Source organism: Delftia sp. WSY_10, assembly GCF_043104705.1.
In the GTDB taxonomy this organism is placed as follows: Bacteria; Pseudomonadota; Gammaproteobacteria; order Burkholderiales; family Burkholderiaceae_C; genus Comamonas; species Comamonas tsuruhatensis.
On record NZ_JBICKY010000015.1, the window covers coordinates 335,750 to 390,922 of the forward strand.

Annotated in this window: 51 protein-coding genes (2 of these 51 only partly in view); 12 read left to right on the forward strand and 39 right to left on the reverse strand. The window is 67.9% G+C overall.

Translation table 11 applies throughout. The features are described from left to right. The 6 genes in view from ACF8ML_RS07940 to ACF8ML_RS07965 are tightly spaced (at most 41 nt apart) and all read right to left on the reverse strand, a layout consistent with a single transcriptional unit that may run on beyond the window. Nucleotides 1-264, reverse strand: the beginning of a protein-coding gene (locus ACF8ML_RS07940; RefSeq protein ID WP_392406887.1) for an aminoglycoside phosphotransferase family protein. The gene continues 537 nt to the left of window position 1, outside the view; the window shows 264 of its 801 coding nt (coding positions 1-264); the start codon lies at nt 262-264; the stop codon falls past the left edge of the window. A gap of 16 nt (nt 265-280) precedes the next feature. Beyond that, entirely contained in the window at nt 281-1,084 is an 804-nt protein-coding gene (locus ACF8ML_RS07945; protein ID WP_392406889.1) for an ABC transporter ATP-binding protein, read from the reverse strand. Further along, on the reverse strand, nt 1,081-2,064 hold the full coding sequence (locus ACF8ML_RS07950; RefSeq protein WP_392406891.1) for a FecCD family ABC transporter permease: 984 nt from the start codon (nt 2,062-2,064) through the stop codon (nt 1,081-1,083). The genes ACF8ML_RS07945 and ACF8ML_RS07950 overlap by 4 nt, the downstream gene beginning before the upstream one ends. Nucleotides 2,065-2,105: 41 nt before the next feature. Next, nucleotides 2,106-2,984 (reverse strand): ABC transporter substrate-binding protein, encoded by an 879-nt coding sequence (locus ACF8ML_RS07955; protein ID WP_392406893.1) that lies wholly within the window; start codon nt 2,982-2,984, stop codon nt 2,106-2,108. Beyond that, entirely contained in the window at nt 2,981-3,574 is a 594-nt protein-coding gene (locus tag ACF8ML_RS07960) for a bifunctional adenosylcobinamide kinase/adenosylcobinamide-phosphate guanylyltransferase (protein WP_013803219.1), read from the reverse strand. Before ACF8ML_RS07960 ends, ACF8ML_RS07955 begins: the two co-directional genes overlap by 4 nt. Then, complete coding sequence (locus tag ACF8ML_RS07965; protein ID WP_392406896.1) at nt 3,571-4,971, reverse strand: cobyrinate a,c-diamide synthase; 1,401 nt, start codon at nt 4,969-4,971, stop codon at nt 3,571-3,573. The genes ACF8ML_RS07960 and ACF8ML_RS07965 overlap by 4 nt, the downstream gene beginning before the upstream one ends. 255 nt (nt 4,972-5,226) lie before the next feature. Between ACF8ML_RS07965 and ACF8ML_RS07970 the strand changes: the two genes are divergently transcribed. From ACF8ML_RS07970 to ACF8ML_RS07980, 3 genes are all read left to right on the forward strand, one after another. Continuing rightward, nucleotides 5,227-5,436, forward strand: a complete 210-nt coding sequence (locus ACF8ML_RS07970; RefSeq protein ID WP_012204637.1) for a hypothetical protein — start codon at nt 5,227-5,229, stop codon at nt 5,434-5,436. Between the two features lie 32 nt (nt 5,437-5,468). Then, nucleotides 5,469-5,870, forward strand: a complete 402-nt coding sequence (locus tag ACF8ML_RS07975) for a cell division protein ZapA (protein ID WP_016445211.1) — start codon at nt 5,469-5,471, stop codon at nt 5,868-5,870. Nucleotides 5,871-6,261: 391 nt separating this feature from the next. Then, nucleotides 6,262-7,080 carry a sulfite exporter TauE/SafE family protein gene (locus tag ACF8ML_RS07980; RefSeq protein WP_016445210.1) on the forward strand — a complete coding sequence of 273 codons (819 nt, stop codon included), beginning with the start codon at nt 6,262-6,264 and terminating at the stop codon, nt 7,078-7,080. On the opposite strand, the gene ACF8ML_RS07985 is transcribed toward ACF8ML_RS07980, so the two are convergent. The 4 genes from ACF8ML_RS07985 to hemN all read right to left on the reverse strand — a co-directional run bounded on the left by ACF8ML_RS07985 (nt 7,044) and on the right by hemN (nt 13,058). Beyond that, complete coding sequence (locus ACF8ML_RS07985) at nt 7,044-9,530, reverse strand: bifunctional diguanylate cyclase/phosphodiesterase (protein ID WP_047327127.1); 2,487 nt, start codon at nt 9,528-9,530, stop codon at nt 7,044-7,046. The genes ACF8ML_RS07980 and ACF8ML_RS07985 overlap by 37 nt on opposite strands. Next, nucleotides 9,527-10,771: an HD-GYP domain-containing protein gene (locus tag ACF8ML_RS07990; protein WP_392406995.1), complete on the reverse strand. Its 1,245-nt coding sequence runs from the start codon at nt 10,769-10,771 to the stop codon at nt 9,527-9,529. The genes ACF8ML_RS07985 and ACF8ML_RS07990 overlap by 4 nt, the downstream gene beginning before the upstream one ends. A 173-nt stretch (nt 10,772-10,944) precedes the next feature. Beyond that, nucleotides 10,945-11,670, reverse strand: a complete 726-nt coding sequence (locus tag ACF8ML_RS07995; RefSeq protein WP_016445207.1) for a sulfite exporter TauE/SafE family protein — start codon at nt 11,668-11,670, stop codon at nt 10,945-10,947. A gap of 5 nt (nt 11,671-11,675) precedes the next feature. Further along, a complete protein-coding gene (hemN, locus tag ACF8ML_RS08000) occupies nt 11,676-13,058 on the reverse strand; it encodes an oxygen-independent coproporphyrinogen III oxidase (RefSeq protein WP_392406899.1) in 1,383 nt (460 codons plus the stop codon). A gap of 161 nt (nt 13,059-13,219) precedes the next feature. On the opposite strand from hemN, the gene fnr reads away from it, so the two are divergent. After that, nucleotides 13,220-13,939, forward strand: coding sequence for a fumarate/nitrate reduction transcriptional regulator Fnr (fnr, locus tag ACF8ML_RS08005; protein ID WP_016445205.1), 720 nt, complete (start codon nt 13,220-13,222; stop codon nt 13,937-13,939). Nucleotides 13,940-14,020: 81 nt separating this feature from the next. On the opposite strand, the gene ACF8ML_RS08010 is transcribed toward fnr, so the two are convergent. The 9 genes from ACF8ML_RS08010 to ACF8ML_RS08050 form a co-directional block, all read right to left on the reverse strand. After that, entirely contained in the window at nt 14,021-14,308 is a 288-nt protein-coding gene (locus ACF8ML_RS08010) for a hypothetical protein (protein WP_016445204.1), read from the reverse strand. Nucleotides 14,309-14,489: 181 nt separating this feature from the next. Beyond that, nucleotides 14,490-14,804: a FixH family protein gene (locus ACF8ML_RS08015; protein ID WP_016445203.1), complete on the reverse strand. Its 315-nt coding sequence runs from the start codon at nt 14,802-14,804 to the stop codon at nt 14,490-14,492. Between the two features lie 57 nt (nt 14,805-14,861). Further along, a complete protein-coding gene (gene ccoG, locus ACF8ML_RS08020; protein WP_046239793.1) occupies nt 14,862-16,316 on the reverse strand; it encodes a cytochrome c oxidase accessory protein CcoG in 1,455 nt (484 codons plus the stop codon). A 77-nt stretch (nt 16,317-16,393) separates the two neighbouring features. Next, complete coding sequence (gene ccoP, locus ACF8ML_RS08025; RefSeq protein WP_016445201.1) at nt 16,394-17,311, reverse strand: cytochrome-c oxidase, cbb3-type subunit III; 918 nt, start codon at nt 17,309-17,311, stop codon at nt 16,394-16,396. 27 nt (nt 17,312-17,338) lie between these two features. Continuing rightward, nucleotides 17,339-17,476 (reverse strand): cbb3-type cytochrome c oxidase subunit 3, encoded by a 138-nt coding sequence (locus ACF8ML_RS08030; RefSeq protein ID WP_016445200.1) that lies wholly within the window; start codon nt 17,474-17,476, stop codon nt 17,339-17,341. An 11-nt stretch (nt 17,477-17,487) separates the two neighbouring features. Further along, a complete protein-coding gene (gene ccoO, locus ACF8ML_RS08035; protein ID WP_016445199.1) occupies nt 17,488-18,120 on the reverse strand; it encodes a cytochrome-c oxidase, cbb3-type subunit II in 633 nt (210 codons plus the stop codon). Nucleotides 18,121-18,139: 19 nt separating this feature from the next. Next, nucleotides 18,140-19,576: a cytochrome-c oxidase, cbb3-type subunit I gene (ccoN, locus tag ACF8ML_RS08040; RefSeq protein ID WP_016445198.1), complete on the reverse strand. Its 1,437-nt coding sequence runs from the start codon at nt 19,574-19,576 to the stop codon at nt 18,140-18,142. A gap of 63 nt (nt 19,577-19,639) precedes the next feature. Next, the gene (gene ccoS, locus ACF8ML_RS08045; RefSeq protein ID WP_013803228.1) at nt 19,640-19,777 is read right to left on the reverse strand and encodes a cbb3-type cytochrome oxidase assembly protein CcoS; all 138 of its coding nucleotides are present in this window, start codon (nt 19,775-19,777) and stop codon (nt 19,640-19,642) included. Between the two features lie 2 nt (nt 19,778-19,779). Next, a complete protein-coding gene (locus tag ACF8ML_RS08050) occupies nt 19,780-22,215 on the reverse strand; it encodes a cation-translocating P-type ATPase (RefSeq protein WP_047327124.1) in 2,436 nt (811 codons plus the stop codon). Nucleotides 22,216-22,331: 116 nt separating this feature from the next. Between ACF8ML_RS08050 and ACF8ML_RS08055 the strand changes: the two genes are divergently transcribed. After that, nucleotides 22,332-22,775: a universal stress protein gene (locus tag ACF8ML_RS08055; RefSeq protein WP_016445196.1), complete on the forward strand. Its 444-nt coding sequence runs from the start codon at nt 22,332-22,334 to the stop codon at nt 22,773-22,775. A gap of 108 nt (nt 22,776-22,883) precedes the next feature. Here ACF8ML_RS08055 and ACF8ML_RS08060 read toward each other — a convergent pair whose 3' ends face one another. The 4 genes from ACF8ML_RS08060 to ACF8ML_RS08075 all read right to left on the reverse strand — a co-directional run bounded on the left by ACF8ML_RS08060 (nt 22,884) and on the right by ACF8ML_RS08075 (nt 27,732). Beyond that, entirely contained in the window at nt 22,884-24,437 is a 1,554-nt protein-coding gene (locus ACF8ML_RS08060; RefSeq protein WP_392406903.1) for a malonyl-CoA synthase, read from the reverse strand. Nucleotides 24,438-24,480: 43 nt separating this feature from the next. Continuing rightward, nucleotides 24,481-25,668 (reverse strand): CaiB/BaiF CoA-transferase family protein, encoded by a 1,188-nt coding sequence (locus ACF8ML_RS08065; protein ID WP_126311833.1) that lies wholly within the window; start codon nt 25,666-25,668, stop codon nt 24,481-24,483. Between the two features lie 163 nt (nt 25,669-25,831). Then, entirely contained in the window at nt 25,832-26,800 is a 969-nt protein-coding gene (locus tag ACF8ML_RS08070; protein WP_016453082.1) for a tripartite tricarboxylate transporter substrate binding protein, read from the reverse strand. Nucleotides 26,801-26,982: 182 nt separating this feature from the next. Continuing rightward, a complete protein-coding gene (locus ACF8ML_RS08075) occupies nt 26,983-27,732 on the reverse strand; it encodes an enoyl-CoA hydratase/isomerase family protein (protein ID WP_017405751.1) in 750 nt (249 codons plus the stop codon). A 39-nt stretch (nt 27,733-27,771) separates the two neighbouring features. On the opposite strand from ACF8ML_RS08075, the gene ACF8ML_RS08080 reads away from it, so the two are divergent. Beyond that, complete coding sequence (locus ACF8ML_RS08080) at nt 27,772-28,488, forward strand: GntR family transcriptional regulator (protein WP_209802920.1); 717 nt, start codon at nt 27,772-27,774, stop codon at nt 28,486-28,488. 12 nt (nt 28,489-28,500) lie between these two features. Here the strand turns inward: ACF8ML_RS08080 and ACF8ML_RS08085 are convergent, their stop codons facing one another. From ACF8ML_RS08085 to ACF8ML_RS08125, 9 genes are all read right to left on the reverse strand, one after another. Further along, nucleotides 28,501-29,655, reverse strand: coding sequence for an esterase-like activity of phytase family protein (locus ACF8ML_RS08085; RefSeq protein WP_043789635.1), 1,155 nt, complete (start codon nt 29,653-29,655; stop codon nt 28,501-28,503). Nucleotides 29,656-29,771: 116 nt separating this feature from the next. After that, the gene (locus ACF8ML_RS08090; RefSeq protein WP_026062480.1) at nt 29,772-30,770 is read right to left on the reverse strand and encodes a tripartite tricarboxylate transporter substrate binding protein; all 999 of its coding nucleotides are present in this window, start codon (nt 30,768-30,770) and stop codon (nt 29,772-29,774) included. A gap of 96 nt (nt 30,771-30,866) precedes the next feature. Further along, nucleotides 30,867-32,312: a malonyl-CoA decarboxylase gene (locus tag ACF8ML_RS08095; RefSeq protein ID WP_016445189.1), complete on the reverse strand. Its 1,446-nt coding sequence runs from the start codon at nt 32,310-32,312 to the stop codon at nt 30,867-30,869. Nucleotides 32,313-32,521: 209 nt separating this feature from the next. Continuing rightward, entirely contained in the window at nt 32,522-33,367 is an 846-nt protein-coding gene (gene lgt / locus ACF8ML_RS08100) for a prolipoprotein diacylglyceryl transferase (protein ID WP_223275185.1), read from the reverse strand. A 61-nt stretch (nt 33,368-33,428) separates the two neighbouring features. Further along, nucleotides 33,429-33,893 carry a MarR family winged helix-turn-helix transcriptional regulator gene (locus ACF8ML_RS08105; RefSeq protein ID WP_016445187.1) on the reverse strand — a complete coding sequence of 155 codons (465 nt, stop codon included), beginning with the start codon at nt 33,891-33,893 and terminating at the stop codon, nt 33,429-33,431. A 109-nt stretch (nt 33,894-34,002) separates the two neighbouring features. Further along, on the reverse strand, nt 34,003-35,793 hold the full coding sequence (locus ACF8ML_RS08110; protein WP_392406907.1) for an acyl-CoA dehydrogenase: 1,791 nt from the start codon (nt 35,791-35,793) through the stop codon (nt 34,003-34,005). Continuing rightward, the gene (locus tag ACF8ML_RS08115) at nt 35,790-37,160 is read right to left on the reverse strand and encodes an MFS transporter (protein ID WP_017405759.1); all 1,371 of its coding nucleotides are present in this window, start codon (nt 37,158-37,160) and stop codon (nt 35,790-35,792) included. The genes ACF8ML_RS08110 and ACF8ML_RS08115 overlap by 4 nt, the downstream gene beginning before the upstream one ends. A 106-nt stretch (nt 37,161-37,266) precedes the next feature. Next, nucleotides 37,267-39,438, reverse strand: coding sequence for an acetate--CoA ligase family protein (locus ACF8ML_RS08120; protein ID WP_392406909.1), 2,172 nt, complete (start codon nt 39,436-39,438; stop codon nt 37,267-37,269). A gap of 164 nt (nt 39,439-39,602) precedes the next feature. Beyond that, nucleotides 39,603-40,445, reverse strand: coding sequence for a p-hydroxycinnamoyl CoA hydratase/lyase (locus tag ACF8ML_RS08125; RefSeq protein ID WP_016445183.1), 843 nt, complete (start codon nt 40,443-40,445; stop codon nt 39,603-39,605). A 264-nt stretch (nt 40,446-40,709) separates the two neighbouring features. Between ACF8ML_RS08125 and bfr the strand changes: the two genes are divergently transcribed. Continuing rightward, complete coding sequence (gene bfr, locus ACF8ML_RS08130) at nt 40,710-41,186, forward strand: bacterioferritin (protein ID WP_016445182.1); 477 nt, start codon at nt 40,710-40,712, stop codon at nt 41,184-41,186. Nucleotides 41,187-41,524: 338 nt separating this feature from the next. On the opposite strand, the gene ilvD is transcribed toward bfr, so the two are convergent. Together ilvD and ACF8ML_RS08140 are read right to left on the reverse strand one after the other, a co-directional pair. Next, nucleotides 41,525-43,384 carry a dihydroxy-acid dehydratase gene (gene ilvD, locus ACF8ML_RS08135; protein ID WP_392406911.1) on the reverse strand — a complete coding sequence of 620 codons (1,860 nt, stop codon included), beginning with the start codon at nt 43,382-43,384 and terminating at the stop codon, nt 41,525-41,527. Between the two features lie 189 nt (nt 43,385-43,573). Beyond that, a complete protein-coding gene (locus tag ACF8ML_RS08140; protein ID WP_043789629.1) occupies nt 43,574-43,816 on the reverse strand; it encodes a TIGR04438 family Trp-rich protein in 243 nt (80 codons plus the stop codon). 107 nt (nt 43,817-43,923) lie between these two features. Between ACF8ML_RS08140 and ACF8ML_RS08145 the strand changes: the two genes are divergently transcribed. Next, nucleotides 43,924-44,229 (forward strand): c-type cytochrome, encoded by a 306-nt coding sequence (locus ACF8ML_RS08145; RefSeq protein ID WP_016445179.1) that lies wholly within the window; start codon nt 43,924-43,926, stop codon nt 44,227-44,229. Between the two features lie 109 nt (nt 44,230-44,338). Here the strand turns inward: ACF8ML_RS08145 and ACF8ML_RS08150 are convergent, their stop codons facing one another. Beyond that, complete coding sequence (locus ACF8ML_RS08150; RefSeq protein ID WP_133072904.1) at nt 44,339-44,821, reverse strand: LapA family protein; 483 nt, start codon at nt 44,819-44,821, stop codon at nt 44,339-44,341. A 175-nt stretch (nt 44,822-44,996) separates the two neighbouring features. Continuing rightward, a complete protein-coding gene (gene acs, locus ACF8ML_RS08155) occupies nt 44,997-46,997 on the reverse strand; it encodes an acetate--CoA ligase (protein WP_047327117.1) in 2,001 nt (666 codons plus the stop codon). Between the two features lie 231 nt (nt 46,998-47,228). Between acs and ACF8ML_RS08160 the strand changes: the two genes are divergently transcribed. From ACF8ML_RS08160 to proX, 4 genes are all read left to right on the forward strand, one after another. Next, nucleotides 47,229-47,837 (forward strand): TIGR00645 family protein, encoded by a 609-nt coding sequence (locus ACF8ML_RS08160; protein ID WP_016445176.1) that lies wholly within the window; start codon nt 47,229-47,231, stop codon nt 47,835-47,837. Nucleotides 47,838-48,533: 696 nt separating this feature from the next. Then, entirely contained in the window at nt 48,534-49,856 is a 1,323-nt protein-coding gene (gene proV / locus ACF8ML_RS08165; protein ID WP_139223856.1) for a glycine betaine/L-proline ABC transporter ATP-binding protein ProV, read from the forward strand. After that, nucleotides 49,853-51,025, forward strand: coding sequence for a glycine betaine/L-proline ABC transporter permease ProW (gene proW / locus ACF8ML_RS08170; protein ID WP_279492860.1), 1,173 nt, complete (start codon nt 49,853-49,855; stop codon nt 51,023-51,025). Before proV ends, proW begins: the two co-directional genes overlap by 4 nt. A gap of 110 nt (nt 51,026-51,135) precedes the next feature. Then, nucleotides 51,136-52,182 (forward strand): glycine betaine/L-proline ABC transporter substrate-binding protein ProX, encoded by a 1,047-nt coding sequence (proX, locus tag ACF8ML_RS08175; protein ID WP_016453089.1) that lies wholly within the window; start codon nt 51,136-51,138, stop codon nt 52,180-52,182. Nucleotides 52,183-52,226: 44 nt separating this feature from the next. Here the strand turns inward: proX and ACF8ML_RS08180 are convergent, their stop codons facing one another. The 3 genes in view from ACF8ML_RS08180 to ptsP are tightly spaced (at most 23 nt apart) and all read right to left on the reverse strand, a layout consistent with a single transcriptional unit that may run on beyond the window. Next, nucleotides 52,227-53,981, reverse strand: a complete 1,755-nt coding sequence (locus tag ACF8ML_RS08180; protein WP_047327115.1) for a PTS fructose transporter subunit IIC — start codon at nt 53,979-53,981, stop codon at nt 52,227-52,229. A gap of 23 nt (nt 53,982-54,004) precedes the next feature. Next, nucleotides 54,005-54,967 carry a 1-phosphofructokinase family hexose kinase gene (locus tag ACF8ML_RS08185; protein ID WP_047327114.1) on the reverse strand — a complete coding sequence of 321 codons (963 nt, stop codon included), beginning with the start codon at nt 54,965-54,967 and terminating at the stop codon, nt 54,005-54,007. Continuing rightward, nucleotides 54,964-55,173 carry the final stretch of a phosphoenolpyruvate--protein phosphotransferase gene (gene ptsP, locus ACF8ML_RS08190; protein ID WP_047327113.1) on the reverse strand. 2,334 nt of this gene lie beyond the right edge of the window, so 210 of the gene's 2,544 nt are visible here — the last part of the coding sequence; the start codon falls outside the window, past its right edge; the stop codon is at nt 54,964-54,966. The genes ACF8ML_RS08185 and ptsP overlap by 4 nt, the downstream gene beginning before the upstream one ends.

Sequence of the window (55,173 nt, forward strand, 5' to 3'; positions counted from 1 at the left end):
GGCCATCTCCACCAGCGATTCGGGTCCTGTGGCGCGCAGCATCAGCAAGGCCGGCCCTTCCTGGGCCAGCACAGGCGCGGCGCCGTCGCCATTCCACCAGGCCATCAGGCGAGCGCCGGCCATCTCTTCGGGCTCCAGCGCAATCTTGAGCATAGCGGGCGTGCCACCCTGGCGCACGGGCAGCAGCACGCCGCGCGGCGTGGACAGGGGCTGGCCATCGATGGTCAGAGCCCAGCGGCTCAGATACGGCGCATGGAGAGACATTTTTTCCAACAGGCGATCAGGGAGCTGCGGCTTGCCCCCGCAGCCGTGGCAGGGCCAGCCACTGCCCGTCGATGGCGCGGATGCGCAGCCGGTGCTCGAACACGGCCTCCAGCGCCGCATGCGTGGCCGCGTCGGCGCAGGCGCCCTGGTGCATCACCTGCCCCTTGTCGAGAATGACCAGGTCCTGGGCCTGCAAGGCCATCGATATCTCGTGCAGCACGCTGACCACGGTGCAGCCCTGGGCGACCAGGGCCTGCACGCATTCGAGCCAGTCGGCCTGGTGCGGCGGGTCGAGGTTGGCCAGGGGTTCGTCCATCAGCAGCACGCGGGCCTGCACGGCCAGGGCGCGCGCCAGCAGCACGCGCTGGCGCTCGCCGCCAGAGAGACTGCCCACGCTGCGCATGCGCCAGTCCCAGCCCTGGGTCTGGCGCAGGGCCTGCTCCACGGCGGCATGGTCTGCCTGGCTGGGCGCAGCCAGCCAGCCCTGGTGCGGCAGGCGGCCCAGCATGACCACGTCCTGGACCTGCATGTCGCCGGCCACGGGCTGGTTCTGGCCCAGCCAGGCGAGCGAGCAGGCCCGTTCGCGCGCACTCCATTGCCGCAGCGGGCGGCCCAGGAGCTCCACCTCGCCTTGCACGCCAGCGCCGCACTCCATGCCTGCCAGGGCGCGCAGCAGCGTGGATTTCCCGGCGCCGTTGGGGCCGACGATGGCGGTCCAGCGGCCGGCGGGCAGGGCCAGGCTCAGGCCGCCCAGGACCTGTCGATCGCCCAGGCGAACCTTCAGGGCGCGCGCTTGCAGGGCGGGGGCCAGTGCCGTCATGCGCCCTCCCCGCCGCGCAGGGCGTGGCGGCGGTGCATGAGCCACAGCAGGTAGCTGCCGCCCAGCAGGGCCGTGAGCGCGCCCACGGGCAGCTCCTGCGGGGCGATGAGCCAGCGCGCCAGCAGGTCGGCGGCCAGCAGCAGCACGGCGCCCATGCCCGCGCTGAGCACCAGCAGCCAGCGGTGCATGGACCGCACCATGGAGCGCACCAGATGCGGCGCAGCCAGGCCGACGAAGGCGATCAGCCCGGTCTGCGCCACGGCCGTGCCCGTGGCCAGCGCCAGCAGCAAGATGAGCACCATGCGCAGCGGCGCCAGCGGCAGGCCCAGGCTGTGGGCCGTGGCCTCGCCCAGGGACAGGCCGTCGAGCACGCGGCCCAGGCACCAGGCGCCCAGGGTGGTGGCCAGCAGCACGGCCAGCATCAGCGCGCAGGCGCCCCAGCCGATGAAGGAGGTGCTGCCCAGCATGAAGGCCTGCATGGCCTGCATGATGTCCGGGTTCATCAGCAGCACCAGCGATGCGGCCGCGCCCAGCACCACCCCCACCACCACCCCGGCCAGCAGCAGGCGCATGGTGTTGTGCACGCCCTGGGCCAGCACCAGGGTCAGCAGCACGGCCAGGGCCGCGCCCGCAAAGGCCGCGCCCGTGACACCCAGGCGCGCCAGTCCCGCCAGTGCGAAGGGCGAGGCGCCCAGCGCCGCCATGCTCAACGCAACGCCCAGCGAGGCGCCGGAGGCACTGCCCAGCAGATAGGGATCAGCCAGCGGGTTGCGGAACACGCCCTGGGCGATGGCCCCGGCCAGCCCCAGCAGGCCGCCCGCCAGCCACGCGCCCGCCGTGCGGGGCAGCCGGATCTCGGTGACGATCTGCCAGGACAGCGGATCGCTGCGCGCCGCCCAAACGCTCTCCCAGCCCGTGCTGCCCACGCCCGCGCCCAGCAGCATGAGCAGGACACTCACGACCAGCAGGGCCAGTGCCATCCAGGGCGCAGCCAGGCCGCTGTGGTGCCTGCGGGCCTGCCTCACCGTGCGGCCCCGTTCAGGCAGCGCGCCATCAGCGCAGCGCCCTCGGCCAGGCGCGGGCCGGCGCGCACCAGCACGTCCAGCTCGGCTGGCACAAAGCGACAGACGCGCCCGGCCTGCATGGCACGCAGGCGGCCCCAGCCCGGATAGGGCTCGCCCGATGTGCCCAGGCTGCGGTCGCCGCCCAGGATGAAGTCCGGGTCGGCGCGCACCACGAATTCAGGGTTGATGCGCGGGAACGGCCCCAGCTGCGCGCCCACGATGTTGCGCATGCCCAGGCGCGCCAGGGTCTCGCCGATGAACGAAGACTCGCCTGCGGCAAAGGGGCCGCGGTTGACCTCGAAATACACGGTCTGCCCGCGCAGCGCGGGGGCCATGCTGCGCTCCACCTCCTGCATGCGCGCCTCAATGGCGGCCCAGACACGGTCGGCGCCCTGCGCGGGCGGCAGGTCCAGCAACTGGCCCACGGTGCGCAGCACGGCCTGCGCATAGGCATGGGTGCGCGGCTCCAGCGCCACCACCTTGAGGCCCAATGCCTGCAGCCGCGCCACCGAGCGCGAGGCCATGGACACCAGCACCAGATCGGGCTTGAGCGCGACGATGGCCTCGATGTTGGGATCGATTCCGCCGCCCACCACAGGCAGGGTCTTCACATGGGCCGGCCAGTTCGAATAGCGGTCCACGCCGACCAGGCGCTGGCAGCCGCCCAGCTCGCACACGGTCTCGGTCAGCGAGGGCAGCAGGCTGACGATGCGCTGCGGCGGATGTGGCAGCTCCACCGGAACGCCCCGCCCGTCCGTGACCCGGATGGCAGCCTGCGCCGCAGACAGCGCCAGTGCCAACGCCAGGCCCCACAGGGCGGGACGCCATGGCCTCACGGCTGCGGGCCCTTGAGCGCCAACGGCAGGCCGGCGCACATCAGCGTGACGGTTTCGCAGCTTTGCGCCGCACGCTGGTTGAGCACACCCAGCGCATCCACAAAGGCCCTCACCTGCGATCCCAGCGGGATCACGCCCAGGCCGATCTCGTTGCCGACCAGGATCACCGGGCCGGGCGCAGCTTGCAAGGCGGCAAGAAAGGCCGTGCATTGGCCCTCCCATCCGCGCGCCAGTTCCTCGGAAGGCTGGGCCGGCATCATCCAGTTGGTCAGCCACAGCGTCAGGCAGTCCACCACCAGCAGGCGCTGCGGCGTGCTGTGCCGCGCAAGCATGGCGGCCAGGTCCAGCGGCTCCTCAAGCGTGGCCATGCCGGGCACGCGCTCGGCGCGGTCGCGCCGGTGGCGGGCGATGCGCTCGCGCATTTCGTCGTCCCAGGGCTGGCCGGTGGCGATCAGCGCGGCCTCGCGGTCCAGGGCGCCATCGAGCCAAGCGCGGGCCAGCAATTCGGCACGGCGCGACTTGCCGCTTTTCTGGCCGCCCAGAATGAGTTGGCTGCGCGCAAGCGAATAGGTAGATATCTGGTCGGTCATGACGCCTGGCCTGCGGGAATGTCAGCGCCCAGCAGCGCCGCCACGGCGCGCGGCTGCGAAGCAAACCAGGCATGGAAATAGCTGGCGTACACGCTGCCTTGGCGGTACAGCGCCTCGCCCCGGTCGGGCTGGGGGGCCTGGCCGGGGCGGCTGCTGCGCCCGGCCTCGGCCATGGAAGTGTCCAGCCGGCTGTAGTGAAAGGTATGGCCGCGCAACAGGCCCCAGGGCGTGGGCAGTTGCTGCATGCCCAGGCCGGCCAGGCGCGGCTGCATGCGCGCATGGCCGGGCAACAGGCCCCAGAGGTCCGTGGTCCGGCCCGCAGTGTCGGTCAGTCGTTCGCACAGCGCGAGCATACCGCCGCACTCGGCCCAGACCGGGCGGCCGGCAGCCACGTGGGCGGCAATGTCACCGCGCAGCGCGGCATGGGCGGCCAGCGCGTCCAGGTGCAGTTCCGGATAGCCGCCGGGCAGCCACAGCGCATCGCACTGCGGCAGGCGCTCTGCGGCCAGGGGCGAGAAGAAGGCAATCCGCGCACCCATGGAACGCAGGCAGTCGAGGTTGGCCTGGTAGATGAAGCTGAAGGCCGCATCACGCGCCACCGCCACGGTGCGGCCCGCCAGCCAGGGCTGCACGGTTTCGGCAGGTTCCGGGCACGGTTCAAAGTCCACGGACCAGTCCTGCCAGCTGGCGCCCTGCCCGACTTCGGCCTGCCAGGGCAACTGGCCCAGCGGCGTGGCCAGCAGCGCATCGGCGGCCACGTCCAGGCGCTGCAGGGCATCGTCCAGCTCATGCGCGGCAACCAGGCCCAGGTGCCGCCCGGGCAGCAGCGAGGTGGCGCCTGCGCCCTGCACCCGCGCCAGCGCGCCCAGCCACAGCGAAGGCTCGCGCAGGCCGGCACGCAGCAGGTCGGCATGGTGGGCGCTGCCCACGCGGTTGGCCAGCAGGCCGGCCCAGCGCAGGCCGGGCCGGTAGTGCTGCAGGCCATGGGCCAGTGCGCCAAAGGTGCCGGCCATGCCCGAGGCGTCGATCACGGCCAGCACCGGCAGGCCCAGCCGCTCGGCCACATCGGCCGCGCAGGGCGTGCCGTCGAACAGGCCCATGACGCCTTCCACCAGGATGAGGTCGGCCTCGCAGGCGGCGGCGTGCAGGCGCGCACGCATGTCGGCCTCGCCCGTCATCCACAGATCGACGCTGTGCACGGGCGCGCCGCTGGCCAGCTCGTGCCAGTGCGGGTCCAGGAAGTCAGGGCCGCACTTGAACACGCGCACGCGGCGCCCCTGGCGCGCATGCAGCCGCGCCAGCGCAGCCGTCAGCGTGGTCTTGCCCTGGCCCGAAGCCGTGGAAGTGATCAGCAGCGCCGGGCAGCGTGCCCCGCCCTGGCCAAGGTCAATGTTCATGTGTTCGCTCCGCGCGGCGCATTGTAGTGCGCGCCCGCACCGCGGCCGCAACCAATGCTTACGCAATACATCCCGCCGAAGCAGACGAGTCCTACAGATGGCGCTACGATTTTGTGAGACAGTCTGGCGCTCGCTCTCCAATACCCGAGCAAGGCGCTGACGTCAAGCCGTGTACGCCTGCCTGTTACCAGGTTTCCTCGGATACTTCCACGGAATGTGCTCACTTCGTTCGCACGTCCTACAATCTCAGCGTCTATGACCTCCCAGACTTCCCTCGACCACATTGCAGAGCGCGTGGAGCGCCTGCTGGTTCGCCACGAGGAACTGCAACGCACCAATGCGCTGCTCGCCGAGCAGGTGGCGGCCCTGACCCAGGAGCGTGATTCGCTGCGCTCGCGGCTCAACGCCGCCCGGGCCCGCGTCGATGCCCTGATCGAGCGCCTGCCCTCCAACCAGGGGGCCTGACCCCTTCGCAACCGCCGACGCCCCGAACGCCCATGAAGCAGATCGAAGTGCAAATCCTGCAGCAAAGCTATGTGCTGACCTGCCCCGATGGCCAGGAAGAGCGTCTGCTCGAAGCCGTGCGCCGAGTGGACACGGCCATGACCCGCATCCGCGACAGCGGCAAGGTCCGCTCCCGCGAGCGCGTGGCCGTGCTGTCCGCGCTGAACATGGCCTTCGACGTGCTGGACCGCGAAGCCCAGGAAAGCGCCATGGCCACGGCCCAGGCCGAGATGCAGTCCCTGCATGACGAGGCCGCTTCCCAGCACAACGCCCCATCCCAGCCGCCCGAGCCCAGCCCCGAGGAGCTGGCCGAGCGTGCGCGCCAGCAGGCCCTTGCCGAGCAACTGGTGCTGCGCCTGGACCAGGCCCTGGAGGGCGATGCGCGGCTGATCTGAGCCTGGGCCGCCGCTGCCTTTCCTTGCCCCGCACGACAGCCTCTTCGGAGGCTGTTTTCATTGCATCGCCCATGTCAATGAAAAGCCCATGCCGTTCAAAGAACTTGATCGCGGGCCTGATCAACGGCCTTAGAATGGAGGCGTCTGCAAACCCGCCGGGCTTTATAGTTCCTTGGACCAATGCTCTATGAGCCCGGGCTTGGTACATTGCCATTCGAGCGTGATCGTCTCGCGTCAGATGAACCCAACGTCTGGCTGCCCTTGCCCCCCTGAACCCCGGTTCAGGATGACGGCCCGGTGGTCTTTGCAGACACCTGATTCCAACCCGGCGCACCTCCACGGTGCGCCGGGTTTTTTGTTGCCCGCCCCTCCACTACCGATCTGCCGCCGCATGCCTGATCTGCTGTTTCTCGAACTGGCCCTGCTGGGCCTGTGCTCCGGTTTCCTGGCCGGCCTGCTGGGAGTGGGCGGCGGCATGGTGCTTGTGCCGTTTCTGACCTACTTTCTCGACAAGCGCGGGGTCGGCCCGGACCTGTCCGTGAAGATGGCGATCGCCACGGCCATGGCCACCATCGTGTTCACCTCGATCTCCAGCCTGCGCGCCCACCACGGTCGCGGCGCCGTGCGCTGGGACATCGTGCGCAGCCTGGCGCCGGGCATCATCACGGGCGGGCTGCTGGCCAGCCTGGGAGTCTTCGCACTGCTGCGTGGCAAGTACCTGGCGCTGTTCTTTGGCGTGTTCATCGGCTACATGGCGCTGCGCATGCTGCGCAGCAACAGCCAGCCCACGGCCACGCGCGCCCTGCCGGGGCCGCTGGGGCTGTACGGCGCGGGTACGGGCCTGGGCTTCATCTCGGGGCTGGTGGGGGCAGGCGGGGCCTTCATCAGCGTGCCCTTCATGATGCGCTGCTCGGTGCCCATGCACATGGCCGTGGGCACCAGCGCGGCGCTGGGCTTTCCGATTGCCGTGGTGAATGCGGCAGGCCTGATCTTCACAGGCGCCGGTGATGCGGGACGCCCCGAATACTCGCTGGGCTACCTGTGGCTGCCGGCCCTGCTGGCACTGGCCTGCTGCAGCGTGCTGACCGCACCGCTGGGCGCGCGGGCCGCGCACCGGCTGCCCGTGGCCCAGCTCAAGCGGATCTTCGCCACGCTGCTGTTCGGCCTGGCGGCCTACATGCTCTGGAAGGGCTTGAGCGCGGGCAGCTGAGCGCTTGCCACCTGGGCCATTCTCTGCCGGTAGGCGATGGCGCCGATGCCGGCGCGCTGGGCCTGCAGGCATTCGCCGAATTGCTCGCGCGGCAGGCCCGGCGCGCACAGAAAGCCCTGGAAGTAGTGGCCCTGCATGCGGTGGATGGCCGTCAGCTGCTCGTGCGTTTCCACGCCCTCGGCCACGATCTCCACGCCCAGCGCCAGCCCCAGGCTGATGATGGCACCGACGATGGCCTGGTCGCCCTCGTCGCTGGGCAGGCCGCGCACAAAGCTCTGGTCGATCTTGATCTTGGAGATGGGCAGCTTCTTCAGGTAGGCCAGGTTGGAGTAGCCGGTGCCGAAGTCGTCAATCACCATGCCCACACCCAGATCGGCGATCTGGCATACGCGCAGCGCCATGTCCTGTGCATCCTGCAGCAGGATGCTTTCGGTCAGCTCCAGCTCCAGCAGATGGGGCTCCAGGCCATAGCGGCGCAGCAGCTCGGTCACGCGCTCGACAAAGCCCGACTGGCGAAATTCCAGCGCCGAGACGTTGACCGACACCTTGATCGGCATGCCCTGCTTCTGCCAGCGCGCAGCCTCCTGCACCGCCTGCTCCATGACCCAGGCGCCCAGCGTGACGATGTAGCCCGACTCCTCGGCCAGCGGGATGAAGACACCGGGCGAGACCACGCCGAATTCGGGGTCGGTCCAGCGCAGCAGCGCCTCGGCCGCGACGATGCGGTCGCTGTCGATGTGCACCTGGGGCTGGAAGTACACGGCCATGCGGCCATGCTCCAGCGCCTGGCGCATGGCATGCTCCAGCTTCATGCGCGACAGCAGGCCCGCGCTCATTTGCGGCTGGTAGAAGCTGAAATGGCCCCGGCCCCGCTCCTTGACGCGGTACATGGCCGTGTCGGCCTGGCGGATCAGCTCGTCCAGCGTGAGGCCGTCGGCCGGGTACTGGGCCACGCCGATGCTGCACTGCACGGAAAAACCCAGGCCGTCGAGCAGGAAGGGCCGCTCCATCTCCTGCAGGATGCGCCTGGCCACCGCTGCAGCCAGCTCGGCGTTGCAGCCGTGCAGGTAGAGCACGAACTCGTCGCCGCCCAGGCGGCACAGGATGTCCACGGGCCGCATGCAGTCGCTCAGGCGCTGCGCGACCAGCTTGAGCACTCGGTCGCCGAACTGGTGGCCCAGCGAGTCGTTGATGATCTTGAAGCGGTCCAGGTCGATGAACAGGATGCTGAACACCGTGCCGCCTGCGCGTGCGGCCTCGATGGCCGCATCCACGCGCTCCGTGAGATTGAGCCGGTTGGGCAGGCCGGTGAGCGCGTCGCTGTAGGCCAGCTGTTCGATGCGCTGCTGTGCCACGCGCTGCTGGGTGAGGTCGCGCATGAAGCCGATGCTCTGCACCACGTCGCCCTGCGCATTGCGCAGCGGCACCCAGGACAGGCGCACGGCGCAGCGCGCACCGCCGGCCTGGCGCAGCCACAGGTCGCCCTCCCAGAAGCCGCCTTGATGCCACTGTATGCGGGCCAGGTCGCCCAGCGTGTCGGATGGGTCTTCGGCGGCTTCGAACAGCGATTCCACCGTGCGGCCCTGCACGGGCATGCCGCCCAGCAAGCGTTCGCAGGCCGGGTTGGTGCGTGCCACGTCCATGTGGTCATCGGCGATGAAGATGCCGTCCAGGCTGGACTCGAAGACCCGCGCAGCCAGTTCCAGGCCCGCCTGGGTCTGGGCCTCGGCCGTGATGTCGCGGAAGGAGAAAATGCGCCCCATGGGCAGGCCCCGGCGCAGCTGGGGCACGGCGCGGCGCTCCAGGATGCGGCCGTCGCGCAGGTCCAGTACGTCGGACGCTTCCATCAGGGGCTGGGCCGACAGCAGCTTCAACTGCTGCGCGTAGGACTCGGCATCGCGCACCTGGCCGGCCAGGTGATCGAGGATGGCCGCGTCGTTGCGGCGCACCAGCAACGCCTCGGGAATGCCCCAGAGCGTGGCGAATCGGTGGTTGAAGGCGCGGATACGGCCATCGGGATCGCACACCAGGATGGCGTCGGCCGCCGACTCCAGCGTGGCGCGCAACTCGCCCAGCAGGCTTTCGAATTCGGCCTCGTGCAGCGCCTGCTCGCGCCGGTCCAGCATGCTGACCAGGAGCACCTCGCCGTCGAGCGCGCGCACGCGCATCTCCACGGGCGCCAGCTGGCCGTCGGCACGGCGCACCTCGGAAATGAACTGGGCGCCGGCCTGCCAGTTGAAAGGGTCGCTCCAGAACGCCTGCTGCTGCGGCGTGGCGGCCAGCACCTGCACGGGTAATCCCACGGCGGCATCGGTCTCATAGCCGGTGACGGATTCGCTGGCGGCGTTGGCGCGCAGCACCTTCAGGCTGCGGGCATCGATCAGCCACAGCGCCTCCTGCAGTGCATCGAGCAGGCGGGGCCAGGCGCGGTTGAGCGCTTGCTTGTTCAAGACGCCACCTTCGGCGGATCCAATTCCACCGCCCGTTCAAAGTAATAGCAGACACGCCGGCGCGGCGACAGATAGTCCAGCGCGTCGCGCGGCAACTGCGCAGGAGCCACGCCCCGGCGTATGCCCAGCGCGGGAAACAGTTCCAGCGCCAGCACGGGCGCCTGGGCGGCCGGCACGCTGGCGTCATGGACCATCACCGAAGGCTTGAGCGGCCGCGATGCATTGACGGACATGACCATGGCATGGCGCCCATCGGTCAGCTCCACCACCGAGCCCGGCGGGAACACGCCCATCATGCGGATGAAGCCATTGAGCACGGGCGCGGCGAACTTGTCGCGCAGCCGGCTGAACAGCATGGACAGCGCCTCGTGCGGCGTGTGCGGCGTATGCGCATCGCCGGGATTGCACAGGCGGTCATAGGTGTTGACCAGGGCCAGGATCTGGCCCGTGAGCTCCATGTCCTCGGCCACCAGGCTCAGCGGGAATCCCGTGCCGTCGGCCCATTCATGGTGCTGTGCGATGGCGGTGGTGACCTGGGCCGACAGGCCCATGCGCATGGCGATGGCCACCGATTCACCCACATGGCGCTCGTAGCGGTCGCGCAGCGCGTCGGGCACGGAAGACTCCAGGGCCAGGCCGTGCATGCCTTCGGCGCCGGCCACCGGCTTGCCGGCATCGTGCAGCAGCGCCGCCAGGCCCAGGTCGCGCAGCAGCGCAGCCTCCAGGCCCAGGGCCCGGCCCAGCAGCAGGCCGAGCACGGTCACGTTGACGGCATGCACGCTCTGGTTGCTGCCAACGCCATCGGACAGGAGGTGAATCGCCACGTCCTGCGGGCCGGCCAGTTCGGCCAGGCAGCCGTCGACCAGGGCTTCGGTGGGCATGCGCGCCTGCTCGGGCGCGCTGGCAAGGGTGGTTTCGATGGCCACATAGCCACGCTCCACCTTCTGAAAGCGCGCATTGCAGTCCTCCAGCCGGCCACGCCAGTTGGGCACGGACAGCAGCAGCGGCGCTGCGGGTGCAGGTTCCTCGGCGGGTTCGGCTGCGGCGGCCGCCACAGCGGGCAGCGGCTGCGGCGGCGGAGTGCGCACCTCGGCCGGCCAGGCGTCGCTTTTGTGCGGAACGCAGCGCACCGCCTCCAGGCCCAGGGATTTCAGGGTCTGGATCTGTGCGCTGGAGGTGATCTTGAAGCTGCTGACCGGAAAGGGATGGTTCAGCCATCCAACATCGAGCTGGACAAACATGCCCGGACGGAGGTCTCGGATATCGATGAGGACGGAATGGTTCACGCGCGGCAACGGCCCCGAGGCTGAAGGAATCGGCAAATGTAAGCCGATGATTCGGGCATTATCTCCAGTTCTGAGGGCCTTGCAGGCAATCCGCGACCCTCAGGACCAAGTCTGTCCCCCGCTGTTGTTCATCGGCACCAGAGACTGGGCTTGTAGATCAGGTCCATCCACAGCGCCCACACGGCCACGCCCACCAGCATCAGGCCGGCCAGCCGCGTGCCCCATTCGGCACGCAGGCCGTTCAGGCGCTGGCGGCCCAGCCGCCACAGCCAGGGGCCGGCCACCAGCCACAGCCCGCTGCCCACGCCAAAGGCCGCCATGGCCGATGCGCCCTGCAAGGGGCCACCGCTGAGCGCGGCGACCAGCACGGCCGAATACAGCAGTCCGCAGGGCATGAGCGCCCAGGCATAGCCCGCCGCCAGCGTGCCGCCAGGGGCGGACACCCAGGGCTGCACGCGCCGCCAGGCGGCGCGGCCCGCAGACTCCAGCCAGGCGGGCTGGCGGGCCTGCACCATCATGGCCAGGCCCCAGGCCATCACGGCGACATGGGTCAGCGTCCAGAACGGCTGCAGCGCCGTGGTCTGGCTGGTGAGCCAGGACAGGCTTTCCATGGCCAGCGCCGAGGCAGCGCCCAGGCTGGCATAGCCGGCCAGCCGCCCGCTATGGAACAGCGCCGTGCGCAGCCACAGCCGGCTTTGCAGTCCATGGACGGCGACCACCTGCCCACCACCCTGTACCGTGCCCTGCCCCGCCCCGCCCGTGACCACGCCGCAGGGCGCGGCGCACATGGCAAGGCAATGGGGCCCGCCGACGAGCCCCATGATCAAAGCGGTCCAGAGCAGCGACAACAGCATGGGGCCTAGATGATCCTCGAAAACCGCGCCCGGTTCTTGTCGGCCTGCAGATATCGGTCAAACAGCATGGCCACGCCACGCACGAAGTACCAGCCCATGGGCGTGACCTGGAATCCCTCGTCGCTGATCTGCACCAGCCCCTTGGCCTGCAGGTCCTGAAGCGCCGCCAGCTCGGGGGCGAAGTACTCGCGAAAGCCCAGCAGCCAGGCCTGCTCCATGGGCTCGAACAGCACGGCGCCCTGGCACATGATGGCCATGATGACGGCGCGCCGCACCAGATCATCGCGCGACAGTGCCAGGCCGCGCACCACGGGCAGGTGGCCGGCGTCGATGGCGTCGTAGTACTCCTCCAGCGTCTTGGCGTTCTGGCTGTAGCTGGCCCCCACCTTGCCGATGGCCGACACGCCCAGCGCAATCAGGTCGCAGTCGGGCTGGGTGCTGTAGCCCTGGAAGTTGCGATGCAGCCGGCCCTGGCGCTTGGCCACGGCCAGCGCGTCCTCGGGCAAGGCGAAGTGGTCCATGCCCACGTAGACATAGCCGCCGTCCATGAAGGCCGCGATGGAGCGCGAGAGCATGGCCAGCTTGTCGGCGCCCTGGGGCAGGTCCCCGGCCGCGATGCGCCGCTGCGGCTTGAAGCGCTCGGGCAGGTGGGCATAGGCATAGAGCGCGATGCGGTCGGGCCGCAGCGCATTGACCTGGGCCAGCGTGCGCTCGAAGGACTCGGGCGTCTGCTTGGGCAGGCCGTAGATCAGGTCCACGTTGATGGAGGCAAAGCCCAGCTGCCGTGCGGCCGCCACCAGCGCGAACACCTGCTCGGCCGGCTGCACGCGGTGCACGGCGATCTGCACCTGTTCGTCGAAGTCCTGCACGCCGAAGCTCAGGCGGTTGAAGCCCAGCTCCTTGAGCACGGCCAGGCGTTCGACGCTGACGGTGCGCGGATCGACCTCGATGGAGTATTCGCCGCCCGGCTCCAGCTTGAAATGCTCGCGCAGCAGGGCCATCAGCGTGCGCAGCTCATCGTCCGAGAAGAAGGTGGGCGTGCCGCCGCCCAGGTGCAGCTGGCTGACGGCCTGGCCCTTGCCGCAATGGGCCGTGTGCAAGGCCATCTCGCGCGCCAGGTAGTCCAGGTAGACGGCAGCGCGATCGTGGTGGCGCGTCACGATCTTGTTGCAGGCGCAGTAGTAGCACAGCGACTCGCAGAACGGCACATGCACATACAGCGACAAAGGCATGGCCCGCGCTGCGGTACTCGATTTGCGGTGCTCAAGTGCCAGGATATAGTCTTCAGCACCGAAAGCCTCCACGAAACGATCGGCCGTGGGGAACGAGGTGTATCGGGGCCCCGGTACGTCGAAGCGACGCAGCAGCTCTGGGGTGACAGCGGTCATGGGTTTTTTCCTCTAATGTCGTCCACTGTGCCGCAGCCCATTGGTCGCGTCCTTGACTCATATCAAGAGTTGTTCGCGGCAGTGCTGCGACAATTTGATCCAACTCATCGCCATCCACGAGGTCACCGCCGGCGCACTGCTGCGCCGCTGATGTTTACTCCATGAACCTTCAGACCATCAAAGCATCCTGTTCCAATTGCAACCTGCGCGAGCTGTGCATGCCCATGGGCCTGGATGCCGAGCAGATGCAGCGCATCGACGACATCGTGGCCACGCGCCGCAAGGTCAAGCGCGGCGGCCTGCTGTTTCGCAACGGTGAGTCCTTCACCTCGCTGTACGCCATCCGCACGGGCTTCTTCAAGACCTGCGTGGCCACCGAGGACGGGCGCGACCAGGTCACGGGCTTTCAGATGGCCGGCGAGATCATCGGCCTGGATGGCATCGTCAACGACCACCACACCTGCGATGCGGTCGCGCTGGAAGACGCCGAGGTCTGCGTCATGCCCTTCGACAAGCTGGAGGACCTGTCGCGCGAGGTCACGGCCCTGCAAAACCATGTGCACAAGGTCATGAGCCGCGAGATCGTGCGCGAGCATGGCGTGATGCTGCTGCTGGGCAGCATGCGTGCCGAGGAGCGGCTGGCCGCCTTCGTGCTCAACCTGGTACAGCGCCTTCACGCCCGGGGCTTTTCCAAGTCGGAACTGGTGCTGCGCATGACACGCGAGGAAATCGGCAGCTACCTGGGCCTGAAGCTGGAGACGGTGAGCCGCACCTTCTCGAAGTTTGCCGAGGAAAACATCATCGAGGTGCGCCAGCGCCATCTGCGCATCCTGGACACGGACGCGCTCAAGCGCATCGTCAACAGCCAGCAGTGCCAGTGAGGCCGCAAGGCCCCGCCCCCCGGCAATGAACAGGGCCCGCGATCGCGGGCCTTGTTCATTGCCATTGCAGTGCACGCAGGTTCAATCGCGCCCCAGGCCCTGCATGGCCAGATTTGGGTCCGGCTCGGAGACCACGCCGTCGTTGAGATCGTGCGTGGAGCGTCCCAGCATGGTGGTCATGAGGCTGGACAGCATGGTCACGCCCCAGAAGGCGAAGAAGGCCAGCGTGTAGATTCCCTGCCGCGACCAGCCCAGGTCGCCGAGCCAGTGCAGCTCCAGCGGGTCCACGAAGGCGAATACCAGCATCTCCATCACGGCGGCGGCCAGAAAGGCCGGCCAGGCAATCCACATCCAGCGTTGGGCCAACATCAGCGATCTCCTTGAGCTGTCGAGGGGTGGCTTTCATTGTGCGCGCCGCCCTCGCACCGTGCCAAGCCCTGCGCACCCTGCACTGCCTGTAGGAAACCCTTGGCCCTCGCGCATGCTGGAGATGCCATCCACCATGCAAAAAGGCCGTGACTGCGGCCTTGTGCACGGCATTTTCCTGCGTTCAGCGGTCCGTGGGATGGTCCTGCGCGGGCGTGGCCGCGTGGTTGCGGCCGGTGACCGCGGGCGCCAGGCTCTTGGGCACTTCGCGCACGCCATCGGCACGCTCGTTGATGGTGATGCCATTGCGGTAATAGTCAGGATCGATCACGGGATCGGCGCCATTGATCGCAATGACGGCCGTGACCACGCCGGCCACCACGACGGCGGCCGGGCCGGCCACCACGAGCCAGACATGGGCGAACTTCCACCAGGGCTTGCCGGCGTCCGGATGCGAAGGGGCCGTGGCGGGCGCGGAGACTGCGGGACTGGAAGACATGGATAACCTCTTTCTTTCAAACAGCCGGCGCAGCCTGGGCGGCGCCGGCCAGACATATCACCGGGGCACCAGGAAGACGGCCTTTTCGGACGCGCGTCCCGCGCCTGAATGCACGGCATCGATATCGAAGAATACGGTGTGCGAGCCCGGCTCGGCGGAACCGTAGGGAATCTGCAGCCGCGCCGCAATGCCGCGCGTCTCGGCAGGGCCGACCTCGACCTCCTGCTCGGACGCCAACTCCAGCCCGTCGAGGCCATGGGCGCTGATGCGGTAGCGCTGGGCCTGCTCGGTGGCATTCATGATCTGCAGGCGGTAGACATTTTCCAGCTTGCCGCCCGCGACGATGCGCGACAGCGACGCCCGGTCGCGTATCACGTCGACCTTGACCGACTGGCGCAGCGCCAGGCTCACGATCATGGCCATGCTCAGGCCGATCAGCACGGCCGAGTAGACCAGTACGCGCGGACGGAAGATGCGGCGCAGCACCTGGGCCCGCCGCCACATGCCGGCCATGGCGTTCTGCGTGGTCAGCCGGATGAGGCCGCGCGGATACTCCATCTTGTCCATGATGGAATTGCAGGCGTCTATGCACAGACCGCAGCCTATGCATTCGTACTGCAGGCCGTTGCGGATGTCGATGCCCACGGGGCAGACCTGCACGCACATCTTGCAGTCGATGCAGTCGCCCAGGCCCTGGGCCTTGTAGTCCACCTTCTTGGTGCGCGGCGCGCGCGGCTCGCCCCGGCCCGTGTCGTAGCTGACGATCATGGTGTCGCGGTCGAACATGGCGCTCTGAAAGCGCGCATAGGGGCACATGTACTTGCAGACCTGCTCGCGCATGTAGCCGGCGTTGCCATAGGTGGCGAAGCCGTAGAACAGCACCCAGAAGACCTGCCAGCTGCCCTGCAGCGCCAGCAGCTCGCCGCCCAGCTCGCGGATGGGCACGAAGTAGCCCACGAAGGTGAAGCCGGTCCACAGGGCAATGGCAATCCACAGCAACTGCTTGAGCGACTTCTTCCAGAGCTTTTCAAAGGTCCAGCCGTTCTTGTCCAGGCGCATGCGCGCACTGCGGTCGCCCTCGACCTTGCGCTCCACCCACATGAAGATTTCGGTGTAGACCGTCTGCGGGCAGGAAAAGCCGCACCACAGGCGACCGGCCACGGCCGTGAACAGGAACAGCGCCAGCGCCGAAATGATCAGCAGGCCCGCCAGGTAGATGAAATCCTGCGGGTACAGCACCAGCCCGAACAGGTAAAAGCGCCGCGCACCCAGGTCGAACAGCACCATCTGGCGCTGCCCCCATTCCAGCCAGGGCAGGCCATAGAAAACCAGTTGGGTGAGAAATACCAGAGCCCATCGCCAGCGTGCGAAGACACCGCTGATGGAGCGCGGGTAGACCTTCTTCTCGGACTCGAACATCGACACCAGCTGGCCCGGGTCCGGGTCGGCAGGCGTGATCGGAATGACTTTGCGGGGAGGCTTCCCGGCATCATCCCCGTTCTCGGGCTTCATGGTGGGTTCCTTGGTTTTTTGGAATATCTGAAAACTCAAAAGGCAAAAAGGCGGCGCCGCAGCGCCGCCCCCTGTCCTTATTGACGGACTGCGCCGTCTTTGTGCGACATGCCCCAGACATAGGAGGCAAGCACCGCGATCTGCGCCTCGGTCAGCTTGTCCTTCTGGGCAGGCATCTCGTTGTGCTTGCCGTTGTTGATCATGGCCGTGATGGCGGCCTCGCCCCAGCCGTGCAGCCAGATGTCATCGGTCAGGTTGGGCGCGCCCAGGGCCTGGTTGCCCTTGCCGTCCATGCCATGGCAGGCGGCGCAGGCCGTGAACTTGGACTTGCCCAGCGAAGCCTTGAGCGAGTCGTGCGGGCTGCCCGACAGGCTCAGCACATAGTGCGAGAGGTTGCGCACATCATCGGGCGTGCCGACGGCAGCGGCCATGGGCGGCATGATGCCGATGCGGCCCGCCGTGATGGTTTCCCTGATCTTGTCGGGCGTGCCGCCATGCAGCCAGTCGCCATCGGTCAGGTTGGGGAAGCTCTTGCCGCCGCGTGCATCCGAGCCGTGGCACTGCGCGCAGTTGTTCATGAACAGGCGCTCGCCGATGGCCATGGCCTGGGGGTCCTTGGCCATGTCTTCGGTGCTCATGCTCGTGAACTTGGCGTACAGCGGCTCCAGGTCCGCGCGGGCCTTGGCCATCTCGTTTTCATAGGCGCCCAGCTGCGTCCAGCCCAGCTTGCCCGCGAACGAGCCCAGGCCCGGATAGGCCGCCAGGTAGGCGAAGCCGAACACCGAGGTGATGATGAACAGCCACATCCACCACTTGGGCATGGGGTTGTTCAGCTCGCGCAGGTCCTCGTCCCAGACGTGGCCCGTGGTGTTGTCGGCCGAGGGGACCACCTTCTTGCGTGCGGTGAGATACAGCAGCAGCAGGCAGCCGATGATGCCGCCCAGCGTGATCGCCGTGACATAGATCGACCAGAAGTTGTTTACGAAATCGCTCATGGGAAGTTCTCGTTCTGGTGGAGGGACTCAGTCTTGCTCGAACGGCAGCTGGGCGGCCTCTTCGAAACGGGCCTGGTTGCGGCGGGCGAACGCCCACCACCAGATACCGATGAAGCAGGCCAGAGAGGCCAGCGTGGCCACGATGCGCATGGTGGTGATGTCCATGTCGCTCTCCTTTACTTGACCGAACGGCCCAGCACCTGCAGGTAGGCGATGACGGCGTCCATTTCCGTCTTGCCCTTGACCTGCTCGGCGGCGCCGCTGATTTCCTCGTCGCTGTAGGGCACGCCCACCTTGCGCAGCGCGCTCATGTGCTGGGCGACCACGGTGTCATCCACCTTGTTCTTCTCCAGCCAGGAGTAGGCAGGCATGTTGGACTCGGGCACCACGTCGCGCGGGTTGTTCAGGTGGATGCGGTGCCATTCGTCGCTGTACTTGCCGCCCACGCGGTGCAGGTCGGGACCCGTGCGCTTGGAACCCCATTGGAAGGGGTGGTCGTAGACGAACTCGCCCGCCACCGAGTAGTGGCCGTAGCGCATGGTCTCGGCGCGGAAGGGGCGGATCATCTGCGAGTGGCAGTTGTAGCAGCCCTCGCGCAGATAGACGTCGCGGCCCATCAGCTGCAGCGGCGTGTAGGGCTTGAGGCCCGCCACCGCTTCCGTGGTCGACTTCTGGAAGAACAGCGGAACGATTTCCACCAGGCCGCCGACGGCGACCACCAGCAGGGTCAGCACGATCAGCAGGAAATTGTTGGTTTCCACCTTCTCGTGGGAAAAGCTCTTGGGAGCGCTATGGTTGTGATCGGACATGAGTAATGCTCCTAGACGCTCAGGCGTGGGCCACGACGGCAGGCACGGCCACCTTCACGGAACGGCCGGAGATCGCGGTCTTCCAGGTGTTCCACAGCATGACCAGCATGCCGCCCAGGTACAGCAGGCCACCGGCCACGCGGATCACGTAGAACGGATAGCTGGCCTTGACGCTTTCGACGAAGGTGTAGGTCAGCGTGCCATCGGGATTGACGGCGCGCCACATCAGGCCCTGCATCACACCGGCGATCCACATCGCGGCGATGTACAGCACGATGCCGATGGTGGCCATCCAGAAGTGCAGCTCGATGGCGCCCACCGAGTGCATCTTGGTCTTGCCGAACAGGCGCGGGATCAGGTAGTACAGCGAGCCCATGGTGATCAGGCCCACCCAGCCCAGGGCGCCCGAGTGAACGTGGCCCACGGTCCAGTCCGTGTAGTGCGACAGCGCGTTGACGGTCTTGATGGACATCATCGGACCCTCGAACGTGGACATGCCGTAGAACGACAGCGACACGATCAGGAAGCGCAGGATGGGGTCGTCGCGCAGCTTGTGCCATGCGCCCGACAGCGTCATCACGCCGTTGATCATGCCGCCCCAGCTGGGAGCCAGCAGGATCAGCGAGAACACCATGCCCACGGACTGCGTCCAGTCGGGCAGCGCGGTGTAGTGCAGGTGGTGAGGACCCGCCCACATGTAGGTGAAGATCAGCGCCCAGAAGTGGACGATGGACAGGCGGTAGCTGTAGACCGGACGGCCAGCCTGCTTGGGAATGAAGTAATACATCATGCCCAGGAAGCCTGCGGTCAGGAAGAAGCCCACGGCGTTATGGCCGTACCACCACTGCACCATGGCGTCCTGCACGCCGGCGTAGGCCGAGTAGCTCTTCATCCAGCCGGCCGGAATGGCCGCGCTGTTGACGATGTGCAGCAGCGCCACGGCGATGATGAAGGCGCCGAAGAACCAGTTGGCCACATAGATGTGACGGACCTTGCGGATGCCGATGGTTCCGAAGAACACGATGGCATACGAGACCCAGGTCACGGCGATCAGCAGGTCGATCGGCCACTCCAGCTCGGCGTACTCCTTGCCCTGGGTGTAGCCCAGCGGCAGGCTGATCGCGGCGGCGAGAATGACGATCTGCCAGCCCCAGAAGGTCAGGCTGGCCAGCTTGGGCATGAACAGCCGCGTCTGGCAGGTGCGCTGCACCACGTAGTAGCTGGTTGCGAACAGCGCCGATCCGCCAAAGGCAAAGATCACGGCGTTCGTGTGCAGCGGACGCAGGCGTCCGTAGCTCAGCCATGGAATGCCGAAGTTGAGTTCCGGCCAGGCCAGCTGCGAGGCGATCAACACCCCGACAGCCATGCCCACCACTCCCCAGACGACGGCCATGATAGAGAACTGCCTTACGACGGTATCGTCGTAATAGACAGCGTTGTTATTTGAACTATCCATCGTGCACCCCTTAGATTGCTATCAAAGTGTTACTTTCTTCGCTGTCGGGCGTGTTGACCCACGTCAATCGTCCCGAAGAATGCGTTCGCCCTCTTGTTCCACGCTCTCGAATTGCCCGCGATAGACGGCCCACCACAGGGCCGCGAGGATGGCGAGCACAAGCACCACCGACAGCGGGATCAGTAAATAGAGAATGTCCATAGTCAGAACCTCCCCACCGTTGCGGTGGAGCCCGTCGGCATGGTGACGGACGCTGCGGGCGCAGCAGGCGTGCCCGTGTGATTCGTCAAGGCCAGTGGAAGGCTGCGCGCAAGGCGCGCGGCGTTGAGCACCACCAGCAGCGAACTCAGTGCCATTCCCAGGCCGGCCACCCAGGCAGGCATGAAGCCCGCCAGGGCCAGTGGAATCGACACCGCGTTGTAAGCGGCAGCCCAGGCCATGTTCTGGCGCACCACCTGCAGTGTGCGGCGCGACAACAGACATGCCTGGAGCACCAGTTCCAGGCTGTCGCCCAGAACAACGAAATCTGCGCGCGATTGTGCCAGCGGCACTGCTCTACCAAAAGCAAAAGAGACATGCGCTCCAGCTAAAACTGGGCCGTCGTTGAGGCCGTCGCCCACCATGGCCACATGGTGGCCGGCTGCCTGCGCCTGCTGCAGCCGCTCCAGCTTGTCCTGCGGGCTGCAGCCGCCGTGGGCCTGGGTGATGCCCACGCGCGCCGCCATGGCGCGTGCGGCGTCCTCGCGGTCGCCGGACAGCAGCATCACGGCGATGCCCTGCTTCCCGAGCGCCTGCACGACGGCGGCGGCCTCGGGCCGCACGTCCTCGCTGAGTACAAAGCGCGCCAGCGTATGCCAGCCCTGTTCGGTCTGCTCGGCCAGCAACACGCCCTGCACGGGCTGCTCGCCCGCCACGCCCGCATGCAGGGCCGATCCCAGGCGCAGATGGCGGCGTCCGCCCGGGCCCTGCACCCAGGCGTCCAGGCCCAGGCCTGCCACTTCCTGCATGGTGTCCAGCTTCCAGTGCGTCGCGGCATGGGCGCCAGCCTGCGCGATGGCGCGCGAGGCCGGGTGCATGGACTGGCGCGCCAGCAGCGCCGCCAGCGCCAGCACCTCGTCGGCATCCTCGCCGCGCGCAGGCTCGAACGAGGACAGCGCCAGGCCGTCGCGTGTGAGCGTGCCGGTCTTGTCGAACACCAGGGTGTCCACGGCGGCCAGCGCTTCCAGGCCCTGCAGGTTGCGCACCAGCACGCCGCTGCGCGCCAGCGTGCCGGCGGCCGTGAGCATGGCCACGGGCGTGGCCAGCGACAGCGCGCAGGGGCAGGTGACGATGAGCACGGCCACGGCCACCATCATGGCCTTGCCGGGATCGGTGGGCCACCACCAGATGGCAGCGCCCAGCGCGGCCAGCAGCACCACGACCAGGAAGGGCCGCGCCACCTTGTCGGCCAGCTGGGCCAGGCGCGGCTTTTGCAGCGAGGCGCTTTCCATCAGACCCACGATCTGGGCGAAGCGCGTGTCGGCCCCCACGCCGTCCACGCGCACATCGACCACGGCGTCCAGGTTGTAGCTGCCGGCCGTGACGCTGTCGCCCTCGGCACGCAGCACGGGCGTGGACTCGCCCGTGAGCAGGGCCTCGTCGGCATGGGTGCGGCCGCGCACGATGGTGCCGTCGGCCGGGAAGGCCTCGCCGCTGAGCACGCGCACCAGGTCGCCGGCACGCAGGCGGCGCGTGGCCACGCGCTCGAAATGGCCGGCTGCGTTCTCGCGCAGCACGGCATCGGGCAGGCGGTTCATCACGGCTTCCAGCGCACCGGCCGTGCGGTCGCGCAGCCGCAGCTCCAGCCAGCGGCCGGACAGCAGGAAGAAGACGAACATGGTCAGCGAGTCGTAGAAGACTTCCTCGCCGAAGGGCCCCGAAGGATCGAAGGTGCCCAGCGAGCTGATCACGAAGGTGATCAGCATGCCCAGCGCCACGGGCAGGTCCATGCTCACGCGGCGCTGGCGTATGTCGCGCAGCGCGCTGGAGAAAAAGGGGCCGCAGCAAAACAGCACCACGGGCAGCGAGATGACCCAGGAGGCCCAGCGCAGCAGCGTCTCCATCTCCTGCGACAGGTCGCCGGGGCGGGCCACGTAGGCGGGCCACGCATACATCATCACCTGCATCATGCAAAAGCCGGCCACCAGCCAGCGCCACAGCGCACGGCGGCTCTCGGCCTGGCGGCGCTCGCGCGCAAAGGCATCGCGCGCAGGAAGCGCCTGGTAGCCGGCGCGCCGCACGGCCTCCATCCACTGGGATGGAAGCACCTGCTCGTGGCGCCAGGTGACTCGCGCGCGGCGCGTGGCTGCGCTGACTTCGGCCTTCTCCACCCCGGGCACGGCCCGCAGCGCATCCTCGATGGTCAGCGCGCATGCGGCACAGTGCATGCCCTCCAGAACGACGTGCGAATCCCAGGCAGGGAAATCGGTGGGTTCTTTGGAAGGGTCGGCGGGAGTTGCGGGGCCTGCGGGCCGTCCGAACGAACTCCACTCCTGCGGATCATCCAGCAGTCGGGCCGTGGCCTGCTGCGAGGGCGAGAGACCTGAATCAGGCGCCGCCACCGCCGCCTCGCTGGATGGGGCTGCAATGGTGTGGGGCATGGTTCTTAGCGTAATCGGGGGGCATGATAAGCGTATTGACATTAATCAACCGTTAACTCATGGTTGGGTCTATGCTGACTTCGTCCCACCCATCAGCACACACGAAAGGAGCACGCATGTACAACCGCATCCTGATCGCCACCGACGGTTCCGAGCTTTCCGACAAGGCCGTGGACAGCGGCCTGGGCCTTGCCGCCTTGTGCGGCGCCAGCGTGATCGTCGTCAAGGTGGTCCAGCACTACCCGCGCAGCTACTTCGAAGGCGGCGAAACCGTGGATCTCAAGCAGATCGAACGCATCGAAGGCCAGTGGACGGCCAACGCGCAGACCGTGCTGGATGCCATCCACGCCAAGGGCCAGGCGCTCAAGGTCCACGTGACCACGGAGATCGTCAAGTCCGACCTGGTGGCCGAAAGCGTGATCGACGTGGCCAAGCGCCGCGACTGCGACCTCATCGTCATGGCCTCGCACGGCCGCAAGGGCCTGCAGCGCCTGCTGCTGGGCAGCGAGACGCAGCACGTGCTCACGCACACCCACATTCCCGTGCTGGTACTGCGCTGAAGGGTAGCGGCAGCTTCGGCTTTCGCTGCACAAAAAAAGGCATCGGCGGCGCCGATGCCTTTTGCTTTTTCAATCAGGCCAGGGCGCGACCCGCGCCTTGGCGACCACTCAGGCGAACAACTGCTTGTGCTGGTCGCGCAGGAGATTCTTCTGCACCTTGCCCATGGTGTTGCGCGGCAGCTCCTGCACCACGAAGCAGCGCTTGGGAATCTTGAAATTGGCCAGCTGGCCCTTGAGCGCATCGACCACCGCCTGGGGCTCGAGCGAAGCGCCAGGACGCGGCACCACCACCACCACGCCCACCTCGCCGAAGTCGGGGTGCGGCACGCCGACCAGGGCGCTTTCGGCCACGCCGGGCAGCTCGTTGATGAAGCCTTCGATCTCGGCCGGATAGACGTTGTAGCCGCCCGAGATGATCAGGTCCTTGCTGCGGCCCACGATGCTCACATAGCCCCGCTCGTCGAGCTTGCCCACGTCGCCCGTGCGGAACCAGCCATCGGCCGTGAACTCCTCGGCCGTCTTCTCGGGCATGCGCCAGTAGCCCTTGAACACGTTGGGGCCGCGCACCTGGATGTTGCCGATCTCGCTCACGGCCACCGGCTGGCCTGCGTCGTCCACGATGCGCACGCCCACGCCGGGCAGCGCAAAGCCCACGGTGCCGGCGCGGCGCTCGGACTGGCCGCCGTTGCGGTCATCGGCACGGTAGGGGTTGGAGGTCAGCATGATGGTCTCGCTCATGCCGTAGCGCTCCAGGATGACGTGGCCGGTGCGCTCCTGCCAGTCGCGGTGCGTCTCCACCAGCATGGGTGCCGAGCCCGAGATGAACAGCCGCATGTGGGCCGCCGCCTCGCGCGTGAGCCGCGCATCGGCCAGCATGCGCACGTAGAGCGTGGGCACGCCCATGAAGACGGTGGCGTCACGCATGCGCGAGATCACCGTGCCGGGTTCGAACCTGGCCAGCCAGATCATGGGACTGCCGTTGAGCAGCGCACCATGGATGGCCACGAACAGGCCGTGCACATGGAAGATGGGCAGCGCGTGGATGAGCACGTCGCCGTCCTGCCAGCCCCAGTAGTCCTTGAGGGTTTCGGCGTTGGACAGCATGTTGCCGTGCGTGAGCATCGCCCCCTTGCTGCGGCCCGTGGTGCCGCTGGTGTAGAGGATGGCGGCCAGATCGTCCTCGCCGCGCTCCACCACCTCATGCTCGTCGCCATGGTGGGCGGCGCGCTCCAGCAGCGTGCCGCTGCGGTCGTCGCCCAGGGTGTAGACATGGGCCACGCCCGAGGTGAAGGCGATCTTGGACACCCAGCCGAAATTGGCCGGCGTGCAGACCACGACGGCGGGCTCGGCATTGCCCACGAAGTACTCGATCTCGGCGGCCTGGTAGGCGGTGTTCAGCGGCAGAAAGACATGGCCGCTGCGCAGCGTGGCCAGGTAGAGCATCAGCGCTTCCACCGATTTGTCCACCTGCACGGCGATGCGGCTGGCGGGCGGCAGCTGCAGTGACTGCAGCAGGTTGGCCATGCGCGCGCTGCCACGGTCCAGGTCGGCCCAGCTGTAGAACAGGCTGGCGCCGTCAGCGCCTATGGCCTCTACGGCCCATTTTTGCAGATCCTGGGGAAAGGCGGCGCGCAAGGCAGCGAACAGATTGCGGTTGGTCATGGCTGTGAAGAAGAAGGAAGAATCCGCTGGGGACCGGGAAATCTCAGGCACGTTCATGGATTGGCGAAGGCGGCGCCACGGACAGCTCGCGCAGGATGCGCTCGCGGTCCGCGTCCAGCGCGGGCGGCTGCCTGCGCACCAGGGGCTGGCCGAGCGAGGCCTGCAAGGGATTGCCCGCCACGCGCAGCGTCTGGCCGCTGGGGGTCTGCACCTGGGCCAGCATGCCGCGCTCGCGCACCTGGGGGTGCTCGACGATGTCGGCCACGCTGTTGTACTCCCCCGCCGGGATGCCATTATCAGTGAGCAACCCCAGCCAATGCGCCCTGGGACTGTCCCGCAGGCGCGCCTGCAGCGCGGCCTTGAGCTCGGCCTGGTGCTCGCAGCGCAGGGCATTGCCGGCAAAGCGCGCGTCCTCGGCCAGTTCGGGCAATTGCAGCAGGCCGCAGAGCTTGCGAAACAGCGCATCGCTGCCCACGGCGATGACGAACCAGCCGTCCTGCGCCGCGAACACATCGAAGGGCGCCATGGAGGGATGCCGCGTGCCGATAGGCCCCGGCACGCTGCCCAGCGCGCCCAGGCGGGCCACAGGGTTTTCCAGCAAGGCCACCTGGCAGTCGAGCATGGAGACATCGACGCGCTCGCCCTGCCCCGTGCGCGAGCGGCGCATCAAGGCCGCCTGTGTGCCGATGACCGCGTACAGGCCCGCGCCCAGGTCGCCGATGGACACGCCCACGCGGCAGGGCCCGGCGTCCGGGTGGCCGGTCACGCTCATCATGCCGCTCATGGCCTGCACCACCATGTCGTAGGCGGGAAAGCCGCTGTAGGGCCCCGTCTGGCCAAAGCCCGAGACCGAGGTCATCACCAGCCGGGGATGGCGTGCATGCAGGGTCTCCCAGCCATAGCCGAGCTTGTCCATGGTGCCGGGGCGAAAGTTCTCGACCAGCACATCGGCGCCTTGCAGCAGGCGCTCGAAGACCTCGCGGTCCTGGGGCTGCTTGAGGTCCAGCGCAATCGACTCCTTGTTGCGATTGACCGAGAGGAAATAGGCCGAGCCCCCGTCCACGAACGGTCCGATGCCGCGCGCATCGTCGCCCGTGCCGGGCTGCTCCACCTTGATCACGCGCGCGCCCAGGTCGGCCAGCATCTGCGTGCACATGGGACCGGCCAGCACGCGCGTGAGGTCGATGACGGTAAGGCCTTGCAGCGGCAGGCCCGTGGCTTGTTCATTCATAGGGATTTCCATATCGTTATCTATTGCTTGATGCGACACCCACAACCCGTGGGACCGGCGGGGCCCAAGACCAGGACACCGAGGAAGGGCCGCTCCCGCACCGAGGGTGTCGTCGCCCCCGCGAAGCGAGAGGGGGAAGGCACGTGGCGCCTCAGGGGGGGTCTCACTGCAGCCCGGCGCCGGAACGCTGGGTCAGGGCCTTGGACTCCTGCCCTTCCTTCAGGGCCCAGGCACGGAATTCCTCTAGGGATGCCGAGGGCGCGGCCAGATTGCCCTGCTTGGCCAGCCTGGCCTTCACATCGGGGTCTTCCAGCGCCTTGGTGCTGGCATCGAACAGCTTCTTCGCCACGTCCTCGGGCAGACCCGCCGGGGCGAACAGGCCGAACCAGAACGTGTAGTCAAAGCCCGGCACGCCGGACTCCTTCATGCCCGGCAGATCGGGGAACAGCGGCGAGCGTTCGGCCGTGCTCACGGCCAGCATGCGCAGCTTGCCCGCCTGGGCCAGCGGCAGCACGGAGGGCGGCGTGCCGAAGGTCAGGTCCACATCGCCAGCGGCCACGGCCTGTATCGATGGCGCCCCGCCCTTGAACGGCACATGCAGCATGCGCAGGCCGCCGCTGGCGCCCGCGAACGACAGCGTGGCCAGGTGCGTGATCACGCCTGCGCCCGAGGAGGAATAGCTGAGCTTGTCGGGCTGGCTGCGCGCCAGCGCCACCAGATCGCCCACGCTCTGGCCCGGAAAATCCTTGCGCACGGCCAGCAGCATGGGGGCCGAACTCCAGCGCGTGATGCCCGTGAAATTGCGCGCGCCCTCATAGCGAGCGCTCTTGTAGAGCAGCTGGTCTGAGCCATAGATGTTGGCGCTGCCCAGCAGCAGCGTGTAGCCGTCGGGCGCTGCACGCGCCACATGCTCGGAGGCCAGCGTGGTGCCGGCGCCCGGGCGGTTGTCCACCAGCAGGGGCTGGCCCAGGATCTTGCCGACCTTGTCGGCCACGATGCGCGCCACCGCGTCGGCGCCGCCGCCGGGAGGAAATCCCACGACCAGCGTGACGGGCCGGGCGGGATAGGACTGGGCCATCGCGCCACCGGCCAATCCGGCCAGCAGCAACGACAGTGCAAAACGCTTGAACATGGCTTGTCTCCTCTTTATTGATACCCCCTGAGTCGCTGCGCGCCTTCCCCCAAAGGGGGACGACACCCTCGGTGCGGGAGCGGTCCTTCCTCGGTGTCCCCGAGTTGGGCCGCGCCGGTTCCGTGGGCTGTGGGCGGTAGGCAGCACCACGGGCAATCTGCGTGTATGCGGGAGGATGCGGTTCAGCGCCCCTTGAACTCCGGGCTGCGTTTCTCGCGCCAGGCCCGGCCGCCTTCCTGCAGGTCTTCGGAGGCGATGCTGCGCTGCACCTCGCGCGTGATCTCGGCCACGTCATGGCGGCCGCGCGCGATCAGGTTCAGGTGCTTTTTCATGCCGAACAAAGGGATGGGCGCCATGGCGGCCAGCGTGCCGGTGAGCTGGGCCACGGCCGCGTCGAAGGCGGCGGGTTCGGCCAGATGGGTGAGGAATCCGCAGGCCTTCATCTCCGGGGCCTGGATGCGCTCGCAGGTCAGGAACAGCCGCTTGGCCGTGTCCAGGCCCAGGCGCGAGACATAGCGCTCCAGCCCGCCCGCGTAGAAATGCAGGCCCAGGCGCGCGGCCGGCATGAACATTTCGGCCGCCGTGCTGCCCACGCGAAAGTCGCAGGCCAGGGCCATGTCGGTGGCACCGCCGTAGACGCCGCCGTGGATGGCGGCCACGGTCACGGCGCGGCATTGCTCGATGGCGTCCACCATCTCGCCGAAGCTGCTGCCCTCGGTCTGGCTGCCTTGGATCTCTGATATATCATATCCACTGCAAAAGTACTTGCCCTCGCTGCGCAGCACCACCACGCGCACATCGTCGCGGCGGTTGATAAGCTCCACATGCGCGACCAGCGTGCCCAGGTCTTCGGGGGCCAGCTTGTTGGCCGCTTCGGGGCGCTGCAGCGTGATGGTGGCCAGGTGATCCTGGATGTCGAGTCTGGGTGTCATATGTATCAGTCAGTCAATCAGATATATTTGAATTAGAAAATGCTTCCAGCCAAGCAGCCATTGGAGAAAACCCCGGCCACGTCCAGCCTGCAGGAGCGTATACGGCAATCGCTGGAAGACGAGCTGCGCTCAGGCGCCATGCAGCCCGGCGATGCCATCGACGAGCCGGCCCTGTGCGAGCGCTTCGGCGCCTCGCGCACGCCCGTGCGCGAGGCGCTGCTGCTGCTGGTGGCCAAGGGGCTGGTGGAGATCGTTCCGCGCTCGGGCATCTATGTGCGGCGCCTGGATGCGCGCGAGCTGGTGGCCATGATGGAAGGCCTGGCCGAGCTGGAAGGCGTGCTGGCCCGGCTGGCCGCCACGCGCATCCATGCGCAGCTGCGCGAGCGGCTGCAGGCGGCGCTGGCGCACACCGCCGCCTGCGCCCAGGCGCAGGATGCCCAAGGCTATGTGCAGGCCAACATGCAGTTGCACGAACTGATATACGAGGCCAGCGGCAACGACTTCATCGTGGAACAGACCCGGCTGCTGCGGCTGCGCATCACGCCCTACCGGGGCCGGATGTTCGAGAAGCCGGGCCGCCTGGCGCGCTCGCAGCAGGAGCACGTGGCCGTGGTGTCTGCGATCTGCGCGGGCCAGGCGGAGGTGGCCGCCGAGGCCATGCGCCAGCACATCTGCGCAGGCGGCAGCGCCTTCACCGACATGGTGCTGGGCGCGCCCGCGCAGGTGGGGTACGAGCGCCCGCGCAAGTCAAGGTAGCCCGAAGAGGGCTCAGGGCCGCACTTCGAAGGCCAGGAACTGCGTGACCTGGTTGTCCGCGAAGTTGTTGTCGGCCACCAGCACCAGGGTGCGGTTGCCGTTGGCTAGGCGCGGGCCCCAGGAGATGCCTTCGATGTTGTCCAGCTTGACGCCCTGGTAGGTCACGGGCATCTCCAGCAGCAGCTCGCGCTTCATGGGCTTGTAGCTGGCGCCCACCAGGCTCTTGAAGCTGCGCACATCGGTGGTGTCCGGCTCGATGGTGGCGCGCGTCAGGCGGATGGTGTTGCCTACGCCGTCGGCAAAGGCGCGCTCGATGGCGATGAACTCGTGGTTGGAGACCGCCAGCAGCTCGGGCAGGCCGTTGTCCGGCGGAAAGCTGCCGCTGGCGGCCTTGTCCAGCGGAATCTTCGGCAGCTGGTAGACGTACTGCGCGCCGGACTTGCCCGTGGCCGGATCGAGCTTGAGGACGCGGACCACGCTGCCCGCCGCCAGCGTGGTGAGGGGGCCGTCTTCCACCAGCGCATCCTCGTTGGCCGTGAACACGCTGCCGTCGGGCGTGACGGCCAGGGCCTCGAACAGCTTGTTGTTGCGCCCTCCGCTGGTGGTGTTGTCCACGTAGTTGAAGGCCGCAGGCGTCTCGAAGTCGCGCACGAAGCTGCCGTCCACCCTGATCTCGCGCACGAAGGGCTGGAACAGGCTGGCGGGGTCGGTGCTGAAGTTGCCCTCGCTGGACACGTAGAGGTTGCCGTTGGGCGCCACGCGGATGCCTTCGGGGTCCACGGTGCGGCGCGTGCCGGGCAGGGGCTGGCCGTCGCGGCCCTTGAGCGTGACCATCTTGCGGATGGTCACGGCCTGGATGGCCTTGTCATCGAACTGAATGCCCAGGTTGTAGAAGCGCGGCGTGCCGCGCTCGCCGCCGCGCTCATCGGAGATGGCCCAGTAGCTGCCATCGGGCGCGCGGTCCAGGCCGGAGATGCCGCCGAACTCCACGCCGTCGAACAGTGTCTTGGTCTTGATGCTGTAGTCGCCGATCAGCCGCAGCGAGCCGATGGTCTCGGGGCCGTCGTCGCTGCCGCCGCAGCCTGCCAGGCCCGTGGCCGTGCCGAAAGCCAGGACCAGCGCGAGCAGCACGGATGCGGGCGAGCGGACCTTGTCTGCCTTGTTCATATTCCCTCCCAGGATGGATCTCAGAAGGGATGGACCGTAGCCAAGGCCCGTGACAGGGTGGTGACATGCACGCGCATGCCGCCGCCCTGCCCCCGCCCTGACCGGCCCCTCGTCCGCTACTCCAGCTTGGCGCCCGAGGCCTTGACCACCTGGGCCCAGCGCGCGATCTCGCCATGCACCATGGCCGCGAACTGCTGCTGGTTCATGCCGCCGTAGTCGGCGCCGTTGCGCGCCCAGATGGACTTGATCTCTTCGGCCGAGCCTATGCGCTGCACCTGGTCGATGACCTGGGCCTGCACCGCCTGCGGCGTGCCCTTGGGCGCCCACAGGCCGTACCAGGTGGTGACCGTGTAGTCGGGCAGGCCGGACTCGGCCGCGCAGGGCACGTCGGGGAAGGCGGGGTTGCGCTTGTCGCCCGAGACCATCAGCGCACGGATGCGTCCGCTCTTGATGTGCTGGGCCGAGGAGCCCAGGCCGTCGAACATCATGTCCACATTGCCGGCGATCAGGTCCTGCAGCGCCGGGCCTGCGCCCCGATAGGGAATGTGGGTGATGAAGGTATTGGTCTGCAGCTTGAACAGCTCTCCGGCCAGATGGTGCGATGTGCCCGCGCCCGCCGAGGCGTAGTTGAGCTTGCCCGGCCGCTTGCGCAGGTCGGCCAGCAGCTCCTGCACGGTCTTGCCCGGCACGTTGCGCGGGTTGACCACCAGCACCTGGGGCACGCTGGCCAGCAGGGCCAGCGCGACGAAGTCGCGCTCCAGGTCATAGTCCAGGCGGGGGTACATGGACGGCGCAATCACATGGTGGGTGCCGCCCATGAAGAAGTTGTAGCCGTCCGGCGCCAGCTTGGCCGCGTAGCTGGCGCCCAGGGTGCCGCCTGCGCCGCCGCGGTTGTCGATCACCAGGGTCTTGCCCGCGCTCTTGGCGAACTGGGCCGAGAACGGGCGGGCAAAGGCATCGGTGCCGCCGCCGGCCGGAAACGGCACGACCAGGTTCACGGGTTTGGACGGCCAGTCCGTCGCGGCGCGGGCTGCCATGGGCAGGGCCAGCGCGGCCATCGAGGCCCCGGCCGCGCGCAACACCGCGCGCCGCCCCGTGGGGTGGGAAGCTTGCATGACTTGTCTCCTTGTCGCCTCTTTGAGGCTGTCTTCGTTGTCAGGCGCAGCAATCCCTGTGCAAGAAAAGGGGCACGGCCTGCGCCGCGCCCCTTTTCATTTGCACAGGGCTTCGATGTCCGAGGACACCGGTATGCGGCCCTGCGCCAGCAGGCCGCGATGCTTGTCCAGGCGCTTGAGGTCGTAGAGATAGTTGACCATCAGGCCCAGCGACTGCTTGAGCCCCTTGGCCGACAGGTCGGCCGCCCAGTTGAGCCGCTCCACGCGCGCGCCGTTGCCCAGGTGAAAGCGCGCCACCGGGTCCAGCGGCCGGCCCTTGGCCGTCTCGCGCCCAAGATAGTGGGCAGCGCAGAACAGCAGGGCGCGGCGCACGGGCGCGTCGGGCTTGAGATCCTGCGGCGCATCCAGCGCCGCCAGCAGGTGCTCGGCCCCCATGCCGCCGGCCTTGAGCTCGAAGGCCTTGCGCTGGCGCTCGTCCATCTTCTCCAGGATGGCGTCGCCGTGCTTGGCGATCCAGGCGCGCAGGCCCGGAATGGGCGACAGCGTGGCGAAATGGCGCAGCCGGGGGAATTCGCCCGTCAGCGTCTCCACCACATGCTTGATCAGCGAGTCGCCGAAGCTCACGCCACGCAGGCCGGTCTGGGTGTTGCTGATGGAGTAGAAGATGGCCGTGGTGGCGCGGCCCAGGTCGGAGGCTGCGGCGGTCTCGTCCAGCAGTGGGGCAATGCTGTCGGACATCTTGTCCACCAGCGCCACCTCCACGAAGATCAGCGGCACGGTGGGCATGCGGGGGTGAAAGAAGCCGTAGCAGCGGCGGTCGCTGTCGAGGCGGTTCTTGAGATCGGCCCAGCTGCGGATGTCGTGCACGGCCTCGTACTGGATGAGCTTTTCGATCAGCGAGGCCGGCGAGTCCCAGCTCAGGCGGCGCAGCTCCAGCAGGGCCACGTCGAACCAGGTGGAAAACAGATGCTCCAGCTCGGCATCCAGCGCGGAAAAGCGCTGCTGCTCCGCCTTGGGCAGTGCCAGCAGTTCGGCACGCAGGTCCACCAGAAAGCCCATGCCGCCCTGGGGCTGGGCAAACCGCTGCAGCAGCCGCGTGCGCGGCGACATCAGCGCGCGGCGCAGATCCATCTCGGCATGGCCGCGCTCGGCGTCGCTGGTGGCCGTGTCATAGCGCTTGCGTGCGGTCATCAAGGCGTCGGTGTCGGGGCCGAACTGCTCGACGATCAGCGCCCAGAAATCCTGGCGCGCCGGCAGTTCGGCCTGGGCATACCAGTCCATCAGCTGCTGCGCGTGGCGGCCGCCCTCGACATCGCTGAGCGCTGCGTCGGCGGCAGCCTGCAGGTCTTCCATGAGCTTGCGCAACTCGCGCGGGGACAGCACTTCCTGGCCTCGGCGCAGGGTGGCCTGCAGGCGCTGGGCCGTGCCGCGCGGCGCGGGAGCCTTGGCTGCATCGCCTTCGGCCTTTTTTGCAGGCGCAGCGGCCTCGGTGCTGCGAAAGCGGGACACATTGCGGGCAATCCAGTCGGTAGCCAGACCCATTCAGACACTCCTCCATATCAAGCGGTCACGGGACTGTCATGCCGCCAACGGGCCAATGACAATCCCTTGCTGCTCACATTATGGGAGTCTGTACGCCAGCGCGTGTACGCCGATGTCGCGTTCTTGTCTTCGGGCAATCCCCAGCACGCGCGCGCCACGCCAAAAAGAAAGCGGGCCCAGGGCCCGCTTCGCATTGTGTCCAGCCAGGTTCAGGCCGGCTTGCCCGCATGGGCCGGATAGGCCGGACGCCCCGCCGCCCAGAGCCACATGGCAATGCCGCCGATCACCATGGGCACGCACAGCCACTGGCCCATGCTCATTCCCAGCGACAGCAGGCCCAGGAAGTCGTCAGGCTCGCGGAAGTACTCGGCAATGAAGCGGAAGGCACCATAGCCGGTCAGGAAGACCGCCGCCACCTGGCCCGGCTTGTGCTCCTTGCGTGCATACAGCCACAGCAGCACGAACAGCAGCAGGCCCTCGAGCAGGAACTGGTAGACCTGCGAAGGATGGCGCGGCAGCATGGAGCCGCTTTGCGGGAAGACCATGGCCCAGGGCAGCTCGGGACTGGCAAAGCGGCCCCACAGTTCGCCATTGATGAAGTTGCCGACACGGCCCGCCGCCAGGCCCGTGGGCACGCAGGGCGCGACGAAGTCGGCCACCTCCAGCCACGAGCGTGCGCGCGAGCGCGCGAACCAGACCATGGAGCCGATGACGCCGATCAGCCCGCCATGAAAGCTCATGCCGCCCTGCCAGACGTAGAAGATTTCCAGCGGATGGCTGAGGTAGTAGCCGGGCTTGTAGAACAGGCAATAGCCGAGCCGCCCGCCGACGACCACGCCGAGCACGCCCAGGAAAAGAATGTCTTCCACGTCCTTGCGCGTCCAGGCGCGGTCGCCCTGCATGCGCACGAAGGGCGGGTGGCGCAGCCTGCGCGTTCCCAGCCAGAGGAAGAGGCCGAAGGCGGCCAGATAGGTCAGGCCGTACCAGTGCACGGCGAGGGGCCCGATCTGCAGGGCCACGGGATCGATCTGCGGGTACATCAGCATGGTCGGCATTGTGCCGCAGCGCCGCATGGCCGGCGCCGGCCAGGGGTTGGAAAGATGGCGTCCCGCCCGCTCAGCCTTGCGGGCCTTCCTGGATGGCCGTGAGCTTGTCCAGGGCAGACAGCAGATGGCGCTGCTCAGTGGCGGTGAGCAATTGCTCCAGTTCGTCTTCCAGCTGCACCACCACGCCTTCGGCCCGCGCCTGCAGTGCGCTGCCGTCGTCCGTCAGGTGCAGCTGCTGCAGCCGGCGGTCGCGCGGATCGGGCTGGCGCCCGATGAGGCCGCGCTGCACCAGGCGCTCGACCACGGGCACCAGGTTGGAGGGCGAGATGTCCAGCGCCTCGCCCAGCTGGCGCAGGTAGATGCCCGGGTTGGCGTGGATGAGCACCAGGATGGAGAACTCGCTGGGCTTGAGGTCCAGTTCGGCCACGCGCCGCGCAAACAGCTTGTGGATGTGGATTTCCGCGCGCGTGAGGCGGTAGCCCAGAAAGCGCTGCAGGCGCGACTGGTCGACGGCGGGTTCGAAGGAGCTGTCCATGGACACGGATCCGGAAGAGGAAGAAGGCGCAACGAAGCAAGGCCGCACCGGCGCCCGCGGTTCTGCAGGGCCGGTGCGGCGTTCCATCATAAAAGCCCCGGCAGCCCGCTCAAGCCACGGCGGCTGGCAGCGGCGTACGGGCAGCGGCCTCGGTACGGCGCAGCCAGTGCTCCGCATCCAGCAGGCCATGCGCAAGGAACCAGGCCGCGCTGTCCGCCTTGGAGCGGCGCAGCGCCGGATCGGCCAGCGGCAGGCTGACGCGCGCCGCGCGTGCCCAGGCAAAGGCCATGCACAGCGTGCCGACCAGTCGCAAGTAGTCCTCGGCACAACGCGCCAGCAATTGCCTGTCGCCGGCAGCGCCGGTACACAGCTCGCCCGTCAGCGCTTGCATGCGCTCGGCCCAGCTGCGCAGCGCGCCTGCAAAGCCGGTCTCCATGCCCGCGGCGTCGCAGGCATCGGCCTCTTCACGCAGCACCTTCAGCAGCGGCGCCAGCGCGGCACCGCCGCTGGAGGCCACCTTGCGCTGCAGCAGGTCCAGCGCCTGGATCTGGTTCGTGCCTTCGTAGATCATGGCGATGCGGGCATCGCGCAGCGTCTGCTCGATACGGTACTCGTGCACATAGCCGTAGCCGCCGAAGACCTGCAGCGCCTCGCTGGCCAGCGCAAAGCCCCGCTCGGTGAAGAAGGACTTGACCACGGGCGTGAGCAGCGAGGCCAGCGCATGGGCCTGGGCGCGCTCCTCGGCATCCGGCGCCTGTTCGGCCAGGTCCAGCTGGTGCGCCACCCAGCCTGCAATGGCGCGCATGCCTTCGGTCCAGACGCGCAGGTCGGCCAGCATGCGCTGCACGGCCGGCTGCAGGGCGATGGGGTCGGCGGGGCCCTGCGCATCGGCAGGCCGGGGCTGGGCGCGCATCTGGCGTCGCTCGGCCGCATAGGCGCGCGCCAGCTGCCAGGCCATCTCGGCATGGCCCAGGCCCTGCAGGCCCACGTGCAGGCGGGCCGAGTTCATCATCACGAACATGGCAGCCAGGCCCTGGTGGGGCTGGCCCACCAGCCAGGCCTGCGCGCCCTCGAAGCGCATGGCGCAGGTGGCGCTGCCCTTGATGCCCATCTTCTTTTCGATGCCGTCGCAGTGGATGGCGTTGGGCAGAAAGCTGCCGTCGTCCCGGGGAATGCCGCGCGGCGCCAGGAACAGCGACAGGCCGCGCGTTCCCTCAGGCGCATCGGGCAGGCGCGCCAGCACCAGGTGGACGATGTTCTCGCTCATGTCCTGGTCGCCGCCCGAGATGAAGATCTTGCTGCCGTCCAGGCTGTAGCTGCCATCGCTCCGGGGCCTGGCCTGGCTGCGCAGCAGGCCCAGGTCGGAGCCGGCCTGGGGCTCGGTCAGGCACATGGTGGCCAGCCAGCGGCCGCTGACGATGTGGGGCAGGTAGGTGGCGCGCAGGTGCTCGTCGCCATGCGCGTGCAGGCAGGCATAGGCGCCGTGCAGGATGCCCGGATACATGGTCCAGCCATGGTTGGCCGAGGCCAGCATTTCGTGCAGCGCGGCGTCCAGGAGCTGGGGCAGGCCCTGGCCGCCGGCCTCGGGGGCGCAGGCCAGGGCCGGCCAGCCGGCTTCCACAAAGGCCGCATAGGCCTCGGGAAAGCCGTCGGGCGTGCGCACCCTGCCCTCTTGCAGTCGGCAGCCCTGCAGGTCGGCCGGGCCGTTGAGCGGGGCCAGCACGTCGGCGCAAAAGCGCCCGGCCGCCTCGACCACCAGGTCGGCCGTCTCCTGGTCCAGGGCTTCGTGGGCCGGCATGCGGCGCCAGTCGCCCTCGGCGCCCAGCCAGTGCTGCTGGACGAAGCGGATGTCCTGCAGCGGCGGCTGGTAGTGCGAGCAATGTGATGCCTGCGCGCTCATGCCCGGCCCTCCGTGGCCGCGACCAGGCGGCGGTAGGGACCGATGGCGCTGGCCAGGCACAGCACGGACAGCAGCGCGGCCAGTGCGGACACCAGGCCCAGCGACAGGCCCACGAGCTTTTCGTCATGGAAGACGAAGTCCGTGAAAAAGGCCACGAGGAAGGGACCGAGGCCCAGCCCGATCAGGTTGATCAGCAGCAGGTAGATGGAAGTCACCTGGCCGCGCAGCTGGTTGGGCGTGACCGCCTGCAGGATCGGCGGCGCCAGCGCCACCGGCATGCCCAGAAAGAAGGTGGTGGCCGCCACGGCCACCAGGGCCACCGTGGGCGTGGGCGCAAAGGCCAGCACCAGGCCGGTGATGACGAGCACGCCGGTGGCCACCAGCGAGATGACGATCGACCCCACCTGCTTGCCGCGCGCCGTGAGGTAGTCGGCCAGGAAGCCGCTGAGCAGCATGCCGCCAATGCCGAAGGTCAGGATGATGACGCCGTAGGCCGGGCCGATCTCGCCGGGCGTCCAGCCCCACTGGCGGATGAAGGTGGCCGGCAGCCAGGCCGTGACGCCGAAGGTGATCATGGCCGTGATGCCCGGCGCCAGCAGCAGCGGCAGGAAGGCGCGCTTGTTGCGCAACACATGGGACAGGTCGGGCGCCGGTCCCGCGGGCGCGGCCACTTTGGCGGACGCGGCCCGGGCCTGCAGGCCCCGGCGCAGCGGCTCGCGCACGGTGTACATCAGCGCCACCAGCGGAATGCCGGGCAGGGCCACGAAGATGAAGGCCGCCTGCCAGGGCTTGAAGCTGCCCAGCAGCGGGAACACCACCTCGCCGGCCTGGCTGGTGGCCTGGATGACCAGGCCGCCCACGATGAAGGCCGTGGCCGAGCCGATGTACACGCCCGAGGTGTAGATGCTCATGGCGCGTGCGCGGCGCTCGGGCGGGAAGTAGTCGGCCAGCATGGAATAGGCCGCCGGCGACAGTGCCGCCTCGCCCACGCCCACGAACATGCGCGCCACGAACAGCGAGACGAAGCCCGTGACATAGCCGCCCGCCGCCGTGGCCACCACCCAGATCGCCATGCCGATGACGATGAGGTTGCGGCGGTTCCAGCGGTCGGCCAGGCGCCCCAGGAAGATGCCGACGAAGGTGTAGAAGATGGCGAAGGCAAAGCCGTGGACGATGCTGAAGACCCAGTCCGACAGCTGCAGATCCTTCTTGATGGGCTGCACCAGCAGGCCCAGGATCTGGCGGTCCACGAAGGACAGGGTGTAGGCCAGCAGCAGGATGATGGTGACGTAGTAGGCATAGCCGAGTCCGTTCGACTCGGCCGGCGCGGGCGTGGACACGCGGCCCGGCGGGTAAGGCAGGCTCATGGAGACCTCCTGTGGAGGAAGGGAAAGCGGAAAAAAGAAAGCGGGAAAGCGAGACAGGGCTGCGCATGAAAAGGGCCGGCGCGCCGCGCCAGCCCTTGCGCAGGCATCAGCCGGCGCTGTGCTCGACCAGCATCAGCGCATCGAGCGCCACCACGCCCTGCCCTTCGGGCAGCACGATGACCGGGTTGAGGTCGATCTCGCGGATGGCCGGCGTGCCGCGCAGCACCTGGCCCAGGCGCACGATGAGTTCGGCCAGCGCCTGGCGGTCCAGCGCCGGGGCGCCACGGTAGCCGTGCAGCAGCGGCGCGCCCTGCAGGCGGTCCAGCTCGCGCAGCACCTCGCTGGTGGACAGGTCGGCGTCCAGCAGGCGCGCGTCGCGCATGATCTCGGCCGTCACGCCGCCCAGGCCCGCCAGGATCACGGGACCCCACTGCGGATCGTTGCGCGCGCCGATGATCATCTCCAGGCCACGCCGGCCCATGGCCTCGACCAGCACGCCGTCCAGCGCAATGGCGCTGTCATAGGCGGCCACATTCGCATGCAGCCGGCTCCAGGCCTCGCCCATGGCCTGCGCATCGGCAATGTTCAGGATCACGCCGCCTGCATCGCTCTTGTGGCTGAGGTCGGCCGACTGCGCCTTGAGCGCCACGGGCCAGCCGATCTCCGCCGCAATCGCCACGGCCTGCTCGGCCGAGGTGGCCAGGCGGCCCTTCGCAAACGGCACGCCGGCCTGGGCCAGCACGGCCTTGGATTCGTACTCGGGCACCACCGTGCGGCCTGCGGGCAGAGCCAGTGCGACGGGCTGGGCATCGGTGCACTCGAAACTGCGCTCGCTGAAGGCGGTCAGGCGCTGCACGGCGCGCAGGGCACGCTCGGTGCTGGGGAAATACGGCACGCCCAGCGCACGCATCTCGGCGATGAACTCGGCAGGCACGGCCGCGCCCTCGTCCAGGCCCGCCACGATGACGGGCTTGGCCGGCCGCAGCTCGCGCACGGCGCGCAGCACGGGCGGCATCTTGATGCCGCAGGTCACCGGGTCGCCCTGGATAAGGCCGACGATGATGGTGGAAAAGCGCGCATCGCCAAACAGCGCATCCAGCGTGCGGAAATACAGGTCCGGCTCGACCAGGCCCTGGGCCGTGAGGTCCAGCGGGTTGCTCACGCCCACGAACTCGGGCAGCGCAGCCCGCAGCGCGGGCGAGTCGTCGTCGCCGATGGCGGGCAGCGCCAGGCCCAGCTCCTCGGCCCAGTCCAGCGTCAACGCCTTGAAGGCACCGGACTCGCCCAGCACGGCAACTCCAGCTGCAGCTGCTGCACCGGCTGCACCAGCCGATGGCAGCACCGGGCAGCGGATGGCGATCTCGGCGATGTCGCCCAGCTCCTCCAGCGTCTCGGCAAACACGGCGCCTGCGCGTTCCAGCTTGGTGCGCATCAGCGCATAGTCGCCGGCCATGGCGCCGGTGTGCGTGGCGGCCGAGGCGCGCGCCGCGCTGCTCTTGCCCGGATGCAGCAGCACCACCGACTTGCCCAGGCTGCGCGCACGGGCCACGGTGGCCAGAATGCGCCCGGGCTGGCGGAACTGCTCGACGATCATGGCGACCACGCGCGTGGAAGGCTGCTCCAGCAGGAAGTCCACATAGTCCTCGGCATGGCTGGCGGCCTCGTTGCCCGTGGAGATGGCGTGCGACAGCGGCAGCGCGCGGCTGGCCAGCGTGGTGCACAGCACGGTCATCATGGCGCCGCTTTGCGAGACCACGCCAATGGCGGGCCGCGCGGCATCGACCTGCTGCGCGTCGATATTCACCTCGACAAAGGTCAGCGGCACGCGCTGCAGGTAGTTGATGCAGCCCAGGCAGTTGGGGCCCTCCACCACCATGCCGGCCTCGGCGGCGATGCGTGCGATCTCGCGCTGCTCGGCCATGCCGCGCTCGCCTGCCTCGGCAAAGCCGGCCGAGAAAATCACCACCGCGCCCACGCGCCGCGCCGCCAGCGCGCGCACCGTGTCCAGCACAAAGGGCTGGGGGATGGCCAGCACGGCCACGTCAACGCCCTCGGACAGCTGGTCCACCGAAGCCAGGCAGGCCCGGCCGGCGATCTCGCTGCGCTTGGGATTGATCAGGTGGATGTCGCCAGCGAAGCCGTTGCGCTCCAGATTGCCCAGCACCGATGCGCCCAGCGCACCCGGCGTGGCCGAGGCGCCGACAATGGCGATGGAACGCGGCCTCAGCAGCCTGCCGATGTCGGGCCGCACGGCGGCCGCCATCTCTGTCGTTGTCATTCTTGTCTCCAATGATTAAAGCTGGGAGGCCTACCGCGCGTGGTGGACGCTGCCCAAGCGAGGGACACCGAGGAAGGGCCTAAGCCGGCCGCGCCGCCCCGCACTGAGGGTGTCGTCCCCCTCCCTCGCGAAGCGAGTTAGAGAGGGGGAAGGCGCGAAGCGCCTCAGGGGGTGACTTGCTTGCTCAAGTCGTAGGTTCCGAGACCTGGCTTGTAGGTCTTGTCGTCCAGGAACTGGCGCATGCCTTCCTTGCGGCCTTCGTTGTCGAAGCTGTTGGCGGCTTCCTGGGCACGCACCAGATAGTCCTCGGCGTTGTCGTAGCTCATGTCGCGCACGCGGCGGATGGCGTCCTTGGTGGCCTTCAGGGCGATGGGGTTCTTCTGCAGCAGGGCCTCGGCCACTTCGGTGACGCGGGCCTGCAGGCGGTCGGCCGGCAGGGATTCGTTGACCAGGCCCCACTCGGCCGCCGTGCGGCCGTCGATGTTCTCGCCGAGCATGGCGTGGTACATGGCGCGGCGAAAGGACAGCAGCTCCACCGCCACCTTGGAGGCGCCGCCGCCGGGCAGGATGCCCCAGTTGATTTCGGACAGGCCGAACTTGGCGTCATCCGAGGCAAAGGCCAGGTCGCAGGCGAACAGCGGGCCGTAGCCGCCGCCGAAGCACCAGCCGTTGACCATGGCGATGGTCGGCTTCTGGAACCAGCGCAGGCGGCGCCACCAGCCATAGCTCTCGCGCTGGGCCTTGCGGGTGCCGGCCAGGCCCGTGGCCTCGGTCTCGCGGAAGTATTCCTTCAGGTCCATGCCGGCAGTCCAGGCCGTGCCCTCACCGGCCAGAACGACCACGCCCACGTCGTCACGGAACTCCAGGTCGTCGAGCACGCGCATCATCTGGCGGTTGAGCTGGGGGCTCATGGCATTGCGCTTTTCGGGGCGGTTGAATTTCACCCAGGCCACGCGGCCTTCGACGGTGCAGGACACGGTCTGTTCTTCGGTACGTTCGGTGCTCATTGCGCTTCCTTGTGCAAAAGGGAAATGGGAGGTTGGACACCGATGCTTCGGATCCATAATCGTTATGATAAATAACTATTATTCGACATAGCAATACAGCGTTTACCCTAGGCCGGTCACCACCCAGACCGGTGGCGATGCGAATGCTTCTGCGTCGCGCATGCATGCAATGCGCGGCCCGCGGGGAATTGCGGCAGGCGTTTTGGCCGATCCGGGGGTTCACGCGATACTTGCGGTGTTCAACACAGTCAGGAGAAGAAGAACATGCAAGGCCAGCCAGAAGTCATCGAATGCCTCATAGAGCTGCTGCGCGGCGAACTTTCCGCACGCGACCAGTACTTCATCCACTCGCGCCAGTACGAGGACCAGGGCTTGCTGCGCCTGTTCGAGCGCATCGGCCATGAGATGGAAGAGGAAACCCAGCACGCCGACGCCATCCTGCGCCGCATCCTGTTCCTGGGCGGCCGCCCCGACATGCGCCCGCATGAGTTCACGCCCGGCGAGACCGTAGAAGAGATGCTGCGCAAGGACCTGGCCACCGAATATCGCGTGCGCGACAGCCTGCGCTCGGCCATGGCCCTGTGCGAGCGCCACGGCGACTACAACAGCCGCGACCTGCTGCTGGCCCAGCTGCGCGACACCGAGGAAGACCACGCCTACTGGCTGGAGAAGCAATTGGGCCTGATCGAGAAGATCGGTCTGCCCAACTACCTGCAAAGCAAGATGGGCGAACCGGCCTGAATGAAGCTCCCCCTGAGGCGCTTCGCGCCTTCCCCCTCTCTCGCTTCGCAGGAGGGGGACGACAGCCTCGCGGCGGGGCAGCCCTTGCTCGCTGTCCCTTGTTTTGGCCGCGCCAGTTTTTCAGGCACTTCCCATAAATGAGAGTGGGCTGTTTGCTCCACGATGAAAACCCGAACCGGCAGCCACGATGAAACGGCAAGCCGGTCGCCCCACGATGAAACAAGAGCCCTCGAGGGCCTGAGAGAAGAGAAAAGAAAAAGGGATGGAAAGCCGCAAGGCCTTCCATCCCTTTTCATTTCCATCGGGTGCGCACCGCCGGGCGGCGGTGCAGCCCGGTGTCAGTCGTCCAGCAGCGACAGGTCGCGCACGGCGCCCTTGTCGGCCGACATCACCAGCTTGGCATAGGCCTTGAGCGCGGCCGAGACCTTGCGCGGGCGCGGCTGGGCGGGCTTCCAGCCCTTGGCATCCTGCTCGGCGCGGCGGCGGGCCAGTTCCTCGTCGGAGACCAGCACGTTGATGCTGCGGTTGGGAATGTCGATGCGGATGCGGTCGCCGTTCTTCACCAGACCGATGGCGCCGCCAGCGGCAGCTTCAGGAGAGCAGTGGCCGATGGACAGGCCCGAGGTGCCGCCCGAGAAGCGCCCGTCCGTCAGCAGCGCGCAGGCCTTGCCCAGGCCCTTGGACTTGATGTAGCTGGTCGGGTACAGCATTTCCTGCATGCCGGGGCCGCCCTTGGGGCCTTCGTAGCGCACGATGACGATGTCACCGGCCTTGACCTTGTCGTCCAGGATGTTCTGCACGGCCTCGTCCTGCGACTCGGTCACGTGGGCCGTGCCCTCGAACACATGGATGCTTTCGTCCACGCCGGCCGACTTGACCACGCAGCCGTCCAGGGCGATGTTGCCCGTCAGCACGGCCAGGCCGCCCTCCTTGGAGAAGGCGTGCTCGTAGGAGCGGATGCAGCCTTCTGCACGGTCCAGGTCCAGGCTGGGCCAGCGCGTGTTCTGGCTGAAGGCCACCTGGGTAGGGATGCCGGCCGGTCCTGCCAGGTAGAAGTGCCGCACGGCTTCGTGCTGGGTGGTGGTGATGTCCCACTGCGCAAGGCCTTCGCCCAGGGTCTTGGCGTGCACGGTGGGCACGTCGGTGTGCAGCTTTCCGGCGCGAGCCAGCTCGCCCAGGATGGCGAAGATGCCGCCGGCGCGGTGCACATCCTCGATGTGGTACTTCTGCGTGTTGGGCGCGACCTTGCACAGCTGGGGCACCTGGCGCGAGAGGCGGTCGATGTCGGCCATGGTGAAGTCGATCTCGGCTTCACGGGCAATGGCCAGCAGGTGCAGGATGGTGTTGGTGGAGCCGCCCATGGCGATGTCCAGCGTCATCGCGTTCTCGAAGGCCTTGAAGCCCACCGAGCGCGGCAGCACGGATGCGTCTTCCTGCTCGTAGTACTCGCGGGCCAGCTCGACGATGCGGCGGCCGGCGCGCTTGAACAATTCCTCGCGGTCGGCATGTGTGGCCAGCACCGTGCCGTTGCCGGGCAGGGACAGGCCCAGGGCTTCGGTCAGGCAGTTCATGGAGTTGGCGGTGAACATGCCCGAGCAGGAACCGCAGGTGGGGCAGGCCGAGCGCTCGACCTGGGCGACCTGCTCGTCGGTGTAGTTGGAGTCGGCCGCGATCACCATGGCATCGACCAGGTCCAGCTTCTTGAACTCCAGCGTGTGCGTGGTGGGATTGGCCAGCTTGGTCTTGCCCGCTTCCATGGGGCCGCCCGAGACGAAGATCACGGGAATGTTCAGCCGCATGGCGGCCATCAGCATGCCGGGGGTGATCTTGTCGCAGTTGGAGATGCACACCAGCGCGTCGGCGCAGTGGGCGTTGACCATGTACTCCACCGAGTCCGCGATGATGTCGCGGCTGGGCAGCGAGTACAACATGCCGTCGTGGCCCATGGCGATGCCGTCGTCCACGGCGATGGTGTTGAATTCCTTGGCCACGCCGCCTGCGGCCTCGATCTCGCGCGCCACCAGCTGACCCAGGTCCTTGAGGTGGACGTGGCCGGGCACGAACTGCGTGAAGGAATTGGCGATGGCGATGATGGGCTTGTCGAAGTCGCCATCCTTCATGCCGGTGGCACGCCACAGGGCGCGCGCACCAGCCATGTTGCGGCCGCCGGTGGAAGTCTTGGAACGGTATGCGGGCATGGGCAATCCAGTTGTCTGTCGTCTCGGTCCGTCCCTGGTCCTGTGGGGAAGGCCAGGGTCTGGGCGAAGATTATGGCGCAGCACCCGCCGCACCGCTGGGGCGCAGGAATGCCCCGGCCGGCGTGGACCGCCCCTTTGCAGACCCCAGGCATCGCCTGCGGCGAAGCCTGCTGCGCAATTCAGATCCGATCAGCGGCGCGAACGCGTGCCCGTGCCCATGGCTTCCTTGTTCTTTTCGATGCGCTTCAGGCGCCGCTGCTCGATCTTGTCGGCCGCGCGCCGCTTGGTGTAGCCAGACATGTCCGCCCAGGCCCACCAGGCCGCCGTCAAGCCATAGGCGCCCAGGATGACGTACCACGACCAGGTGGCGACAGGTTCGATCTCGGCCAGCTTGAGCAGGGTGAGCAGGACCGCAATTCCCAACAGATACATCACTTCTCCTTCGCCACAAAGCGCTTCACACGAGGTAACGCATCACGCATGCGCGCCTACTACAATGGTTCGCATAATTATTCCCGACAACACCCCAGGAACTCATGATGAAGCAGACATTGATCGCATTTGCCCTGACCGTCGCCGCCGTGGCCCCCGCCATGGCCGACCAGGCACTTGCCACCTCCAAGAACTGCATGGCATGCCACGCAGTGGACAAGAAGCTGGTGGGCCCCTCCTACAAGGATGTGGCCGCCAAGTACGCCGGCCAGAAGGACGCCGTGGACAAGCTGGCAGGCAAGATCATGAAGGGCGGCAGCGGCGTCTGGGGCCCGGTTCCCATGCCCGCCAACCCCCAGGTCAACGAAGCCGATGCCAAGAAGCTGGCCGCCTGGGTGATGTCGCTGAAGTAGGCTCCGCCTTTCTTTCGGGGCCCCCGCCTCAGGGCCCGCAAAAAAAAACCGCGCAACGCAAGTCGCGCGGTTTTTTCATGGTCCGCCGGTGAATCCGGGCCCGGCCCCCTTACCTGTAGTCCGCAGCGCCCGTGCCGGGCTGCTGGTGCAGGCGTACCTGCTGCTCCAGCTGCCCCACATAGGCGGCCGTGCTGTTGTCCGACTCCTGGGCGCGCTGCACCAGATGGGCCTCCAGCGCATCCAGCCGCGCCATCAGCACCTCCTTGTCACGCGCATGCAGGTCTTCCAGCACGGTGCGAAGCTCGGTGAAGCGCGAGGCCTCGGCCTTGTCGGCCAGGTCGCGCTGGGCCTGCATTTCCTTGGCGTGTCGGCGCGCCTCCATCAGCACCGAGCCCTGTAGCCACAGCACATAGGCGACGAAGAACACGCCCAGCAGGCAGGTCAGCGCCAGCATCAGCACGCCCAGCGGCGCCTGGACATCGGTGACGCCCAGCGACACGACGGATGGCGCGGCCAGCGTGTTCCAGTTGAATGCCGCCAGCAACGCGATCAGGGCCACGGTGACCAGCAGCGACAGGGTTCTCAGATTCATGGTGAAAGGCCTCCCTCGGCAGTGGTGAAAGCAACAGCTTCGGTTGTACCGCAACCATCATGCCTGAGCTGTCGGCCCACACAAAATAGGACTGCAAGACAGGGCGCCGCCCGCAGTCCGGCCAAGAAAAAACCGGAGCCAGGGCTCCGGTTCTTCATGGCGGTCGTGTCGGACCTCAGTTCGTCTCGGCCAGCTGGTCGAGGATGGCCGGGTTCTCCAGCGTGCTCGTGTCCTGGGTGATGGCCTCGCCCTTGGCAATCGAGCGCAGCAGGCGGCGCATGATCTTGCCGCTGCGCGTCTTGGGCAGGTTGTCGCCAAAGCGGATGTCCTTGGGCTTGGCGATGGGGCCGATTTCCTTGGCCACCCAGTCGCGCAGCTCCTTGGCGATCTGCTTGGCTTCCTCGCCCGTGGGGCGTGCCCGCTTCAGTACCACGAAGGCGCAGATGGCCTCGCCGGTCAGGTCGTCGGGGCGGCCCACGACGGCGGCCTCGGCCACCAGATCCGTCTTGGCGACCAAGGCCGATTCGATCTCCATCGTGCCCATGCGGTGGCCGGAGACATTGAGCACGTCGTCGATGCGGCCGGTGATGCGGAAGTAGCCCCGGTCCTCGCTGCGCACGGCGCCGTCGCCTGCCAGATAGGTCTGCCCGCCGAGTTCGGCCGGGAAATAGCTCTTCTTGAAGCGCTCGGGGTCGCCCCAGATGGTGCGGATCATGCTGGGCCAGGGCTTGGTGACCACCAGCAGGCCGCCTGCGCCGTTGGGCAGTTCGTGGCCGGTCTCGTCGACGATGGCGGCCATGATGCCCGGCAGCGGCAGCGTGCACGAACCCGGCACCAGCGGCGTGGCGCCAGGCATGGGTGCGATCACGTGGCCGCCGTTCTCGGTCTGCCAGAAGGTGTCCACGATGGGGCAGCGCTCGCCGCCCACATGCTTGTGGTACCACATCCAGGCCTCGGGATTGATGGGCTCGCCCACGCTGCCCAGCAGGCGCAGGCTGGACAGGTTCCAGTTCTTCGGATGCACGGCGGCATCGCTGTCGGCGGCCTTGATCAGCGAGCGGATGGCCGTGGGCGCCGTGTAGAAGATGGTGCAGCCGTGGCGCTCGATCATCTGCCAGAAGCGGCCCGCATTGGGGAAGGTGGGCACGCCCTCGAACACGATCTGCGTGGCGCCAGCGGCCAGCGGGCCGTAGGCCACGTAGGTGTGGCCCGTGATCCAGCCGATGTCGGCCGTGCACCAGAACACGTCGCTGGGCTTGAGGTCGAAGGTCCACTCCATGGTCTGCTTGGCCCACAGCACGTAGCCGCCCGTGCAGTGCTGCACGCCCTTGGGCTTGCCGGTGGAGCCGCTGGTGTAGAGGATGAACAGCGGGTGCTCGGAATCCACGGCCACGGGCGCGCACTCCGTGCTCTGGCCGGCCAGGATCTCGCCGAAGGTCTTGTCGCGGCCCGCCGTCATGGCACAGGCCGTGGCCGTGCGCTCGTAGACGAAAACATGGCGCACGGCCTCGCAGCCGCCCAGCGCCAGCGCGTCGTCCACGATGGCCTTGAGCGGCAATTCCTTGCCGCCGCGCATCTGGTAGTTGGCGGTGATCACCGCCACGGCGCCCACGTCGACGATGCGTTCCTGCACCGCCTTGGCCGAGAAGCCGCCGAACACCACGCTGTGCGTGGCGCCGATGCGCGCGCAGGCCTGCATGGCCACCACGCCCTCGATGGTCATGGGCATGTAGATCAGGACACGGTCACCCTTTTGCACGCCCTGCGCCTTGAGCGCGTTGGCGAACTGCGAGACGCGCTCCAGCAGCTCGCGGTAGCTGACCTTGGTGACCTCGCCGCCATCGGCCTCGAAGATGATGGCCGTCTTGTGCTCGACGTCCGTGCCCATGTGCTTGTCCAGGCAATTGGCGCTGGCATTGAGTTCGCCGTCGGCGAACCAGCGGAAGAAGGGGGGATTGCTGTCGTCCAGCACCTGGGTGAAGGGCTTGGACCAGACCACGTTCTCGCGCGCCAGGCGGGCCCAGAAGCCCTGGTAGTCGTTCTCTGCCTCGGCGCACAGCGCCTTGTACTGCTCCATGCCGGAGATGCGGGCCTTGGCGGCAAAGTCTGCCGGCGGCGGGAAGACCCGGTTCTCCACCAGTACCGATTCAATGGGGGATGCTGTTGCGGTGCTCATGCTTGCTTGTCTCCTGGGCTGGCCAAATAAAAATTGTGGTGTGACTGTCGGGGGCCGGTCTTACATGCCACTGACTGAAACACCCTTGGGCGCGTCTACCTGGGGATTCCCCGCAGTTCCTGGCTGTCACCGGCAATGGCCTGTTTCGCCGCTAAAATCGCGCGCCCGTTTTCCACGGCCATTGTCCCCTCCCATCCACGCCCCCACGCAAGACAAGCGCGACCGACCACCATGGCCCGCCAGCAAAACTCCAACCGAGCCCCCGGCTCCCCCCTGCGTCCCCTGCCCTCCCTGATCTTCGCCAGCCGCTGGCTGCAGCTGCCGCTGTACCTGGGCCTGATCGCCGCCCAGGGCGTCTATGTCTGGCACTTCCTGCTGGAGCTGTGGCACCTGATCGAGGCCGCCTTCGGCAACCAGGAAGCGCTGCAGGCGCTGATCACCAGCATCGGCTACAAGCACGATGCGCCCATTGGCGCGCTCAACGAAACCATCATCATGCTGGTGGTGCTGGCGCTGATCGACGTGGTGATGATCTCCAACCTGCTGATCATGGTCATCGTGGGCGGCTACGAAACCTTCGTCAGCCGCCTGGGCCTGGACAGCCACCCCGACCAGCCCGAGTGGCTGGGCCACGTGAACGCCTCCATCCTCAAGGTGAAGCTGGCCCTGTCCATCATCGGCATCAGCTCCATCCACCTGCTCAAGACCTTCATCAACGCAGGCAGCTACGACGTCAAGGTGCTGATGTGGCAGACCATCATCCACGTCACCTTCCTGGCCAGCGCCCTGGCCATCGCCTACACCGACAAGCTGATCAACAGCACGGCCGGCAACCACTGAGCCGGCGGCATCCCACACCGAAGCCCCGCAGCGCCAGCCGCTGCGGGGCTTTTTTCATGGGCGGGCGCAGGCACGCTTTTTGCCGCAGATCGGGCTTGAAGCTTTCCTCAAGCTGACGCTTGACCGATTTTATTCATCGATGACAGCATATGCCTTGTGAATCATGATCTCTATGCTCTCATTAAGTGAGCAAATACTGACCGGATTGCAGACCTCAAGGGCTTGAAACAGCCCGAAACAGGTCTTTTCCGGCTCATGCGTTTTGACGCAGTAAAACCTGTTTTATATAATTTCGGCTTCTTTACAACCTGCCAAGCAGGTCATCGGCACCGTCTTCACGGCCTGCCGATCCCTCCGGCGGATCGTTGTGCTCCCGGCACAGCCCCGTCAACCGGGCCGAAACTCGGTCCTGATGTTGTGGGGCATCGCGCTGGCTGATCTTCAGCCACGATGCCCGCCTGAGACACCGCGCGCGCTTGCCGCCGGCTGCTCTCGACCTCTGGCTCTTGCGCACCGCTTCGCGTGCCATCCGAGCCGTCTCGGGTGCTTTCGCACCTGTTTGAATTCCAGCAACGGGGGACGGCCGTCCCCTGCAGCGAACGGCATCAGGGCTTCATTTTTGGCTTGCGCGCCAGCGTCTTCGCCCGTCGAGGACGCTGGACTGTGTTCCATCTCACCCAAAAGGAGAACGCCACAGTGGCCAAGCAGATCATCATCGATCATGTGTTCAAGGTTTTCGGGGACGACCCCAGGACCGCACTCGAGCTCGTCCAACAAGGCCTGAGCAAACAGGAGATCCTGGAGCGCACGGGCCAGTCCATCGGCGTGTTCGACGCCGACTTCACCATCGAGGCCGGCGAGATCTTCGTCGTCATGGGCCTGTCGGGCTCGGGCAAGTCCACCCTGGTGCGCATGCTCAATCGCCTCATCGAGCCCACGGCCGGGCGCATCGTGGTCGATGGCCAGGACATCAATGCCCTGAGCGAGCGCGATCTGCGCGCGCTGCGCCGCAAGGACATCTCCATGGTGTTCCAGTCCTTTGCGCTGATGCCGCACATGACGGTGCTGGACAACACGGCCTTCGGCCTGGAGCTGGCCGGCGCCGACAAGGCCGAGCGCCAGAAGCAGGCCCAGGCCGCGCTGGAGCAGGTGGGCCTGGGCGCCTGGGGCGCCAGCTATCCCGACGAGCTGTCGGGCGGCATGCAGCAGCGCGTGGGCCTGGCCCGGGCGCTGGCGTCCGATCCGTCCATCCTGCTGATGGACGAGGCCTTCTCGGCCCTGGACCCCATCATCCGCACCGAGATGCAGTCCGAGCTGCTGCGCCTGCAGCAGATCCAGCGCCGCACCATCGTCTTCATCTCGCATGACCTGGACGAGGCCATGCGCATCGGCGACCGCATCGCCATCATGAAGGACGGCCAGGTGATCCAGGTCGGCACGCCCGACGAGATCCTGCGCAGCCCCGCCGACGACTATGTGCGCAGCTTCGTGCGCGGCGTGGACGCGGCCTCGGTCTTCAAGGCCGGGGACATTGCGCGCCAGGCCCTGACCGTGGTGTCGGAGCACAGCGACCGCGGCTGCCGCGCCGCCCAGCGCCTGCTGGAAGACTCCGACCGCGACTACGCCTATGTGGTCAACGCGCGCCGCCGCTTCCTGGGCGTGGTGTCCTCGCAATCGCTGCGCGACGCACTGCATGGCCGCCCCGGCATGCTGGGCTTGAGCCACGCCTTTCTGCCCAACGTGGAGCCGCTGTCCGCAGGCACGCCGGTGGCCGAGCTGTTCGGCCCCGTGGCCGCTGCGCCCTGCGCGCTGCCGGTGACCAGCGACGACGGCCAGTTCATGGGCGTGGTCAGCCGCACCACCATGCTGCGCTTCCTGGACCGCGACACGCCGCCCGTGCCGCCGCCGCAGGAGATCGTGCCGCCCGTCACGCTCAACCCGCATTTCCCGGCCTCCAACGCCCCCACCGTCGCGCCGACCGTGGAGCCGATCGAACAACGACAAGGAGATGCCGCATGAGCGATGCAACCAACAGCCTGAACCCGAACACCGCCGCTGCCGCCACCGATCCCTGGGCCGAAGCAGGCGCCAATGCAAACGCAGCCCCTGCTGCCGATCCCTGGGCAGCCGCCTCCACGCAGGCGCCCGCCGATGCGTCGCCCGATCCCTGGGGCGCTGCCAGCAGCGGCGATGCACCGGGCGGCGACTGGCTGGGCGCGTCGGCCGGGGTTCCCGACGACGCACAGGCCAGCCTCTGGCACCAACTGACCACGGACGGCCTGCCCGTGCAGGGCTGGATCAACAGCGGCCTGGAATGGGTGGTCCACCATTTCCGCCCCTTCTTCCAGGCCGTGCGCACGCCCATCGACGGCACGCTGTCGGGCATCACCGATGCCATGCTGGCCCTGCCCTGGCCGCTGCTGATCCTGATCCTGACCCTGGTGGCCTGGCAGTTCGCGGGCCGCGCCATGGCCATTGGCGCCGCCGTTTCGCTGGTGGTGGTCGCCATGCTGGGCATCTGGCCCGAGGCCATGGTGACGCTGTCCCTGGTGCTGACCTCGCTGGTGTTCTGCATGGTCATCGGGCTGCCCGTGGGCATCCTGCTGGCCTCCAGCGACCGTGCCCAGCGCTGGACGCGGCCGCTGCTCGACGCCATGCAGACCACGCCGGCCTTCGTCTACCTGGTGCCCGTGGTGATGCTGTTCGGCATCGGCAACGTGCCCGGCGTGATCGTGACCATCATCTTCGCGCTGCCGCCGCTGATCCGCCTGACCAACCTGGGTATCCGCCAGGTGCGCCCCGACCTGATCGAGGCCAGCCGCGCGTACGGCGCCTCGCCCTGGCAGCTGCTGTGGAAGGTGCAGCTGCCGCTGGCCATGCCGTCCATCATGGCCGGCGTGAACCAGGCGCTGATGCTATCGCTGTCGATGGTGGTGATCGCCTCCATGATCGCCGTGGGCGGCCTGGGCCAGATGGTGCTGCGCGGCATCGGCCGCCTGGACATGGGCCTGGCCACCGTGGGCGGCCTGGGCATCGTGCTGCTGGCCATCGTGCTGGACCGCATCACCCAGGCCATGGGACAGACCACCCGTGGCGGCGCGCGCTGGTGGCACAGCGGCCCCGCCGGCTGCATTGCCCGCCTGCTGGGCGCCGGCAGCAAGCCAGTTCATCGCGGCAGCACCAGCTGAACGCCTTGCCTGCGGCGCGGACGGGCCTTCTGCCGCGCCGCCTTCCCGAAAAACGGCCAGCCCCGCTGGCCGCCCGCTCCCCTTTCATCACACAACGGAGGAACCCGAGGATGATCCAAGCCCTGAACCCCAACCGACTGCAGGCCAACGCACTGCGCCACTGGCTGCGCGCCGGCGCCATCGCCACAGGCATTGCGCTGGCCTGCGCCAGCGCATGGTCGGCCGACGAACAGCCCGGAAAGGGCGTGAAGGTGTTGCCACTGAAGAGCTCCATCGCCGAAGAGAGCTTCCAGACCCTCATCGTCATGAAGGCCCTGGAGAAGCTGGGCTACGACGTGCAGCCCTTCCAGGAGGTCGAGTACCCCACGGCCCACGTGGCGATTGCCAATGGCGATGCCACTTTCCTGGCCACGCACTGGAACCCGCTGCACGCCGACTACTACAAGAACGCGGGCGGCGACGCCAAGCTGTTCCGCAAGGGCGTGTACTCGGACAACGCCGCCCAGGGCTACCTGATGGACAAGAAGACGGCCGACGAATACAAGATCACCAACCTCGGCCAGCTCAAGGACCCCAAGATCGCCAAGCTGTTCGACTCGGACGGCGACGGCAAGGCCGACCTCACCGGCTGCACGCCGGGCTGGGGCTGCGAGGCCGTGATCGAGCACCACCTGACGGCCTACAAGCTGCGCGACACCGTGACCCACAAGCAGGGCACCTACTCGGCGCTGATCGCCGACACCATCTCGCGCTACAAGGCCGGCAAGCCCATCCTCTACTACACCTGGACGCCCTACTGGGTGAGCAACGTGCTCAAGCCCGGCAAGGACGTGGTATGGCTGGAGGTGCCGTTCTCCTCGCTGCCCGGCGAGCAGGCCAAGCTGGACACCAAGCTGCCCAACGGCAAGAACTACGGCTTCGTGGTGAACAAGCAGCAGATCATCGCCAACAAGGCCTTCACCGACAAGCATCCCGATGCCGCCAAGTTGTTCGAGCTGATGCAGGTCCCCGTGGGTGACATCAGCGCACAGAACCACATGATGAGCCAGGGCCAGAGCAAGCCTTCGGACATCAACCGCCATGTGGACGGCTGGATCAAGGCCCACCAGAAGACCTTCGACGGCTGGCTGGAACAGGCCCGCGCCGCAGCCCGCTGAACGCTGCGGGGGAGCCGCGCCAGGCGCTCCCCCGGCTTCCTGCTTCAAAGGCCCGCTTCGGCGGGCCTTTTGAACATGCGCAGGGCGATGGCCGTGACCACCACGCCCGCCACCAGCGCCACCGCATACATGGCCACGTGGGTCACGGCATTGGGAATGGGCGCGACGAAGATGCCGCCATGCGGCACCTTCAGCTCCACCCCCGCCAGCATGGACACGGCACCGGCCACGGCCGAGCCCAGCACCAGGGCCGGAATCGTGCGCAGCGGATCGCGCGCCGCGTAGGGAATGGCCCCCTCGGTGACAAAGGCCAGGCCCAGCACGCCGGCCGAGGCGGCGCTGCCGCGCTCCTCGCGCGTGAAGCGGTCGGCAAACAGGCGCGTGGCCAGGGCCAGCCCCAGCGGCGGCGTCATGCCGGCGATCATGGCTGCAGCCATGGGCGTGTAGACCTGGCTGGCGATCATTCCCGTGGAAAACGCATAGGCGGCCTTGTTCACCGGCCCGCCCATGTCAAAGGCCATCATCGCGCCCAGCAACAGGCCCAGCAGCAAGGCACTGGCGCCCTGCATGCCGCGCAGCCAGGCGCTCAGCCACTGCAGCAGCTCGGCCACGGGCGCACCGACCAGATAGAACATCAGCAGCCCCGTGAACAGGCTGCCCAGCACAGGCAGGATCAGCATGGGCAGCAGGCCCTTGAGCGCCTGCGGCAGCCGGATGTGCGCCGCCATGAAGGCCACGCCGTAGCCGGCGATGAAGCCGGCCGCGATGCCGCCGATGAACCCCGCGCCCATGCTGGACGCGATCATCCCGCCGATCATGCCCGGCGCAATGCCGGGCCGGTCGGCAATGGAATAGGCGATATAGCCGGCCAGCGCCGGCACCATCAGCGCAAAGCCGCCCTTGGCGCCGATCTGGAACAGCGTCCATCCCAGCGTGCCCTGGTGGGCATCGTCATGGACATAGATGCCGCCCAGCGCAAAGGCCATGGCGATCAGAATGCCGCCCGCCGTGACGAAGGGCAGCATGAAGGACACGCCGGTCATCAGGTGGCGATAGGCACCGCCCTGGGTCCGGGCCGGCGTGGGCGCGGCGCTGCCTGCAGCAGCAGCGCCCACGGCGGCACCATGCACGGTGGCTTCGGCCAGCGCCTTGGCGATCAGCCCCGAGCCATCGCGTATGGCCGGCTTGGTGCCGCTGCGCAGCAGCGGCTTGCCCGCGAAGCGCGAGAGATCCACCTCGCGGTCGGCGGCGATGATGACCAGGTCGGCCTCGGCAATCTCCTGCGGCGTCAGCGCATCAAGCGCGCCCACCGAGCCTTGTGTCTCCACGCGCATGGCGTGGCCCAGCGCCGCCGCGCCTCGCTGCAGTCCCTCGGCCGCCATGAAGGTATGGGCGATGCCCGTGGGGCAGGAGGTGACGGCCACGATCCGCTTGCCCGTGCGCTTGCCCATGTTCTCGCCCATGCGCTCTTCTGCGGGACTGGCGGCAGCGCAGCGTGCCAGCACGCCGGCCGGATCATCAAGCGCCTCGCGCAGGCTGCAGCGCTCGACGGCGGCGTGCACGAAGCGGGAGGCATCGGCGGCGGTATCTGCATCGTCATGGGTGCCGGCATCCGCCACGATCAGCAATTGCCCGGCCTGCGCGGCCGCATCGGCCGCATGCGGCCCGATCACGCCGCCGCTGGCGCGCACTTCCACAGCCAAGGGACGCTGTCCGGCCGCATGGCGCAGGGCTTCGGCGGCCAGCAGCGCTTCGGCGTCGTGCCCGGCGGCTGCGATCACCACAAAAAGAGGGTTCATGAGAGCTCCTGAAGAATGGGGGATCACGGCCACTGGCATGGCTCCAGCAGCACGCTGGCAGCCAGGACCTGGACGCGGTTGGCATCGACTTCGCGCGCGGGCGCGGCCTGCAGCCAGGCCAGCGCGCTGGCCGTGGACAGGCGTGCGGTGTCCGCCAGATCCAGTCCGCGCAGCCGCGCGGCCACCATGCCCGCGACCATGGCATCGCCCGCGCCCACGGAGCTGCCGCGTGCCCGCTGCGGCGGCCGCGCGATCACCGCGCCTTGCGCGGTGGCGAACAGCGCGCCCTCCTCGCCCATGGACACGACGGCCAGCCCCAGCCCCCTGTCCAGCAGGCGGCGCGCGGCGGCCAGCAGCGCGTCGCGGCCGTCCAGGCGCAGGCCGGTGGCGGCCTGCAACTCCTCCCGGTTGGGCTTGATGGCCCAGGGCATGGCCGCATGGGGTGCCGCCAGGGCAGCAGCCAGGGGGCCCTCGCTGGTGTCCAGCAGCACGTCGGCACCGGCGGCCACGGCCTGGGCCTGGAGCCGGGCCCAGCTGTCCGCAGGCAGGCCGGCCGGCAGGCTGCCCGATAGCACCACGGCCAGGCCGGGCCGCAGATACCGGGCCAGCGTGGACATGACGGCGTCCAGATGCGCTTCGGCCAAGGCCAGGCCCGGCAGGTTGATGTCCGTGGTCTGGCGTCCGCCGTCGGCCACCAGCTTGATGTTGGTGCGCGTCTGGCCCGGCACGCGCAGGCAGGCGTCGGCAATGCCGCGCTGGGCGAACAAGGCCTCGAACATGCCGGCGTTGTCACTGCCCAGCACGCCCAGCGCGGCCGTGGAAATGCCCAGGCCCGCCAAGGCGGCGGCAACATTGATGCCCTTGCCGCCCGGCGCCTGCACGCTGCCCAGCGCGCGCTGCACCTGGCCGGGCAGCAGCGCATCCAGGGTCACAAGCTGGTCTATGGCCGGGTTCAGGGTCACGGTGATGGCTTGCGGGGCGTTCATGCCGTCACCTCCTTGGCCAGTGCCCGCACCTGCGCGGCATCCTCGCAGCCGAGCGCCCTGTCTGCCAGCGCCTGCAACTGCCGCAGGCTGGCCGCGCGCAGGCCGGCCTTGACACCGGCGATGTCGTTGGGCGTCATCGACAGCTCGGTCACCCCCAGCCCGGCCAGCAGCAGCGCACCGAACGGGTCGCCGGCCAGTCCGCCGCA

What these genes read in the sequence shown, in the direction of transcription:
- ACF8ML_RS08050 (WP_047327124.1), bottom strand. Translation starts at nt 22,215, where the DNA reads ATGCCCCACACCATTGCAGCCCCATCCAGCGAGGCGGCGGTGGCGGCG.
- ACF8ML_RS08185 (WP_047327114.1), bottom strand. Translation starts at nt 54,967, where the DNA reads ATGAACGCCCCGCAAGCCATCACCGTGACCCTGAACCCGGCCATAGAC.
- ACF8ML_RS08110 (WP_392406907.1), bottom strand. Translation starts at nt 35,793, where the DNA reads ATGAGCGCGCAGGCATCACATTGCTCGCACTACCAGCCGCCGCTGCAG.
- lgt (WP_223275185.1), bottom strand. Translation starts at nt 33,367, where the DNA reads ATGCCGACCATGCTGATGTACCCGCAGATCGATCCCGTGGCCCTGCAG.
- ccoO (WP_016445199.1), bottom strand. Translation starts at nt 18,120, where the DNA reads ATGTCCGATCACAACCATAGCGCTCCCAAGAGCTTTTCCCACGAGAAG.
- ACF8ML_RS07980 (WP_016445210.1), top strand. Translation starts at nt 6,262, where the DNA reads ATGCCTGATCTGCTGTTTCTCGAACTGGCCCTGCTGGGCCTGTGCTCC.
- ACF8ML_RS08160 (WP_016445176.1), top strand. Translation starts at nt 47,229, where the DNA reads ATGGCCCGCCAGCAAAACTCCAACCGAGCCCCCGGCTCCCCCCTGCGT.
- proW (WP_279492860.1), top strand. Translation starts at nt 49,853, where the DNA reads ATGAGCGATGCAACCAACAGCCTGAACCCGAACACCGCCGCTGCCGCC.
- ACF8ML_RS07965 (WP_392406896.1), bottom strand. Translation starts at nt 4,971, where the DNA reads ATGAACATTGACCTTGGCCAGGGCGGGGCACGCTGCCCGGCGCTGCTG.
- ACF8ML_RS08150 (WP_133072904.1), bottom strand. Translation starts at nt 44,821, where the DNA reads ATGAATCTGAGAACCCTGTCGCTGCTGGTCACCGTGGCCCTGATCGCG.
- ACF8ML_RS08105 (WP_016445187.1), bottom strand. Translation starts at nt 33,893, where the DNA reads ATGGACAGCTCCTTCGAACCCGCCGTCGACCAGTCGCGCCTGCAGCGC.
- ACF8ML_RS07960 (WP_013803219.1), bottom strand. Translation starts at nt 3,574, where the DNA reads ATGACCGACCAGATATCTACCTATTCGCTTGCGCGCAGCCAACTCATT.
- bfr (WP_016445182.1), top strand. Translation starts at nt 40,710, where the DNA reads ATGCAAGGCCAGCCAGAAGTCATCGAATGCCTCATAGAGCTGCTGCGC.
- ACF8ML_RS08145 (WP_016445179.1), top strand. Translation starts at nt 43,924, where the DNA reads ATGAAGCAGACATTGATCGCATTTGCCCTGACCGTCGCCGCCGTGGCC.
- ACF8ML_RS08095 (WP_016445189.1), bottom strand. Translation starts at nt 32,312, where the DNA reads ATGGGTCTGGCTACCGACTGGATTGCCCGCAATGTGTCCCGCTTTCGC.
- proX (WP_016453089.1), top strand. Translation starts at nt 51,136, where the DNA reads ATGATCCAAGCCCTGAACCCCAACCGACTGCAGGCCAACGCACTGCGC.
- ACF8ML_RS07995 (WP_016445207.1), bottom strand. Translation starts at nt 11,670, where the DNA reads ATGCTGTTGTCGCTGCTCTGGACCGCTTTGATCATGGGGCTCGTCGGC.
- acs (WP_047327117.1), bottom strand. Translation starts at nt 46,997, where the DNA reads ATGAGCACCGCAACAGCATCCCCCATTGAATCGGTACTGGTGGAGAAC.
- ACF8ML_RS08015 (WP_016445203.1), bottom strand. Translation starts at nt 14,804, where the DNA reads ATGTCTTCCAGTCCCGCAGTCTCCGCGCCCGCCACGGCCCCTTCGCAT.
- ACF8ML_RS07990 (WP_392406995.1), bottom strand. Translation starts at nt 10,771, where the DNA reads ATGTTTGTCCAGCTCGATGTTGGATGGCTGAACCATCCCTTTCCGGTC.
- ccoP (WP_016445201.1), bottom strand. Translation starts at nt 17,311, where the DNA reads ATGAGCGATTTCGTAAACAACTTCTGGTCGATCTATGTCACGGCGATC.
- ACF8ML_RS08055 (WP_016445196.1), top strand. Translation starts at nt 22,332, where the DNA reads ATGTACAACCGCATCCTGATCGCCACCGACGGTTCCGAGCTTTCCGAC.
- ACF8ML_RS08070 (WP_016453082.1), bottom strand. Translation starts at nt 26,800, where the DNA reads ATGTTCAAGCGTTTTGCACTGTCGTTGCTGCTGGCCGGATTGGCCGGT.
- ccoS (WP_013803228.1), bottom strand. Translation starts at nt 19,777, where the DNA reads ATGGACATTCTCTATTTACTGATCCCGCTGTCGGTGGTGCTTGTGCTC.
- ACF8ML_RS08075 (WP_017405751.1), bottom strand. Translation starts at nt 27,732, where the DNA reads ATGACACCCAGACTCGACATCCAGGATCACCTGGCCACCATCACGCTG.
- ACF8ML_RS07970 (WP_012204637.1), top strand. Translation starts at nt 5,227, where the DNA reads ATGACCTCCCAGACTTCCCTCGACCACATTGCAGAGCGCGTGGAGCGC.
- ACF8ML_RS08125 (WP_016445183.1), bottom strand. Translation starts at nt 40,445, where the DNA reads ATGAGCACCGAACGTACCGAAGAACAGACCGTGTCCTGCACCGTCGAA.
- ACF8ML_RS08090 (WP_026062480.1), bottom strand. Translation starts at nt 30,770, where the DNA reads ATGCAAGCTTCCCACCCCACGGGGCGGCGCGCGGTGTTGCGCGCGGCC.
- ilvD (WP_392406911.1), bottom strand. Translation starts at nt 43,384, where the DNA reads ATGCCCGCATACCGTTCCAAGACTTCCACCGGCGGCCGCAACATGGCT.
- ACF8ML_RS08120 (WP_392406909.1), bottom strand. Translation starts at nt 39,438, where the DNA reads ATGACAACGACAGAGATGGCGGCCGCCGTGCGGCCCGACATCGGCAGG.
- ACF8ML_RS08180 (WP_047327115.1), bottom strand. Translation starts at nt 53,981, where the DNA reads ATGAACCCTCTTTTTGTGGTGATCGCAGCCGCCGGGCACGACGCCGAA.
- ACF8ML_RS08085 (WP_043789635.1), bottom strand. Translation starts at nt 29,655, where the DNA reads ATGAACAAGGCAGACAAGGTCCGCTCGCCCGCATCCGTGCTGCTCGCG.
- ACF8ML_RS07945 (WP_392406889.1), bottom strand. Translation starts at nt 1,084, where the DNA reads ATGACGGCACTGGCCCCCGCCCTGCAAGCGCGCGCCCTGAAGGTTCGC.
- ACF8ML_RS08140 (WP_043789629.1), bottom strand. Translation starts at nt 43,816, where the DNA reads ATGTATCTGTTGGGAATTGCGGTCCTGCTCACCCTGCTCAAGCTGGCC.
- ACF8ML_RS08115 (WP_017405759.1), bottom strand. Translation starts at nt 37,160, where the DNA reads ATGAGCCTGCCTTACCCGCCGGGCCGCGTGTCCACGCCCGCGCCGGCC.
- ACF8ML_RS08010 (WP_016445204.1), bottom strand. Translation starts at nt 14,308, where the DNA reads ATGTTGGCCCAACGCTGGATGTGGATTGCCTGGCCGGCCTTTCTGGCC.
- ACF8ML_RS08080 (WP_209802920.1), top strand. Translation starts at nt 27,772, where the DNA reads ATGCTTCCAGCCAAGCAGCCATTGGAGAAAACCCCGGCCACGTCCAGC.
- fnr (WP_016445205.1), top strand. Translation starts at nt 13,220, where the DNA reads ATGAACCTTCAGACCATCAAAGCATCCTGTTCCAATTGCAACCTGCGC.
- ccoG (WP_046239793.1), bottom strand. Translation starts at nt 16,316, where the DNA reads ATGAAGCCCGAGAACGGGGATGATGCCGGGAAGCCTCCCCGCAAAGTC.
- ACF8ML_RS07950 (WP_392406891.1), bottom strand. Translation starts at nt 2,064, where the DNA reads ATGGCACTGGCCCTGCTGGTCGTGAGTGTCCTGCTCATGCTGCTGGGC.
- ACF8ML_RS08030 (WP_016445200.1), bottom strand. Translation starts at nt 17,476, where the DNA reads ATGGACATCACCACCATGCGCATCGTGGCCACGCTGGCCTCTCTGGCC.
- ACF8ML_RS07975 (WP_016445211.1), top strand. Translation starts at nt 5,469, where the DNA reads ATGAAGCAGATCGAAGTGCAAATCCTGCAGCAAAGCTATGTGCTGACC.
- ccoN (WP_016445198.1), bottom strand. Translation starts at nt 19,576, where the DNA reads ATGGATAGTTCAAATAACAACGCTGTCTATTACGACGATACCGTCGTA.
- ACF8ML_RS08060 (WP_392406903.1), bottom strand. Translation starts at nt 24,437, where the DNA reads ATGACCAACCGCAATCTGTTCGCTGCCTTGCGCGCCGCCTTTCCCCAG.
- hemN (WP_392406899.1), bottom strand. Translation starts at nt 13,058, where the DNA reads ATGACCGCTGTCACCCCAGAGCTGCTGCGTCGCTTCGACGTACCGGGG.
- ACF8ML_RS08065 (WP_126311833.1), bottom strand. Translation starts at nt 25,668, where the DNA reads ATGAATGAACAAGCCACGGGCCTGCCGCTGCAAGGCCTTACCGTCATC.